Consider the following 57,671-nt stretch of genomic DNA (forward strand, 5'->3'; position numbering starts at 1 on the left):
TCTTTTAAGTTCTTTTGTCATATTATTTTACTTTTTATGAGGTTAATAATATGTCAAGCTATTTCAGTATAAGACATATAGTCCGATTGAGGGTTCTGAACACCCTAAAAATACCTTATATTTTTTCTATTTGTGAGGTTCCAGAAGTGTTAAAATTAGGGAAGAAAAACGGACAAAATCAGGCGTTTTTACCCTTCAAAAATTCTTAATGTGACATGAGTAAGATGAACTCACAGTAACAGTATTTTCTCCTTATGCAGGTGAGGCTTAGCTCGCAGTGGCATTAGTTGCAAGTTCGTGAAATCTTAAGACGATTGTATTTTAGTGCGAGACTCCTTGAAGATGGGGCGGAATGTTAGATGCTCACATCAAAACAAAGGGAATAAAAGAGCCTTCTCTTGTGAGTTTGTTTGCTCAAATAGATACATTAAAAGCGATAAATGCTGACATTTTGTCTTTTATTTTATGAGAGATAACAGGATATGCGCCAAAATGGCACAGTTTCTTCGTTGGTACGCTCCTTGCAACAATGGTTAGTGAACTCGAAAGAGCAAATAAAAATAAACAATATAAAAATAGGAGGAAATGATTATGTTACCAGTAAGAAACAGAAATTCATGGTTACCAAGTGTGTTTGATGATTTTTTTGATACCGGTCTTGCACCAAGATTGAACAGTACAGCACCTGCAATCAACGTCATTGCTCATGACGGTGAGTATGTGGTAGAGTTGGCTGCACCCGGCTTGAAGAAAGATGATTTTATCGTGAATATCGATAATGATGGAAATTTGACTATCAAGATGGAAAAGAAGGTGGAGAACAAAGAAGAGGACAAGAAGGCTCACTACTTGCGTAGAGAGTTCAGTTACTCGAGTTTTGAGCAGACACTGATTTTGCCAGATGACGTAGACAAAGAGAAAATTTGCGCAAAAATGTCGGATGGTGTCTTGACCGTTACCTTGCCGAAACGTGAGGAAATTGTACAGACATTAGGCAAGCAAATCACCGTTGAGTAATCATTACTTTGGTATTTAGACAGAGAAAGCCCTGCAATCTAAACGGATTGTGGGGCTTTTACGTGGATGAAAATTGTGAAGTATTCTTGTATTTATAAGGTGTAGATGATGCGTAAGTCAGAAAATTGCAGTACCTTTGCATAAGATAGGCTGCGCCTCACCAAAACAAGTAAACTTCTTTTGGTTTCGGCTTGCACTATCTTTGCAATAAAAGATTTTTATATAACAGGTAACAATAATTATGGCAAAGAAAGCTTTATTGATGATCCTCGATGGATGGGGAATAGGAGACAAGGGTAAAGGCGACGTGATAAGTAATACGCCGACACCTTATTTAGATTATCTGAATGCTACATGCTCGCATTCGCAGTTGCAGGCTTCGGGTGAGAATGTAGGATTGCCCGATGGACAGATGGGTAACTCGGAGGTAGGACACTTGAATATTGGTGCAGGACGTGTGGTGTATCAGGATTTGGTGAAGATTAACAGAGCCTGTAAAGATGGGTCAATTCTGCAAAATCCTGAAATCGTTTCTGCCTATACGTATGCACAGAAAACGGGGAAGAAGCTTCATTTAATGGGATTGACCAGCGATGGTGGTGTTCACTCCTCTTTGGATCATCTATATCAGTTGTTGATCATCTCTAAAAAATACGGTCTCAAAAATACGTATGTACATTGTTTCATGGACGGACGCGACACAGACCCGAAGAGTGGAGTTGGCTTTATTGAGGCTTTGCAGCATGTTTGTGAAACGAACGATGCGCACATTGCCAGTATCATAGGGCGCTTTTATGCCATGGATCGTGACAAGCGATGGAATCGAGTGAAAGAGGCTTACGACTTGTTGGTAAGTGGTGTGGGTAAGAAAGCAACGGACATGGTGCAGGCGATGCATGAGAGTTATGCCGAAGAAGTGACCGACGAATTTATCAAACCCATCACCAACGCTACTGTTCAAGGACAGATAGAAGAGGGTGATGTGGTGATTTTCTTCAACTTCCGTAACGACCGTGCCAAAGAACTCACACAGGTGTTGACCCAAACCGATATGCCCGATGAGGGAATGCACACCATTAAGGACTTGCAATATTACACGATGACGCCCTACGATGCTAACTTTAAGAATGTGCATGTGCTGTTCCCGAAGGAAAATGTAGAGATGACATTGGGCGAATATCTTAGCAGTCTGGGCAAAAGACAGTTGCATACAGCGGAGACGGAGAAGTATGCACACGTTACATTCTTCTTCAATGGAGGACGTGAGGAGCCTTACAAGGGAGAGGATCGTATCTTAGTCAATTCGCCCAAGGTAGCGACTTACGACTTAAAGCCCGAGATGAGTGCCTACGAAGTGAAAGACAAACTGGTGGATGCCATTGGTACACAACAGTACGATTTCATTGTAGTGAACTTTGCCAACGGTGATATGGTGGGACATACGGGTGTGTATAACGCCATCGCCAAGGCGGTTTGGGCAATCGACCATTGTGTGAAAGAGGTGATAGAGGCTGCCAAAGCCAACGATTATGAGGCCATCATCATTGCCGACCATGGTAATGCGGATCATGCAATTAACGAGGATGGCACGCCCAACACGGCACACTCGCTCAATCCTGTACCATTTATTTATGTGACAGACAACAACAGTGCCACCGTGAAGGACGGCAGATTGGCTGACGTGGCACCGTCTATATTGCACATCATGGGCTTGGAACAACCAGAAGCCATGACAGGTGAAAATCTGATAACCGACTGATTCTTGAATTTTTAAGGCTGGTTCTATAAATTAGCTTTGTTAGTTTTTGAGCTTATTTATAGAACCAGTCTATATGTAGTTAAGCTGTATCAATCTTGAGGATATGGAAGTACAGATAGAAGAAAGTTGGAAAGCGCATTTGCAGCAAGAGTTTGACAAACCTTACTTTGCCAAACTGACCGAGTTTGTGCATGCCGAGTACAGCCAGTTTGCGTGCTATCCTCCCGGAAAACTCATTTTCAACGCCTTTAATCTCTGTCCGTTCGATCAGGTGAAAGTAGTGATTATCGGGCAAGACCCTTATCATGAACAGGGTCAGGCACACGGTTTGAGTTTCTCTGTTAATGACGGTGTGCCGTTTCCACCTTCGTTGCAAAACATCTTTAAGGAGATACAAGCCGACTTGGGACTGCCTATTCCGACAACAGGTAACTTGACTCGCTGGGCGAAACAGGGCGTGATGCTCCTCAATGCCACACTCACCGTGAGGGCGCATGCAGCAGGAAGCCACCAGCGAAGAGGGTGGGAAACGTTTACAGATGCTGTCATTAAGGTGTTGAGCGACCATAAAGAGCACTTGGTGTTCTTGTTGTGGGGCGGTTATGCGCGTTCAAAATCCTATCTCATTGACAAGCACAAACACTGTGTTTTGGAAAGCGTACATCCCTCACCGCTATCTGCCAATCGAGGCGGCTGGTTTGGTAATCATCATTTCTCACGCTGCAATGAATACTTAATACAGCAGGGCATTGAACCCGTGAAATGGTAAAAACTTCTCAATGTATGAACCATTCATATCCTCCCATTATACAAGTAGGCAACGTCTTGGTGTCTCCAGATGTTTTCACGCAAAAGTTTTGTTGTGATTTAGAGGTGTGTCATGGCGCTTGTTGCATTGAAGGCGATGCAGGAGCTCCTGTCACTATTGAGGAAATTGCAGGCATCGAAGAGAACGTGGATGCTGTGTGGAACGAGCTTTCTGCTTCGGCTCAATCGGTAATTGACCAGCAAGGCGTGGCTTATATCGATAGAGAGGGCGACATGGTAACCAGCATCGTCGGTAGCAAGGATTGTATTTTTACTTGTTACCAAGAAGGGTGTTGCCTTTGTGTGTTAGAAAGAGCTTACCGAAAAGCAGAGATTGATTTTTGTAAGCCCATCTCCTGTGCGTTATACCCCATTCGGGAAAAGGCGTTGGGAAATGGACTTGTTGGACTGAATTACCACCGTTGGAAGATTTGCCAATGTGCAGTGGAGAAAGGTAAAGAGCTCAATTTGCCGCTTTACCAATTTCTCAGAGAGCCTTTGATACGCCGCTTTGGGCAGCAATGGTATGACGAATTGTGTGTGGTGGCACAGCAATTGGCGCATCAAGATTTTCTATAACTCGAAGGAGACATCCCTGTTCGGTCCTTAAAGTATTTGCCCAAAAAGCTTTGGTTGGGGAAGTTCATGTCTTTCGCAATTTCTTTGATATTCTTTGCGGAGTTCTTTAATTGTACTCGTAGCTCCGTAGTTACATAACTATCAATCCAACTGTTTGGCGTTTCTCGGCTCACCTTCTTCACCGTTTCCGACAAATATTTAGGGGTAATCTTTAATTGTTCGGCATACCATCCTACTCTTCGAATCACTCGGAAGTTTTGTTCAACTAATTTAATGAAATCAGAAAAGATTTTCTCTCCTCGACTTTGCTTAAAGTTTGTTTGGTCTTGTTGATTGTACCAAATGTAGTTTCCCATATCGTAGATAAGGGCACCAAGTAATGAACAAACGATTTCTCTTCGAAAGCGGTGATTGACATCGATAACCTTCTTTTGCGTCATTCTATAAATGTCCAAGAAGGAATTGGCATTTTGTTGTTCTAAATGCAACACAGGATGTGTTTTCGAGTAGATGAACAGTGAGGAAATTTTGTTTACTCCCCTGGAGATATCCTGCATGAAGTTCTCGGATGCCAACATGGCAATGCCTTTGAAATCGTGACTGAGCATATAGTCACTGACTACCTGTCCGTCACTCAAAATAAGTATATCGTTCTCTGAAATGACACATTCTTTAGTGTCAACGGTGTATTGTGCACGCCCTTTAAGGCACATCCCAACCAAAACACAATTCATTTTGCGTGGCTCGAGTGGGAAAGGAAGATCCTCTAATCGGTCGAATAATAATAAATCGTCGCCAATGAAGGTAGATATTTTGGTGATTTCTTTGATGCGTTTAATCGTTAGTTTCGCTATACTATTTCTTTCCATAATTGTTTTTGGTTTTGTATATTTGTCAATGACACTTCCTTAGAAGAATGTAAAATTCATTAAACACACTTCTATATTCCGTACAAAGGTAGCGAAAATTTGGAATGTAACCGCACATTTATCTGTTAATATTGGTAGCTTTGATGGAAATATGGGACAACTTCTAATCCTTCTACCTGTTGAATCTGCTCGGGTTTGAAATCTTTATCGCCTGAAATCAAAACTCGATAGACATCTTTTACCGCAAAACGAGGGTAGGCTTGTTCGTCAAGTTCACCGTTGCAGGTATAGGTGAGTCCATTAAATTGTATTTTCTGTCCACGCTTAGCGCCACGCAGTGTCACACGAACTTGTCCCTTAAATGCTTTATCAAACTGGTAATAAACGCTATCTCCAACGACATCAAAATAACGAGGTGTCTGAATTTTACTCACCTTCACAGCGGGATATCCAGCAAAATAATAGGAATAGGGAAGAGAAGAACCCTCAACGGCTGTTGCCGATTGCCAGGTTGCGACGTCTACATCTTCGGAATTCCATTTTGCACCATACTCATAACCATCATCCTTTTCTCCTCCATCCAAGGTCAAGGATGTGGTAGCAGTTCGTGTGAGCCAATTCTCGTCAGACTGTAAATATGTGTATTCATTATTTACATAACGTGCATGCAGCGCTATGGCTACCTGTTGCCTTTCAAGATGTGTCCATGAGGGTACATACCAAATAGCGATGACGTTGTTGCCAGGCTGTAGAAAACGAGTAACATCCAGTGTGATGCATATTGGTTCGCCGTCGTTATTGGAACGAGCAGGAAACCACAGTGCTGTTGATATGTTTCGCTCGTTGATGTATGCGTTCACCTTTCCTGTACTGGCAATAGTCATCGTGGCATGTGTGGGATAATCTTTCAGCTTCCAATCTTGCCTAAACCATACTTCCGAGGTACTGTCTGCCTGTGGGCAAGCAATCCACTGTAGGTTGAAAGATTGTGCAATACTGACTTTGATGCACATTCCTAAGAAGATGATGAGTAGTGATTTTTGCATTGTCAGATATTTGCTCTTTTCTATAGACTATGATGTTTGGTGTTCAATCTCAGAAAAATCGTTGTACAAAAGTAAACATTTCTTTCCAATCTTTGTCAGTGATAAGCATAAAAAAACGAGGATGTGCTTTGTGGTGCATACATCCTCGTGTGTGTTCTTTCTCGTGTGAAGGCTTATTGCTTAATCATCTTCTTGCCATTTCTGATGTAGAAGCCAGCAGGTAAACTTTCTATCGAAGTACCTACATACTGTCCTTGCAGGTTGTAGATGCGGGTATCAGTGCTGTTGTGATCTTGCTCAACGCCATTGATACCAGTCTCCTTTGACAATCTTCCAAACGCTTTGATTTCTTTGAGTGCCAACGAGGTGGCGCCCTTCATCTGTGCTTCGGTAAATTCAAAGCGGATATATGGTTGGTGAATAGGATTCTTTAGGCGAATAGTACTCTTGTTATAATAAGGTATACGTACCTTTTCAAACGCTGTCCAGTCCTTTCCGTTGTCACTCACCCAAATGGTTACCTTGCCTGCATTGTAGTTTCGCGATTGCTTTTTGTTGCCTATGATGGCTTGAACAAGGCATAATGTCTCGATACATCTTCCAGATGAGCTGTTCTGCACATCAATGGTATGTGGATAAGGCACACCGTCTTTACTCCGCCACTGTGAGTATTCATTCCCATCTACAGCGTTGCTTGCTTTTTGCTTTGCGTTGCTATTCTCATCTGAACAGCTCTTGAAGGTGAGCTGTACAGGCTGCTCAAGACTGGCATCGCTAGCTTTCGTTCCGTAAAAATCAACCGTATTCAGCGTCATGAGGTTTCCTTGCCATGCGTTTTCGTTGAAGGTTAGGCGCATATAGCGTTTTGTCACTGGCTTCATGAGGTTGATGGCAGGACTTTGCATATCTAAGAAATGATGGTTGTTGTCAAGCATTTCCCACTGATTCATATCATCACTTTGCTCAACGGTTACGCTGACAGCCCTGTATCGGCTTTCTCGTTTGTTCATTATCTTCAAGGCGTGAATGACGTCAAGGCTTGCCCTGTCGATGGTGAAGCTATGAGGAAATCCCTTTTCGCCACCAGAATATTGACTATGCCAAAATGTGCTTTCATCAGCATCGAGCGCCAGTTCTGCAAATCCGTTGCCGTATTGTTCGCTCTGTGTCTCTTCATCACTCACCTTTACAATGCGGTATGAAGACCTATCCAACGAAGTGTAACCGTTGATCTTTTCCCCTTCGGCAGGTGAGAAGTCAATGGCAAACACGCCTCGTGACGATACCCAGGCATCTCCACCAGGACCAAAATTGTTGCGAGTGGCATTACATCCACGTCCAGACTGGTCAGGAATGTTAGTCCCGTCCTCAATGGTATTGAATTGATAGTAGCACTTTAACTGGTTGTCGCTAACGGCTTTGGTTAGCTCTGTACCACTCAGAGGAGCAATGCAGTAACGGCATAGGTCGGTTTGACTGAGTGTTTTTCCCCAAACCCTGAACTCATCAAAGATGCCGTCGGCTTGTGCTTCGCCTCCTACTCGTACCTTTACAATGTTGTCTGTGTTGTTGCTATTGGAGAGAGTGAACGACTTGAACAAGGTTCCGTCACGATACAATCTCACCGTAGTTCTATCCGCAGTGATGGCGTAGTGGTGCCATTGTCCGGAAATGATGAAATCATCGTTGATTTGGAAAGTCTGGTCGCCCACCTTCAATGTCGCACCTCCCTTGGGTTGTGCTATTAGGCTTGCCACCTCCGAGCCATTGGTACTCAGTGCATAGACGCCATTCGATGCCGATGAGGCAAATGTTGGCTTCAGCCAATAATCAATAGTCCAATCGGTATTGATATTGTACAACTGACCTGTAGTCATCGTTTTGTATGACTTGTTGCCGACTATCGAGAAATTCAAGCCACGTTGTGCGTCTGCATTACATACAATGACAGCTTGATCCTTTACCAACTTGTCGCTCCCCTGCGCATTTCCAACGGTGTAATACAATTTGTACACGCCTGCTCGTTCTGGCTTGAAGCGATATGGATTGCCTGTTCCATTGTACACCTGATTATGACTTACTAATGACCAGTAGAACTCTGTTGGCTCATATTTGGAGGCGTCTGTCAGCGTCACCTCTTCGTTTTTCAGTACTACTTGGTCATCTTTATTTGTCTTATAACCAGCCTTGGGAGCCGAAGCAGCCACGTTGAGGTGTTTTTCCTGCGTGTACTTCTTGCCTTCGGCAGATGTTACGGTAAGGGTAACTGTATGTGTGCCGGCCTTCATGAACACGGCAGAAATGTTGCGATGGTCAGAGGTTTTTATGTCGGCTCCATCTAATTGCCAAGCGTAGGTACAACCCGACACTTCGTTCTTTGCCAAGAATGATACTCGTTCGGACGCCTTTACTGTCTCGTTGGTTATCGTAAAGTCAGCCGAAGGTTCTATGGCTTTGACATTGACTTGGTGGGTTGTCTGCTGCGTTTGCCCATTGATGTCGGTTGTTGTCAGTGTAACGGTTTGGTTACCTGTTGCATTGAATTTGAAACTTGCATCGTGTGCCGTGGTTTGTGCAGGTGTTGCACCTGTGGCAGTCCATGTTCTCTTCATGACACCTACCGATGTCGTAGCCGATAATGTAACCACATCGCCCTTGTTTACCTGTGTTGGTCCTTGAAAGGTAGCAGAGGGTAAGGCTTGTTTACGAATGGTCTCATTGTTTGCTTGTGCTGTGTTGTGTGCGCCATTGGATAAGAATTTGGCATGGTTGCCGTGGGCTGCATCAACCAAGAGTGTGCGTCCATTCTTTTTGATGGTGTTCATTTTGAAATAAGCTAACAATCCCTTCTCACTTCCTGGATTGGCAATAGGAGTTTGGTAGTTGTCTTTTATCTCTTGTGCAGTACGAGCTACTTCCCATATTCGCAGGTCGTCAATGCATCCATGCAATCCATCGTTATTGGTTGCCCCAAAAAGAAGTCCATCCGATATGGCAGGCATGCCACTGTGGAACTGTGAACTGAATTGCCCCTTGCGTTCGCCATTGGCATACAGTGTCATGGTGTTACCATCAATTACCAATGCGATGTGTGCCCATTTGTTGGTCTGTAAAATGGGTTCAGAGTCGCTTCGGTTGCCATTTTGCGTGTTCCAGCCAAAAGTAAGTGTACGGTTGTTGTTGGCATGTAGCCAGAATGTACCCCATCCGGCACCAACTTTTTGGTTCCAGTCGTACACGGATGAAGGCTTGAGCCAATACTCTATCGTAAATTTTTGGTGGGGCTTGGATGTTACGTTAGGCACAATGAACCCACCGCTGCTTTTGAATTGCTGAACATCGTTGTCGTAAACGGCATCTGCATTTTGTGGCAATGCAGCTGAGTTGGATGCGGCGCTTAGCTTTTGCTTGCCATTTATCTTGTACGAAGCCTTGACATAGAAAGAGCCGTCTGTTGATGTTGGCGCATAATGGGTGGATGTTGTCTCGGTGATTTTATTTCCGTTTTGGTAAACAATATATGTCTCAGGCTTGGATAATCCGTTTATTGGTTCAGCCCATGCAAGCTGTTTGTTGTCATCGAATGCTAAGTTGTAGGGCGCATTAACCGATTCTTGCGTCACTACACCCGACACACAAGTGGTCTGTCCACCGTTCTTAATAGGAACGTCTTCATTGCATATAGGCATTTCCACACCCTTTTCGTTCATAGCATAATCGATGATGCTTACCGATTTCACACTTCCTTTACCTGTTGCGGTACCCTTACTGTTGATGGTGAGGAAATATTTTACGGGGCGTGAAAAGTCTATTCCTTCACAAAGGTCGGTCAAGTCTACACCAAACTCCATTGGCTCGTGGTGCATTTTGCCATCCGCCCATCGTCCAAGTAGCGGTGTTTCGGCATCAGCAGGGTCTTTATCCCCATCGCCAGTATAGTTGATATACCTAAACACAGACTCTTTTTGTGGTTTTGTAGCCGTGGGGTCTTGACTTACGCCAACCTTCACACTGATTTCCGACCGCTTGCTGTATTGCATGGTTACTTTCATAGTTTGTTGCGGCACATAGTTCTGGCGGAGGTAGTACACCTCTGGCCACCAGCCGCCACCCGTATATACCTCTACTTTTGAGCCGTCATCATTGGTCAAGATGTGTTTGTCCGTCTTGCTGTTGGTTACTCCTCCTGCCATGGGGTAGGGTACGTAGCACAACCCTTTATCTGCCCAATCGCCCCATGAGTTAGCAAAAATCCATGCGCCTCGCTCGTCTTGACCTAAGCGATTCTTTTCCTCGCCATATACGCCATTCTTGTCTAAGTCGAACACCACACGGTCGTCGTAGCCCACTAAGGTAATGGCGTGGTCAGCAGTGTCAAACCTCCACCTCTCAATGTAATGCTTACCAACGACGCCTGCCTTTCTGTTGGCGTCCACATCGGCTACCGTTTGCATGACGCAGCCCGATATACCACAGCCCAAACCAGCAATGCCACCTACAATATGGGTACCATTTTCATCGGTAATGGTAGGCCATGAGGGGTCGCCATTATGGTTGAATAGCCAACGTTTGATAGCTTCCATTCCCTCAGGGGTGTTCGATCCTTTAGGAAAGTTAGCCGTTCCTGTGATGCGGTTGAACATGGCGTTGTGCCAACTGTCATAGCCTTGCATCCATCCAGCGTCATTAGAATCAACTTCGTATGCTCCGTAGATGCTGCTGATGTCCCAACCTCCGTACACATCGCCAGTAGGATAGCCTATATACTGTGCCATGTGGTCTTTGCTAAGTCCGTTGTACGAAAACGGATACTCAAAATGTGGTGGCAATCGATGTTCAATCTTCGATGCGTCAGAGAGCCTAAAAGCATTCCATTCGTATGTCATCATGTAGCCAATACGTGATGATGCACCACACGACCCACCTGTTTGTCCGAAGATAGGTGGGAACCATTTGGCATTGGCATTGTTGACATAAACGGGCAGCGGGGTGCTCGTTGCTCGGGTGTGCATGTCTGCTTTGCCTGCTTTTCCACTGATGTTACGCATCAGCGAAGGGTCTGGGGCGTAAGTAGGTGAATAATCCTTGTATTTGCTCTTGTCCACTTTCTCAAACTGTTGTGCTGAAGTGCCAAGGGCAGTAGATAAAAATGCAAGTAGTAAAAGTTGAAACTTCATGAATATTGTTCTTATGATAATGATGGTTAGTAATTTCCTACATTCTTATATGATAATAGGTTTGTTCAATTATTTTTATAAGGTATTGCAAAAATACACCTTTTTCTTCAAATAAATGATATTATGTTCAAATACTATTACCTTTTTGATATGAAAATTGAGCGTAACATCGATATTTGAATCAAATGTCATTATGTGGGTGTACGCATGAGACTATCCTGTTTCAAAATATAGTTTGGGTAATAGTTTTCGGGCGATTTACATTAGTGGTATTTTGGATGTTTGGACTAAGATATTGATATTTTGCAGGTTATTAGTAAAAGATTGTTTGCCTGTGATACCTTTTTATATGGTATAGGCGATGTAGAAAATAAAAACAAAAACCGCATCTTCATGATGTTGAGATGCGGCTTTTGTGAAAATATCCTACCGAAAGAGGCATTTGCCTTTGATGATGAGCTATATTTAGGCTGGTTCTATAAATTACCACCGCACATAGTCATCAAATGTTTATGAAATACGTTTTGTTATCTTTTGGCTTCTTTTTGGTTCAAAATGTAAGTTCGTTCAGTCGTGTAGCTCGCTACACTCCTTCATTCTCTTGCATTTTGACCTCAAAAATAAGCTCAAAATCTAACAAAGCTAATTTATAGAACCAGCCTTTATAGGTGCGCCAACTCGATAACTTTGTCGACTGCCGCGCTGATGCCGTCTACATCTTTGCCGCCAGCCGATGCAAAATGAGGTTGTCCGCCACCGCCTCCCTGAATGAGTTTGGCTGCCTCACGAACCATTTGACCAGCGTTCAAGCCATGATCTTTCACCATATCGTCACTTAACATGACACTCAATAGCGGCTTTTGATGTGCTGTAGAACCGATGACGCAAAGCAAATGCGACGGTATGGCCTCACGAATCTTGAACACCAAGTCCTTGGCAGCGTTGCCATCGATAGGTAATACCGCCTTGATAACGGTAACGCCATTGATAGTCTCAGCACGTCTGATGAGTTCGTCTTTGGTTCTTTGCACCGCTTGTGCTTGGAACTGTTCTATCTCCTTGCGCATGGTGTCGTGTTCGTCCATGTACTTTACGATGACTCCTTTCAAGTCCTTGGCATTATTGAACAAGCTGCGGATGGCCTTCACCGTGTCTTCTATGGCATACATTGCTTCTTCGCACTTGCGACCAGTAATGGCTTCGAAGCGACGAACACCAGCAGCTACCGAACTTTCGGATAGGATTTTGAACAGTCCGATGCGTCCCGTACTCTTGGCGTGAATGCCTCCGCAGAACTCACATGATGGTCCGAAGCGCACTACTCGTACCTTGTCGCCATATTTTTCACCAAACAATGCAACGGCTCCCATTTCTTTTGCCTCTTCTATTGGTGTGTCACGATGTTCGTCCAAGGGGATGTCTTGACGTATAAGGTCGTTCACCAACCGTTCTACCTGTCTGATTTCCTCGTCGGTTACCTTTTGGAAATGCGAGAAATCGAAGCGCAACGTGTCGGGCGATACATACGATCCCTTTTGCTCCACATGGTCGCCAAGCACCTGTTTGAGTGCATAATCCAGCAGGTGAGTGGCTGTATGGTTTGCAGCACAGGCGTCACGTTTGTCAGTATCCACGCAAGCCATGAAGTCTGCCTCGGGATGTTGTGGCAGTTGCTTAATGATGTGAATGCTTTGGTTGTTCTCACGTTTGGTGTCTATCACGTCCACCGTCTCGTGCTCACTCACCAAGACACCTTGGTCGCCTACCTGTCCTCCCATTTCTCCATAGAAGGGTGTGAAGTCTAAGATGACCTCGTAAAAACTGTTTTTTTTCTGGGTTACCTTGCGATACTTCAAGATGTGGCATTCGTATTCGGTATAGTCGTAGCCCACAAACTGCTGTTCGCCTTGTCTTATTTCTACCCAGTCGCTGTTTTCCACTTGTGCGGCATTGCGGGCGCGGTCTTTCTGTTTCTGCATTTCCGCATGGAACTGTTGCTCGTCAACGCTGAATCCGTGCTCTCTACATATCAGTTCCGTGAGGTCGAGCGGAAAGCCATAGGTGTCGAAAAGGCGGAAGGCTTGTTCGCCGTCGATTTGCGACTTGCCTGCTTTCTTCAGCTCATCCATGGCGTTGCTCAACAGGTTGATACCCTTTTCGAGTGTTCGCAAGAACGAGTCTTCCTCTTCTTTCATCACCTTGCCAATCAACTCACGTTGGGCAACGAGTTCAGGATATGCTCCTCCCATTTCGTCTACGAGTACTGGGAGTAATTTATATACAAAGGCTTCGCGCTGCCCCAAGAACGTGTAAGCATAGCGAACGGCACGTCGGAGGATGCGACGAATGACGTAACCCGCCTTGGCATTGCTGGGCAGTTGCCCATCAGCGATGGAGAAAGCTACGGCTCTAAGGTGGTCAGCCACTACACGCATCGCCACATCTACATCTTCTTGCTCGCCATATTTCTTGCCCGATAGGCGTTCCATCTCATGGATGAATGGTTGAAAGATGTCGGTGTCGTAGTTAGAATTCTTTCCTTGCAGCATTCTGACTAATCGCTCGAATCCCATTCCGGTATCAATAACGTTCATGGAGAGTGGCTCCAAAGAACCATCGGCCTTGCGATTGAACTGCATGAATACGATGTTCCAAATCTCAATGACCTGTGGGTGATCCTTGTTCACCAATTCCCGTCCGGGTAGTTGTGCTTTCTCTTCGTCCGAACGCGAGTCTACGTGTATCTCCGAACAAGGGCCGCAAGGACCCGTATCTCCCATTTCCCAAAAGTTGTCGTGCTTGTTGCCATTGATGATATGGTCGGCTGGCAGGTGCTTGCGCCAATACTTCTCTGCCTCGCTGTCATGTGGGATGTTTTCTTCGGGTGAGCCTTCAAACACCGTCACATACAAATCTTTTGGATCCAAGTGCAGTACGTCCACCAAATATTCCCACGCATAATCAATGGCACCTTCCTTAAAATAGTCGCCAAAACTCCAGTTGCCGAGCATTTCGAACATCGTGTGGTGGTAAGTGTCTCGTCCCACTTCCTCAAGGTCGTTGTGCTTTCCACTCACGCGGAGGCACTTTTGCGAGTCAGCTCTGCGGCGTGGCTCTGGTTGTTTGTTGCCCAGGATGATATCCTTCCATTGGTTCATGCCTGCATTGGTAAACATCAGGGTGGGGTCGTCTTTGATAACCATGGGTGCCGAAGCCACGATGGTGTGTCCTTTCGACTCAAAGAATTTCTTGAACGATTCACGTATCTCGTTTGCTGTCATCATTGTCATTTATATTTTTGTTCGTGCAATGTGTAAATGTTTCACTTCTTTATTAAGGAGCAAAATTATAAAAAAAAGCAGGAAGCACCAAAATTATCTGTTGAAATTGGTACGAGGCGCTTTGGATAAAAGCAATGAAGAGATTAAGGGATTTTCAAGTATCTATTTGGGGAAATTGATTACACAGTAGGGTGGAAAAGGGTATGTTTTGTCCTAAAAAATGACAAAAAAGAGGGTTATAGAAATTCTCAAAATAGAGAAACACAGAGGGGTTGAAGTCATGATTTCATGCCTTGAAAGTACACATTGCATGCTTCGCTGGGATTGGAGCATTGAGATAATGCCGTTATTAGCATGCTTTAGCATCGCTATTTGCATGACTTAATGGCATTGGAAACAGTAGATAACGCCACAAAATGAATGCTTTTGGGCTTGAAGCATTGGTGTAATCCCTGTTTTTATTTGTTGGATTTTGTTAATGTGTTGATTCATAGGTTATTATGAAAGTTCTCCATTTTTGGCGTATTTTCGCCCGCAGTGCATGTTGTTTGTAAATATTGCCAGCATTTTGGTGCTGTTGTCAATAAAAATGACAATGCACAGCAGGAGATTGAGCGGCACAATTTTCCCATTCCTTTTGCTCTTTCAGAGCGCTAAATAGAAGTTCAACCGTACCCAGAGCGTTGCTCTGGGCTATATACCTTTTGGGCTTTCAGCCCGTCTTTGCTGTGTGCCAATTCTCCATAGTAAATGGTGATGAATTCAATGTTATTGCGCAGCAACCCCGATAACGGGGAAATTGGGGGACGAAATTCCAAAACGTCCATAGCCATAGATATTGTGCAGCATCCGATGTGTCGTGCAATGGCGGGGCGAAGTTCGAAAAAAAATAAAGTTCTCTTTCAAGGTGGAGAGGAGAATTCATAATCAAGTGTGGTACGGAATGTGATTGAACAAGTTCCTTTCCTCATCCTATTCGTATTAAGCCCGCATTGCCGCTAAAACCTTTTGAAAGATGCAAGTCACGGAACTGCTGCTGTGATGAAACGGAAGTAACATTTCTCATCATCGCAACGGAATGGCACGGAACGACACGGACGTGTCGTATAATCTCGAAAAATTCTGTAGCGGCATGCAGTGCATCCAATGAATAAAGGCAATAGCGTGTATTGCAGCAGTCATGGTTACGGGCAGTGGCGGGGCGAAGCCCCAATAGGATTATAGCCAGGGCATTCGCCCTGGGTAAAAGGTTATCAATTCATTGGCGCGCTGTAAGCGCAACAGGAGGCAGTGAGGCATTGTTTTTATCTTTCCTTTTGCTCTTTCAGAGCGCTAAATAGAAGTTCAACCGTACCCAGAGCGTTGCTCTGGGCTATATTCCTTTTGGGCTTTCAGCCCGTCTTTGCTGAAATGCAACAGTGCAAATTCTGGTAACATCTTCCCAAAGTTGTTGTTACAGGATATACGCTTGTTGGGCTGTCTGCCCGTTTTTGCTGTGTGCCAATTCTCCATAGCAAATTGTTATGAATTAGTTTTTATTGTGCAGCATCCGATGTTACGGGCAGTGGCGGGGCGAAGCCCCAATAGGATTATAGCCCAGGGCAATCGCCCTGGGGGTACGATTATTAGCTTATTAGCGCGCTGTAAGCGCAACAGGAGGTAGTGAGTCATTGTTTTTATCTTTCCTTTTGCTCTTTCAGAGCGCCAGGTAGATCGTCAACTTGTACCCAGAGCGTTGCTCTGGGCTATATTCCTTTTGGGCTTTCAGCCCGGTTTTGCGGCAATGCAAATAGCACAATTGCTGGAGATATTTTCCAAAAGGTATTGCCATGAGATATATCCTTGCTTGGCTTTCAGCCCGTTTTTGCTAAGAAGTAAACCACATCCACTGTTGACACCTCTCTCAGAGCGTTGCTCTGGGCTATGCGCCTTTTAGTCTTTCAGTCTGTTTTTGATGTGTGCAAACAGCGCAATTGCTGCGACTTGCCTCAATGATGCTTCACTGGGATAACAATGGGTGGACTTATGCAGAGAGAGAAAGAATGAATGAAATGTGACAGGAGGGTGTAGCATATTCGGCAAACGTATGTTTCCGATAAAGAAAAAGTGCTTTCTTTATTTTGCTGACGTATAATTCGAAAATTTTATCTACATTTGCAAAAAGATATATCGCCATGGCACTGAATGCAAACAAGAATGTAAAACTCTATTATTCTATCAAGGAAGTTGCCCAAATGTTTGGTATCAACGAAAGTACTTTGAGATATTGGGAGACGGAGTTTCCTAATTTACGTCCAAAGACGGTGGGTTCTAACAAGGTACGACAGTATACCGATGCCAATGTTGAGGACATTCGGATTATTTATAACCTTGTCAAGGTCAGAGGGTTTAAGCTGTCCGCTGCTCGTAAGATGTTGAGTTCTAACCGCAAGGGGGTAGAAACGAGTTCTGAAATTTTGGATACGCTGCTTTCTGTTAGAGATGAATTACAGGAACTGCGTAAGCAGCTGGACGTAATAGTGTGAGGAGACGCTTCTTCTCGTTCACTCGTTCACTAAGCGTTTAGGGCAGTTCTGTCTATTACCACCGTAAAGTTTTTTTTCTGTTGGTCGATTTATGTTTTGTCATCTTGTGGTCTCTTTTTGGTTCAATCTGCTTGTTCGTTCAGTCGTATAGCTCGCTATACTCCTTTCTCTCATAAACAAATTGACCACAAAAACAGCCTCGAAATCTGACAATGCTAATTGATAGACTCGCCCTTTACATAATTTGTTGTAGTTCTTGTAACCCTTCTACTTTTTTCAATCCATTGATAACATTTTTTACTTCCTGACGGTCGTGAACTTTTATCTCAATGACTCCTGTGAAAATGTTTTCATGACTGGAGAGTGTAATCTTGTGCATATTGACATTCATCTCGTCCGAAATGACATCCACCACATCGTGTAGCATGCCTTTTCGGTCGATGCCCTTGATTTCTATCGTGGCATCGAAGAACCTTGTTTTGAGCATATCCCACTTCGCATCCAACAGTCTGTTGCCATAACTCGACTTTAGTTTGCTGGCAACGGGACAGTTGCGCTTGTGTATTTCCACATGGTTTTGATTGTCAATGTAGCCAAGGATGTCGTCACCGGGTATGGGATGACAGCAATTAGGGAAGATGAGCGAATCGATGTTGCTATCGTTAATAATGATAGGCTTTTTCTTATTGTAGGAATCTTCGATGGTTAAAGGCTCAACCGTTTGCTGCTCTTCGCCTTTTTTATCGTGTCCAATGAAAGGAATATACTTGAGCCACTTGCTCGGTGTTCCACCCTTCTTTTTGTTTTGCAGCTCATCAAGATCTTTTTCGGTTAGGATAATCGATTTGTTACCAATGCATAAGAAGAGACTTTCGTGTTTTTTGAGATGATGAAATTCGCACAGTTTGTTGAGTACACCCATGGTCATCTCCATGTCGTTTCGTTCCAACCAAGCCCGAAGGATAACCTCTCCCTCTTTTTGTTTCTCGCGATTATCGCGCCTGAGCATGGCTTGAATCTTTCCCTTTGCTTTGGCTGTTGTGGCAAAATTGAGCCATGAGGGTTGTACACGTTGCGACTTACTGGTAAGAATCTCTACTTGGTCTCCACTTTGGAGCTTGTGACTTAGCGGAACCAACTTATGATTGACTTTGGCGCCAATGCAATGACTGCCGAGGAGAGTATGGATTTGGAAGGCAAAGTCGAGTGCAGTACAGCCTGCTGGCATGGTCTTGATTTCGCCTTTAGGGGTGAATACAAAAATTTCAGAGGCGAAGAGATTCAGCTTAATTGTATCCAAAAAATCCATTGCGTCAGGTTGCGGATCGTCTAAAATCTCTTTGATAGTTCGCAACCACTCATTGAGTTCGCCCTCATCTTCTGTGTATTCGCCATTTTCCTTATATTTCCAGTGAGCCGCAAATCCTTGTTCTGCCACCTCGTTCATACGGTCACTTCGGATTTGAACCTCAATCCACCGTCCCTGTTTGCTCATCAAGGTAACGTGCAGTGCTTGATATCCGTTGGCTTTGGGATGGTTGAGCCAGTCGCGAAGACGGTCGGGATGTGACTTATAGATGCGACTGATAGCCACATATATTTTGAAACATTCATTAATTTCGTCTTCTCTGACCTGCGGTGTGAAGATAATACGAACCGCCAAGATGTCATAGATTTCGTCAAAAGTAATGTGCTTGGTTTGCATCTTATTCCATATCGAATAAGGACTTTTGACGCGAGCCTTTATTTCATAATCGACACCCATGGCGTCGAGTGTCTCTCGAATCGGACCTGTAAACTGTTCGAAAAGGCGTTCTCGCTGTTCTTTCGTAAATGAAAGTTTGTTGGTAATGTCCTGATATTCTTCGGGATGTTCGAATTTGAAACTAAGATTTTCAAGTTCGGTTTTAATCTTGTTCAAACCTAACCTGTTTGCCAATGGCGCATAAATATAGAGTGTTTCTCCAGCAATCTTGTATTGTTTATTAGCGGGTTGCGACTGTAAGGTGCGCATGTTGTGCAGACGGTCGCATATCTTGATAAGTATGACACGAATATCATCACTCATCGTAAGGAGTAGCTTCTTGAAGTTTTCCGCTTGGGCAGATGCTCTATCACCAAAAATGCCACCGCTAATCTTCGTGAGTCCATCGACAATTTGGGCGATTTTGTGACCAAAGATATTTTCAATGTCTTCTACCGTATAATCTGTGTCTTCCACCACATCGTGCAAAAGGGCAGAACTGATACTGGTAGACCCTAAGCCCATCTCCTCGCAGGCTATTTGTGCAACTGCAATAGGGTGGAGGATATAAGGCTCACCTGAAAGACGCCGTACTCCTTTATGCGCTTGACGCGCAAAATTGTAAGCTTTGGTAATGATATCCACCTTTTTTCTGTGGCGTGAAGCTAAGTAGGTATCTAACAGGTGTTGGAATGCGTCTTGAATGATTTTATCTTCATCGACCTGCTTTTGCGTATCTTTCATATCTTGCTCATCCATAATCGTCTTCTTACAAAAACAATGATTATTTAACTCTGATCTTCTTTCCCTTGCGAATATTAGACCCCTTGATGCCGTTCAATTTCTTTAATTTCTTGACGGTTGTATTATTGCGTGCTGCTATTTCGGAAAGCGTATCTCCACTTCTAACGGTAACAGTCTTTTTAGTGGAGCGCCGCTGGCGGTGCTTTCTGCTCTTGCTACGTTTTGACGAATAGGTTTTACGTGTGGAGTTGATATTCGCTCTACTGCCCGTGAAGGCAGGTATATCTTCATTGACTTTCACCTCAGTGCGCTTGGAAAGTAGCATGTCAGCTTGGTGTGCATAGATGGAATCCTGCTGATCAATAAAGGCATTAATCATCGGAACGGGCAATCTGAGCGTAGAAGGTTTGGTGTAGCCAATGACAATATCACGACGGTACTGTGGATTGAGGGACTTGATGAGTTCTTTGTCCATCTTGAGTACATCGGCAATTTGCTGAAAATGTACATCTTTGCTCACCACGATAGTATCTGTCTTCGCAGGCAAATCGGTCGTCATTGGACAGATATTGTGCTCGCAATAATAGTTCATTACATAATTGGCAGCAATGAACGCTGGCACGTACCCACGCGTTTCGCGCGGCAAATAGGGATATATTTTCCAATAATCCTTGCTTCCACCTGCTCTGTGAATAGCTTGTGTGAGTTTGTCGGGACCACAATTGTAAGCGGCAATGACCAAATTCCAATCGCCAAAGATGCGATATAAGTCTTTTAGGTAATTGGCAGCAGCGTACGATGACTTGATAGGATCGCAACGCTCATCTAATAGTGAGTTCACTTCCAGTCCGTAGTTCTTAGCAGTAGCCAACATGAATTGCCACAAGCCAGTAGCTCCTACTCGTGAGACGGCTAAGGGATTCAACCCCGACTCAATGACAGGAAGATATTTTAATTCTAAAGGTAAGCTGTATGTCTCTAAGGCTTGTTCAAAGATAGGCATGTAGAAATTGGAAGCCCCGAGCATGATACTTACCGAATTTCGCAGTTGGTTGGTATATCGGTCAATGAACTTTTGGACAACGTCATTGTAAGCCATTTCCATAATCGTAGGAAGGCGGCGTAAGCGTTGTTTGTAAACATCAGGCTCGTAAGTTCTGTTGACATTCGGTAAGTTACAATCAGCGTCTTTCCTTAGATAGGTTTTGGTGTTGTACAAATGAAGCAGACTGTCAATCTCAGACGTCAGAGCCTCAGGAAGGTCAATAGTTTCGTTTTCTCCTTTTTCGTTGGTTACTATGATTTCTGTCTTGTCATCTACTACCTGTGCATGTAGAGAGGTTGAGAAGACAGCAAGCATAGTTGCAATGTATAAACAAGTTTTTTTCATTATTGAAATATTTTCTGTATAAAATAGTTCTGTCCGAACATTAAAATGTAAATCGGCATTGTATACCAAATCCTTCAGGTAGTAGCTGTCGGTGAATGGCATCCTTTTGCATGATGGTGGGTTCGATTCTTAAACTTAAATCATCAGAGATGTCGAATTCGGACAATGATGCATCTACATAGGCATCAATCACGGACAGCGCATAAACCCCAATGATAGAGAAAACACTCAAGTCACGCCATCTTCGGTAGCGGTCTTTGCGCTTGCGGAACAATTCTTTATATCGTTCTATATTTGATTCATTGATTTGGTTACCCAAATGTAGAAACTGTTTGTAGCTTTCTGAATGAGGGTCATTATCCATCAGGTCGATATATGCTTGTGAATAATCATGGTACATTTGGTTGTTCCAACGCAAAGCATACATACATCCAACGAATCCACCATATACAATCGGCAATTTCCAGTATTTACGGTTGTATATTTGTCCTGCTCCGGGTAGAACGATAGCCAGCCACATCGCCCTTTTTGCGTCTGGACGCCACTTGTTCCAGTCTCGCTGAACCTTTTTACTTACTTTCCCATTGTCCTTGAAAATCAATGTGTCTTGAGGAGAAAGCGTAGCTTCAGCAGGAATGATTTTAGTGTCAACGTCGCCTAAGATGATGCGAGGAACGCTGTCAGGGATACTGTCATTGGTCGGTACTTGCGCTCTTACGCTGGTAACGGAAAGCAACAGTATGAGTAGGCAACAATACTGGATGACGCAGAAAGTATGTTCGGTGGATATTTTCACAATCGACGGTTAATCTTTCAGATGATCAAAGATATTCATCAGTCTTTCTAATTCTGCTGCGTTGGCGAACGGGATGCTTATTTTCCCCTTGCCATTGGCAGAACAAGTTAATTGAACTTTGGTATCCAAGAAAGAGGACAAACGCTTTTTCAGCATGTCATATTCTTCTGGCATGCTCTTTTTTGTGTTCATCTTCTTTTTAGCTGTTTGCAAATCCTCTCCATTTTTGAGTTGTTGAGCTAACTCTTCTACTTTCCTCACCGAGTAGGCATTCTTTACCACTTCTTTGAAAAGTTTGATTTGTTGAGAAGGACTGTCTATTGCCAATAAAGCCCTGGCGTGTCCCATGTCTATTTCTTTCTTCTGCAAAGCCATTTGGACTTGTGCAGGAAGTTTGAGCAGACGTAAGTAATTTGTAATGGCAGTGCGACTTTTCCCTACGTGCTTGGACACTTTCTCTTGCGTCATGCCACTCTTTTCCATGAGTTTTTCGTAAGCCAGTGCAATTTCAATGGCATTGAGGTCTTCGCGCTGGATATTCTCAACCAACGCCATCTCCATGACTGTTTCGTCGTCTATCGTTCGAATATACGCAGGTATAGCCTCCAAACCAACTATTTGTGAGGCACGCCAACGACGCTCGCCAGCTACAATTTGGTATTTGTCAGTAGCGACTTGGCGTAGGGTGATGGGTTGAATGATACCAATTTCTCGAATACTTGATGCCAATTCTTCCAATGCCTCTTGGTCAAATTCGCGACGAGGCTGATTGGGATTTGCTTCAATTTGTTCTATTGGAATTTCATTAATAGTTGAACTACCTTGCGTCTGGATGTCATCTGTGGAAATGAGTGCATCAAGTCCGCGCCCTAAAGCACTACCTTTTCCCGACTGGCTGAATTTCTTGCGTACTGCCATGAATATCTATTGTTTATATGCTGATGTTGAATTATCTTAGTGGAGGAGTCTCTTTGTTATTGAGGAAGCTCCATTTCATTCGTTTGGTGCAACTCGCCTTTTTTGAATGTTAGCCCCTTCTTTATTTTGAATTAAACGTTCTTGCTGATAATTTCCTTCGCCAATGCCAAGTGGTTTTTAGCACCTGAAGACCCTGCATCGTATAAGATGACAGGCAATCCATGGCTTGGACTCTCACTGAGCTTTACATTTCGTTGAATCACCGTCTTGAAAACTAATTCTTGGAAGTGGCGTTTCACCTCGTCATAAATTTGGTTGGCTAACCTCAACCGACTATCGTACATGGTGAGTAAGAATCCTTCAATTTCTAATTTGGTATTGAGTTTACTCTTGATAATCTTAATCGTGTTGAGCAACTTGCTAATTCCTTCCAATGCAAAATATTCGCATTGCACAGGAATTATTACCGAATCGGCAGCTGTGAGGGCATTCACGGTGATAAGACCTAATGAGGGACTACAGTCAATTAAGATGAAATCGTATTCTTTTCGGATGGGTTCTAAGATTTGTTTGATAATTTTTTCACGATTATCAAGGTTGAGCATCTCTATTTCGGCACCCACTAAATCAATGTGGCTCGGAATGATATCTAAGCCATCAATATCTGTGGTATAGATGGCATCACGTACATCAGCCTTGTTAATAATGCATTCGTAGATTGAGCAGTCCACCTCTTTGAGGTCTACTCCTAAACCACTGGATGCATTGGCTTGAGGGTCAGCATCGACAATCAATACAGACTTTTCAAGTGTGGCTAATGAAGCTCCTAAGTTGATAGTTGTGGTTGTCTTACCAACCCCTCCTTTTTGATTTGCTAATGCTATAATTTTTCCCATATCTATGAATCCTTCTTAAGACAATATTGATTTGCAAAGTTACATATTTTGGTTGAGAAAGCCACCTTTTAAACCTTTTTTCGTACTTTTGTAGGTAAATCAGTAAAAACCTATTGATTAGGCAATGCTCACGTACTTTCTATGTTAAGGAAACTTACGAAGCTGTTTGCGATGTTTTATAAAAGATAAAAAAAGATGCTAAACGAAACTCCTCTCATTTTAATTTCTAATGACGACGGTTATCATTCTCCTGGGATTCGTGCTTTGGTAGACATGGTTTCCGACTTGGCAGATGTCATTGTCTGCGCACCAGAGCATGCGCGGTCTGGATTCTCTTGTGCTTTCTCTTCGGTTGAATATCTGCGTTTGAAGCGTAGAAATAATATTGGAACCGCCCCAGTATGGTCTTGTAGCGGTACACCTGTCGACTGCATCAAATTAGCGATGAGTGAGTTATGCACTGATAGGAAGCCTTCTCTTATTTTAGGCGGCATCAATCATGGAGATAATTCCACGGTGAATACCCATTATTCGGGTACAATGGGTGTGGCAATGGAAGGATGTTTGAAGTACATTCCCTCTATAGCGTTCTCCAGTTGTTATTACAATGAAGACGCAAATCTTGAGCCTTTGCGACCTTATGTGGTACAATTAGTAAAAAAAGTGCTTGCCGAAGGGCTGCCAAAGGGTGTTTGCTTGAATGTTAACTTCCCTGCAAAAGAATCTTTTCAAGGCTTAAAGGTGTGCCGTATGACTTATGGAAGATGGGTGGATGAAATTGTCACCGCACATCATCCTCGTGCCTACGATTACTATTGGGTAGTGGGAAGGTATCAAAATGATGAACCAGAAAATGCCGATACCGACCAATGGGCGCTCAATCATGGCTATGTTGCCGTTACACCCATCACCATGGATGTGACTGCTTATGAGTTTTTGTCTAAAATAAAACATTGGGAAGTCGAGTAATCCGTGCCTCTTGTTTGTCTAAAAAGCAGAAGATAGGAGGCGTTCAAATAAAGTGTAGTTTATGCGGTATTATTTAATAGTAGGAGAAGCCAGTGGTGATTTGCATGCTTCGCATTTGATGATGTCTTTAAGAAAAGAAGACCCAGCTGCAGAATTTCGTTTCTTTGGTGGCGACTTGATGCAGCAGGTTGGTGGAACATTAGTCAAACATTATCGTGAAATGGCATTCATGGGCTTTATACCCGTACTGATGAATCTCCCGACAATCTATCGCAACATGAAACAGTGTAAGCAAGATATCTTGATATGGCAGCCAGATGTTGTTATTCTTGTTGATTATGCGAGTTTTAATCTAAAGATTGCACATTATATAAAGACACATACGGACATCCCAATTTTTTACTATATCGCCCCTAAAATATGGGCTTGGAAAGAATACCGCATCAAGTCAATCAAGCGAGATGTCAATGAACTTTTCTCTATTCTGCCGTTTGAGGTAGCTTTCTTTGAAGGAAAACATCACTTTCCCATTCATTATGTTGGTAATCCTACAGCAGATGAGGTAAAGCAGTTTAAGTCAAACTATCATGAAGACTTTGCTGCTTTTTGCCAAAAAAATCATCTGAATGATCAAAAACCCATTATTGCACTTTTGGCAGGTAGTAGGAAACAAGAGATTAAAGCGAATCTGCCGACCATGATAAAAGCTGCCCAACGTTATTCAAACTATCAAATCGTAATCGCTGGAGCGCCCGCCATTGAAGAAGATGTGTACCGACCTTTATTGGAAAATACCGAAGTGCATTTGGTAAGAAATCAAACTTATCCCTTGTTGGAACATGCTTCTGCTGCATTGGTTACCAGTGGTACAGCAACGCTCGAAACAGCTTTGTTGGGCGTACCACAAGTTGTGTGTTATCAAACTGCCGTTCCCAAGCTCATACGTTTTGCATTTAACCATATGATTAACGTTAAATACATTTCTTTAGTGAATCTCATTGCAAATCAAGAAATTGTTCCTGAATTATTTGCCGATCGCTTTACGCTTTCTCAAATAATTTCAGAACTGGGGAAAATCTTGCCAGGTGGCGAACATCGTCAAACCATGCTTGAAGGATATCAGACAGTACACATGGCTTTGGGTGATGAAATCGCTTCAGATAATGCGGCTCGGTTGATGGTTTCTTTGTTAAGGAAACATCGTGAATCTTAAAAACTTTTGGGCATTATCAACCAATCTCTCTTATTATTTCTATAGAGGGATAGGTGTGTCTTCTAATCATCATGAAGCTATTTTTATATTCGTTTCTGAGAAAGAAGGCTCTTTTTTCTGCACTATTTATAAGAGAGTGAGGGTGTACAAATAAACCACTGAAGCAGGAATGGCCATGAGGGATGAGTCGAATCGGTCGAGGATTCCTCCGTGTCCTGGCAATATATTGCCGCTATCTTTGATGCCTAAGGTGCGCTTTAACAATGATTCTACCAAATCACCCCAAGTACCAAATACGACAACAACTAATCCTAATCCGAGCCATTCTATGAGATTAAGTCCAGATAAGTTCTCCCCTTGAGACTCTATATAGTATATAACGGAAGCTACAATCAAAACAAGGATACCGCCTCCGATGCTTCCTTCCCAACTTTTGGCGGGTGATATGCGAGGAAAGAGTTTGTGCTTTCCGAAAAGCGACCCTGTGCAATAGGCGCCAGTGTCATTGGTCCATAAAAATATAAAAATGCTTAGTGGCAAAAGATAATAATAGTAGTTCAGCCCATCTGCAGCTTGTCTAAAGGCGATAACGTTAATCGTGGACAACGGTAGGGCAATGTACATTTGTGAAAGCATTGTGTATGCCCAGTCGTTGACGCTGTCACTGCTCTTGGTATATAGTCCGCTGATGAAGAGATAAATAATAGTCAACAGATAAGGAACAAAGACGGCATTTGTTTGAATGGCTCCGCTATTCACGCCTGCCACTGCTAAAAAGAAATAAACAGCTGCAACAGTGGTGATAAGTCGGTTCACGTTTACGTGTTTATATTCATTGACTAAGCCTGTAAATTCCCAAGTAGCCAGACCTGTGATGAGTGCAAAAACAACTATCATATTAACGGACTGTAAAAAGCCCGTTACCATGATGGCTACGTATAGAATACCAGTAATGCTTCTTGTGATGAGATTTTTTTGTTTTGATGTCATGGATGTAAAGAATTTTAGCTCTCTTTCAATGCCCGTTGATGTTCCTCTTCTGCCGCCTTCACTTCGTCTGGCATATCTTCTAACTTAGGTTCATTGTCTTGCATGATTTCCTGTGAACGGCTAATCCATGGGCGTTTACCAAATATCTTTTCTACATCTTCAGCAAAAATCACCTCACGAGTTTGCAATAGTTCTGCCAAACGGGCATGACCCTCTTTATGTTCCGTGAGAATTTGCTTGGCACGCGCATATTGGTCGTTAATCATCTTCAATACTTCGCTGTCAATAATCTTCGCCGTTGTTTCAGAATATGGTTTTTGGAACTGATAGTCTTGGTTGTTATAATAGCTGATATTGGGCAACACTTCGCTCATTCCAGCGTACGCTATCATGCTATATGAAGTCTTGGTGGCACGCTCCAAATCGTTGAGTGCGCCTGTCGAAATATGCCCTGTACACAGCTCTTCTGCTGCACGTCCACCTAACAGGGCACACAACTCGTCCAACATTTGCTCTTTGGTCGTAATCTGACGCTCTTCGGGAAGATACCATGCAGCCCCCAATGCTCTACCACGGGGGACAATAGAAACTTTGACAAGTGGGTTGGCATGCTCACAGAACCAAGATACCGTGGCGTGTCCAGCTTCGTGCAAGGCAATGGTACGTTTCTCATTGGCAGTAATTATCTTGGTTTTCTTTTCCAGTCCGCCAATTATTCTATCCACTGCATCCAAGAAATCTTGTTTTCCTACACTTTTCTTGTTATGCCGTGCCGCAATCAGAGCAGCCTCATTACAAACATTCGCAATGTCTGCGCCAGAGAAACCTGGTGTCTGTCTGGAAAGAAAGTCAATGTCTAAGTCTGGAGATGTCTTTACCTTTCTCAGGTGAACCAAGAATATTTCTTTTCTTTCAGGTAAGTCGGGGAGGTCGACACTGATTTGTCTATCAAAGCGACCCGCACGCAACAGTGCGCTATCTAACATGTCTGCACGGTTGGTGGCAGCTAAGATAATCACACCACTATTGGTGCCAAAGCCATCCATCTCGGTGAGTAGGGCATTCAAAGTGTTTTCACGCTCGTCGTTGCCCCCCATGGATGGGTTCTTACTTCGTGCTCTACCGACAGCGTCAATCTCGTCAATAAAGATAATCGAGGGAGATTTCTCTTTGGCTTGGCGGAACAAATCGCGCACGCGACTGGCTCCCACGCCCACAAACATCTCTACGAAATCCGAACCGCTCATCGAAAAGAAGGGCACTCCAGCCTCGCCTGCAACAGCCTTGGCAAGAAGAGTTTTACCTGTTCCAGGAGGACCTACCAACAATGCACCCTTAGGAATTTTTCCGCCTAAGTCAGTATATCTATGAGGATTCTTCAAGAAGTCAACAATTTCTTGTACTTCCTGTTTAGCACCAGCCTGTCCAGCCACGTCCTTAAAGGTAACGCCAATGTCATTACCCTTTTCGTACATCTTTGCTTTACTCTTACCGACATTGAAGACACCACCGCCTGCACCGCCTGCTCCTCCACCCATTCGGCGCATGAATAGAATCCACAAGACAATCAGGAAGATGGGGAACGAGAGATTCATGAGGATATTCCAAAACTCGCTACCACTCTCATTTTCATAGCTAAACCTTGTTAGTTTTCCTGCTTGCCGTTCAGTCATCAGGAACTTTTCCAATTCAGAAACAGATCCGAATTCAACTTCTAAATAGGGTGAGGTGCCTGTTTGCTTGGCTGTTGCCTTGAATATCTCACGGATATATTTAGGCTTAACAAACATCTTTAGCGTGCTCTTGTCTTTATTAATCACGACTTTGTCAGCATAACCTTTGGCAACATATTGCTGAAACACTGTATAGTCAGCTTTTTTGCTGGTGTTTGGAGCAGATAATAGATTACCCCCATTGGTCAAAATGAGAATACCCAAGGTAATAGCTACCAATGCATAAATCCAGTTCATATTGAATTTAGGCATTTTGGGTTGATTGTCGTTATTATTATTGTAAGGATTTTTGTTGTTGTCCATAATTATTATTTAGCAGTGACAGCAAGTAGACATCAAAATTGATGCCAACTTAATCAATGTTTGGTATTTTGGTCAATTTGGCATCTTCCCATAAGTTTTCAAGATCATAGAACGCTCTTGCTTCTGGTAAAAACACATGTACCAGCACATCTGCAAAATCAATAGCAACCCACTGATTGAGACCTAATCCCACAACATTGATGGGTTTCTCCTTCAAATCTTTGTGGACAGTCACGCCTACCGACTCTGAAATCGCTTCTACTTGTGCAGGAGAGTTACCTTGGCAAATTACAAAATAGTTGGCAATGGCACCATCGATGTCACTCAGGTCTGCAATAATGATATCTTGTCCTTTTTTCTCTTGAATTCCTTTGGTAATAGTTTTAACCAATTGGTTTGATGATTTCATTCAGTTATATCAAGTATAATTTATCTGTAATAATATTCCACAAAGTTAATGGTAAATAACCGAAAAAGGTAGAAAATAAGGATTAAATTTATTTTTTTTAAGAAAAAACTGTCTTTTCTTATGGTCATCTCAAAAATAAATAGTAATTTTGCAGCGCAATTTAGTAATTGTAATTTCAATATTGGGATATGGTGTAATGGTAACACTACAGATTCTGGTCCTGTCATTCTTGGTTCGAGTCCGAGTATCCCAACTTTTATTAAAGTGTTTTCTTCTCGTAGAAAGCACTTTTTTGATTTTCTAAAGACAGCATTCTCACTATCTTCATCCACAAAATGTGCTCAAGGACGGTTGCTTTTCATGTTTTTTAAGTGTATAATTTTGCGATGCTTCAAATTTTTCCATAGATTTGTAAATCATCAAACGATTGACTCGGGTGAGAAAAATATGTTATCAAATACCTTGTTTGTTATTGGCTTTCCTGTGGCTGAGTTGTCATGGGCGAGCACAAATAGCAACGGAAAAAGAATCAAATATGAAAGAACAGGCTGAATTGTACCTGGCAGGTGGTTGCTTCTGGGGTACGGAACTCTTTCTAAAGCAAATCAATGGAGTTCTCCACACCGAAGTGGGATATGCAAATGGGCGTGGACAAAATCCGTCTTATGAGGAGGTTTGTACGGACCAAACTGGTTTTGCAGAAACGGTACATGTCGTTTATAACCCTCAAATACTGCCCATTTCTTTGCTTCTACAATTGTATTTTAGAACGATAGATCCTACCTCTTTAAATAAACAAGGTGGGGATGTCGGTACACAATATCGCACAGGTATTTATTATACCGATGCACATGATTTTCCTTTGATACAAGCCGAGATGGCAAAACTCGGTACGCAATACACGAAGAAGCTACAGATTGAGGTGCTGCCACTTAGAAATTTCTATGCTGCAGAAGACTATCATCAGGATTATTTAGATAAGAACCCGAGTGGATATTGCCATGTTCCGCAAGCTTTGATGGCATATGCGCGTGTTGCCAACAAAGATACAACAGAATCTTCACGTTATGTGAAGAAAACGGATGCTGAACTGAAGCGGTTGTTAACACCTCTGCAATACGAGGTTACTCAACATGCAGCCACCGAACGTCCTTATGACAATGCGTACAATGATGAGTTTAGACCAGGCATCTATGTGGACATCACCTCTGGCGAACCGCTATTTTTGAGTACCGATAAGTTTGAGTCAGGCTGTGGATGGCCTGCTTTCAGCAAACCTATTGACCCGCATTTCTTGGAAGAAAAACAAGATTCTTCTCACGGTATGCAACGCACCGAGGTGCGAAGTGCCAAAGGTCAAGCCCATTTGGGACATGTTTTTAAGGATGGACCTAAAGACAGAGGCGGATTGAGATATTGTATTAACAGTGCTTCTTTGCGCTTTATTCCCCAAGAAGAAATGAAAGCACAAGGATATGAAAAATACCTAATTTTGCTGGAGCATTGAGATAAGACATTTTAGATATCGGTTGAGCAGCGATAGGGTATTTTTCTCTTGAAATAGAAATAAAACTAATAGATATGAGTTTACAAGATATTTTGAATCATAGGCGTGCTGTAAGGCATTACGATTCTACAAAACCGTTAGATAACGAGCGTGTAAAACATTGTTTAGAATTAGCTACATTGGCTCCTACCAGTTCGAACATGCAACTGTGGGAGTGCTATCATGTCACAGATCCTGCGGTACTTAAAAAGTTGGCACATGCACAGTTGGATCAACAAACAGCGACAACCGCCCAACAAATGGTTGTTTTTGTTACTCGAAGAGATAAGCATCGGGCGCATGCCAAGGCTGTAAAAGCTTTTGAAATTGAGAATGTGAGGCGGAACAGTCCTGCGGAGAAACACGAGAAGCGCATCAAGAAATGGAAGTTGTATTACGATTTTGTGATGCCTTTGTTCTACACACGTTGTTTTGGTTTGCTTGGCTTAATGCGTAAACTCTTGGCACAAGTCATCGGTTTGTTTCATCCCATCGTGAAACAGGTGACCGAAGCAGATACACGAATAACCGTTCATAAAAGTTGTGCCCTTGCAGTACAGACGTTTATGTTGGCTATGAGTGAAGAGGGATATGACACATGTCCAGTGGAAGGCTTTGACAGTTGGTTGGTCAAGAAGGCTTTAGGCTTGCCTTATTGTTCCGAGATTAACATGATTATCACTTGCGGCATCCGCCTACCCGATGGTGTTTGGAGCGATCGCTATCGCTTGCCGTTTCAGGAAATGTATCATCATGTATAAGTAGTTTCATGTTCGCATGTCTCGTAAGTCTTTGATTTGATGATGAGGTTTTCATGAAGTTGGGTCGATTTGTCACCACAAACGGACAGCTTGATTGCGCTTTACGCAATGTAGTGGTAGCGAATAATTTTAATTTCTGTCACAGCTCCCAAGATAAATGCGACGAATGAAGAAGATACATGCAAAAATCCCAGCAGCATTGAACTGTTGGGATTTTTAGATATCATTGTTTGATAATCGCCTAACCTTTTAACTCCTCTCGTTATAAAGATTATTCTGCTTTCTTATTTTCTGCATCGATAGCCTTGATTTTGGCACGAATCATCTCGCAATCTTCTTTCAATTTTTCTACTTTCCGATTCATTTCGTCCAGCAGGCTCGAGCCTTTTTTGCTGGAAGCATTGAGGAAACCTAAATTTGTCTCATAGGTAGTGATGTCTGATTTGAGTTGTTCGTATCGATACATCAACCGTCCGCGTTCATTGTCCAGCGCATTGTCGCCTCGTTTAGCCACGTTTTTAAGATTGTTCTTGAAATTATCAAGATGACGGCGTGCATTAGAAATGTGTAAATCGCTATACAGTTTGTCTAAAATGTCGTGGAATTCTTTGTACACGCTGTCTTTCTCTTTATACGGAACATGCCCTATTTGGTTGAATTCATCAACTAAGGCTTGAACCTTTTCTTGGAGTTCTTCACCCACTTCTTCGCTCATTTCTTGAAGCTTTTTGATGATGTCTCGCTTCTTGTCCAAGTTTTCTCGTTCCTCGTTGTGCGTTCCTGCATTCGCCAGGTTGCGTGCTTCAAAGAACGTGTTGCAAGCGGTGTTGAACTCATTCCACAGTTGATCTCCGCGTTTTCTGGGTACCATGCCGATAGTCTTCCATTCCTTTTGCAGTGCAATTAGTTTGTCACTTGTCGACTTCCAGTCTGTGCTATTTGCCAAAGCTTTTGCCTTTTCAACCAGCGCTTGTTTCTTTTCAGCGTTTTCTGCAAAGCGTTCTTTCATCTCTTTGAAGAAAGTAGCTTTGTTCGTGAAGAACTGGTCGCAAGCTGTTCGGAACCTTTCAAAGATTTTGACATTCATCTTTTGTGGGGCAAACCCTATGGTTTTCCATTCTGCTTGAAGGTCTATTACCTCTTGTGTACGCTCTTCCCAGTCCTTCGCCTTTGTATTTTCTTGCGCTACAATTTCCTCTGCTTTTTCACAGAGTGCTATCTTTTTTTCTAAATTCTCATTTTCTTTCGCCCGCAATTCTTCGAAATGCTGCTGATGACGCTTGTTGACGACAGTGGAAGCAGCTTTGAAGCGGTTCCATATCTCATCACGCAATTCTTTGGAGACGGGACCTATTTCACGATACTGTTGATGTAATTCTTGCAATTGGTGGAAAGCACTTACAACATCTTCCTCATTAGCAAGGTTCTCTGCAGCTTCACACAGTTTTGTTTTCAGCTCCAAATTTTTCTTGAAGTCGTATTCTCGTGCCTCTCTGTTCAGGTTTAACAAGTCATAGAATTGCTCCACATACAACTGGTAATTGCGCCATAGCTCATTGGCTTTGTCGGCAGGTACCGACTTTATCTCTTTCCATTGCTGTTGAAGTTCCTTAAATTCATGGAAAGATTTGTTCGCCTGATCGGGCGATGTCGCCATGCCTTTGATTTGCTCAATAATAGCTTCTTTCTTCTTTAAGTTTTCTTGCTTTTCTTCTTCTTGCTGCTGGAAAATCTTTGCACGCTTTTCTTTAATGACTCCCATTTGTGTCTTGAAAGTTTCTTCCAAACTGTCAGGTACTATTTGATAGGACTCAGGGTCCCCGCCTTTGTCAAGATATTCCTTTTGTTGGGCTTCTCGTTCAGCGATGTGAAACTTATAGAACATCGTTTTAAGATGGTCTAACTCTTTCTTTACAGGGTATTCATCGCTCGATGCTATCTCTTTGAGACGGTCTAAAATCTCTTGCTTATTTTGGTAAACGCGCGGAGCTTGCTCTGCATCATCAGCGTCCTCTTCCTCTTTGAGTGTATCTTCAGACGTTTCTGGTGTTTCTTCTTGAGCTTCTTCAGTTTCAACTTCTTCGTTTGAGGCACAGGCATTCTCAACTTGCGCTTCTGCTACTTCCGAAGCAGCCTTATCACTCGGCGTTTCTTCCCTGACCATTTCAGCCTCAGAAGAGGTTGCTTGCTCGGCATTGACAACTTGTTTTTCGCTTTCTAAATTACCCTGATTGAGGGTGTTTTCTTGAGAGTCCATCAATTCACTGTTTTAAGTTTATGATATGGTATTTCAGTGTTAGGCATCAATCAAATAGCTTATCACGATGCCATTGCAATTATCTATTATAATATTCTTGTTAGTTTATAGGGCTGAACAATGTTGCAAACTTAAATAAAAATACGCTAACTTCCTAAAGAAACGTAGAATTTTTGCTGTTTTTGGGGTTATATAAAGCGTTTATAGCGCATAATAGCCCAAGAAAGGACAGCCACTAATATTGAAATTCCGATAGCAACGATAAATCCGTACTTATAAGTTTCCATGCCATTGATGACGTTCATTCCATACAACGATGCCACTAACGTGGTAGACATCATGAGAATAGATACCGAGGTGAGCGTCTTCATCACGGTATTCATGTTATTATTAATGATGCTCGAATAAGTATCCATCGTCGATTCCAAGATGTTTGCGTAAATACTCGTTGTCTCTCGAGCCTGCGTCATCTCAATATTGACGTCCTCAATGAGGTCAACATCGAGTTCGTCCACTTGTAGTTTGAACTTCAATTTTGCCAACAAGTTCTCATTTCCACGTATCGAAGTGATAAAATAAGTCAGAGAGTCTTGTAATCTACTAAGTCCTATCAGGCTCTCGTTGTTTACTTCGTGATCGAGATTGTGTTTGGCTTTCTCTATCAACGTGCTAATCTGCTTCAATCGTTTTAGATACCAAACAGCACTTGACAAGAACAATCGGAAAATCATGTCAACATAATCGGTGAAACCAGAATTGCGTTTTTGTTGATAACTCACAAAATCTATCATCATATTGGTTTCGTAATAGCAAACGGTAATGGTGACATCACGTTTATGAATGATACCCAAAGGGACTGTCGTATAGGGTGTCCGCGATCTTATTTCCTTCACATAAGGAATACGAAGAATAATGAGCATCCAGCCATCGTCATATTCATAGCGGGCACGCTCATCTGTATCACTAATATCTTGGAAGAAATAATCTGGGACTTTGAAGTGCTCAACTAATTCCTGTTGGTCTTCTTCTGTAGGACAAGTTACTTGAATCCAGCAATTTGGCTGCCATTCTTCAATGGGACGTAATATATCGTTTGTATTCCAATAGGTTCTCATGATGACTAATCTCCATTATTAATGTTGCTGAAGATTAGTCTTTTTTAAGCCTATTCTTCAACGTTCCGTTTACATTTTTCCGAATGATAATCGTCCATATATGTTTTTTAATTATTCGCTATTGTATAACTAAACGAGGTGCTGTGATTCCTATTTCGTTCAAGACATCTTTGGAATGTTTTGTTATACACTTGCAAAGGTAACGAAAAAATATGATATTGACCCGTCTAAAAGCAAATTTATTTATCTTCTTTCTGACAGAAAAAGCATTTCGACACTGTTGGAGTGTGAGGCGCATAGACAGAAACCGCACAAAAGAAGGTGTGTTTGCTTTAGTTCTAAGGACAGCGAAAGTGAAATAATTCGCATTCAGGTGTGTGAGTTTCATCAATTATCACTATCTTTGAAGTCTAATAATAAAGATAAATCTATGAACATGAACAAATTAAAAGGATTGCTAATCATGATGATGGGTAGTATTTTTGGAGGATGTATTCAGCCGAATGGAATCCATACGATGAATGCAAATGCGTTTGAAAAAGCCATTCAGGCACCTGATGTCCAATTGATTGACGTACGAACTGCTGATGAGTTTGCGGCTGGGAAGATAGGTAATGCTGCCAATATAGATGTCCTGCAGCCCGATTTTCTTCGTCAGGTGCAGGCAAGGTTCTCGACGGAAAAGCCCGTATTCGTATATTGTCGTTCGGGAAAGCGTAGTCTGAATGCTGCACGTAAGTTGCAAAAGGCTGGCTTCACTGTCAATAATTTGCAGGGTGGTATTTTGGAATGGGAGCAAGCTGGCAAACCAATAGCGTCTTCGGACACAAAACGATAGAGCTATCGGTAATGTAGATTTTGCGGTTAGCGACTTCTTCTCTATATAATAGGTGAGTGATTCACGAATTATAAAATTTAGTTATTTTATGTAAAAATTCTAACATAAGTAAAGAAGTTTTATTATATTTGTAAAAATAGGAAAGATATCTGTTTCTGTCGTTATTAGACTGTAGAGATGATACTTCTTAATTTTACGTTCCATAGAGTGTCTTCTCTTTAGAATAAATATTATCAAAGAAAACAGGTGCTCTGTATTTATGGACGGTTTAATTAAATACTAAATTAAAGAAAGAAATTATGTTTGGATTTATTGGATCAATTATTATTGGTAGTTTAGCAGGTTTTATCGCAGGTAAAATCATGCGTGGTGGAGGCTTCGGCTTTTTATGGAATTTGATTTTAGGTATCATTGGCGGTGTTGTCGGTGGTTGGACGCTGAGTCTGTTGAACATCTCTTGGGGCGGAACTATTGGATCTTTGGGAACCGCAGTGGTAGGTGCAGTGTTGTTACTTTGGATAGCTTCTCTTTTCAAAAAGTCATAATACATGCTTATAACCACAACTCCAACGATTGAGGGAAGTAAGATTCTTTCCTATAAAGGTGTTGTTACGGGTGAAACCATTATCGGTGCAAATGTCTTCAAGGATTTTCTTGCTGGAATACGTGACTTTATTGGCGGGCGTAGCAATGCATACGAAAAAGTATTAAGACAGGCAAAAGAAACCTCCATGCAAGAGATGCAAGACCGTGCAGCAGAGCTTGGAGCTAACGCTATTGTAGGGATAGATATTGATTACGAAACCATTGGCGAAGGAAATAGTATGTTAATGGTAGCCGTTAGTGGCACGGCTGTTGTCATATAGCACGGCTATATGGAAGTGATTGCTTTTCAATCGAAAATTGGGTAAGAGGTAAATGTTACTCGTAAAAGGCATTTCCCCCTACTTTCACATTTACTGACCTCCCACATCACCGTACGTGCCCTTCGGCATACGGCAGTTCGTACTTTTATACCTCACAGTGTGTGACAAGTTGTTTCGGCCATCCCTTAGAGATATGTCACTTCTAATCTGTTGTCGGATTCCATCCTGTCGTGTGAAAAGAGAGTTCCTTTTTGGACTAATTCCCGCTATTAGGACTTACTCGGGACTTGTACCCGTTAGATAATGCTCATGTCGAGCGTACCAAATAAGGCTGAATTTCGAGTGAGGAATTCAGCCTTCATGGTGAAATGTAATAAATCTTTCTGGGGGTACCCGTCATCAATCAAAAAGTCAAGGTAGTAAAGCGACAGGTATGTGACTGTTGATGCGATGAGTTGCTAATTCTAAAACTCTTTGTCCTACACAGCCAGCGTGTGTGCAATGAATAGATGAGCCTTCAAATTCAGGTACTCCAATTTTCTCCTTATTCTATAGTGAGACGACGGTATTTGTCATACTTCACCTGATAGCCAAGCGACAGCTTTTTAACTTCACCTGGAGCAAGTGTCAGCTTCCAGACTACCTGCCCGTTCAGCTTGTCGAGTTGTCCGCCACTTAGTTCTTGAGGCATGACTGTGATGCTTGAATTTCTCGAAACGGGCAGTTGGTCGTAAATGCTGATGACCACTTGTTCGGCTCGGGCATTGCGTATGCTGATTTCCCAGTCCATGGTCTGCACTCTGCTGCTACCCAGCAGTCTGCGTGAGGTGTTGTTCTTGATGAGTTTCCGTTCGATATGGATACCATTGTCGCGCCCCATGGCGAGGTGGAGGGTATCGCTTTGTTGGTCGGGATTGAGGATGGTTTTTCCCACGTAGCTGTTGTCGAAGAACACGGTGGCTTCTCCCTGAATAAGGTTCAGCTCGTTCCAGCCGGTGGCATCAGCCACGAGGAAAGCGCTCTTGTCAATCTTGGGAACACCCTTGTAAGCATAGGTGGTGGGTAATTGGTATTTGCCTATCTGGCAACTCACGGGCTTGTTGTCGGAGAGAATGGTCAGCGGATGCCCTATCTCAAACTCATATCCAAACTTGGCGGCAGTGGAACTAACATCCATGCTGTTTTCATCAGCGATGCTTTCGGCCTTCACCTCCCTGTCGGCCTTTATCACTGGAGCTGTAAATTTTATGTTCGATTTAGTGTCTTTGCTTGCAAATCCCGTGACCACCACTTCTTCCAATGCCAGTTTGCTATTCTCCATGCAGAAGTCGAGGCGGTTTCCTGTGGCTTGCTTCACTTGTGTTTCCATGCCAATGTAGCTCGCTTCCACATTGCGATTGCCATTGGGAAGCGTGAGCGTGTAGTGTCCGTCGATGTCGCTTACGGTGCCGATGGTGGTGCCTTTCACTTGGATGGTGGCGCCGATGACGGGATTGTCTTCCTCGTCGGTGATAGTGCCAGAGACGCGATTGTTATCTATACCAAAGTCATAGGTGGGTGCGGCGAGGCCATAGTCGAGCCAATAAGTCTTTAGCTCGGGCGACACATTGCTGCGGTTGGGATTGGCCGACGATAGTGTGACGGGCACGTTGCGCCAGTCTTCATTGGTTTGTTGCGTGATGTTGGCTTTGTAGGTGAGTTGCAGGGGAGCCGCAGTGCTGCCAGAACGGAGTTCGTAGGTGGGGTACCATGACGCCCCATTGACGTAGTACACAAAGGTGAAGTTAGCATTTGAAGCTCGCGGAGCGTCAACCTTGACATCAATCACGGTGAGCCGTTTGGTATTGAGTCCAGCGAGGGAGTCTATAACTTCTTGTTGCTTTTCCACATTGTGGTTGGCCTGCTGCTCTTCTTCGTCGAGATCGATGAGCCGCTTGTTGATGGTCATGGTTTCGTCATAATAATATTGGTTGAGCTGCTTGATGGCTTCGAGGGGTGTCGCAACAGTGCGTGCAGCTGTGGAACTGTTGGTTTTCACCATCTCTAATTGCGACTTCATGACAGTTCGCTTGGCTTTCACCTCAGCCTGGCGGTTGCGTGCTTTCTTTAGTGCAGCTTCGGCAGCACGCAGCTGCCCGGAAAGCATGGCACTGTCAGGACGAACGAATCGCTGACTGACGCCAAGTATTGTCACGTTGCCTCCGGCCTTGACCTGTATGCTGTTGACGTCTATGTAGGGCGACAGTCCCGTGAAACTGAGTGTTTGTTCGCCGGCTTGCAGGGCCACTTGTTTGTGACGGTATACCTGTGCGCCTTTTGAAAAGATGGTTACCTTGTCGAGTTTGGGCATTATTCGGCCTTGTGCCGATGCTCCTATGGACAAGACAGTAAGGAACAATAAAAGAATAAAAGTCTTGGTTTTCATCGCTTTCCGTTTAATGTTGTTACTTCGCAAAAGTAGAGAAAAAAAACAAATTGGGGCAAAACTACAGAGAAAATTTTTTATGTGTGGAACACAAAAAGCCACAACCAGGGGAAAAATTTGGCATTCGTGTGTTGCCTTAGACACATTTGAACCAACACAAACAGTACGAAAACCAGTTGTGCTACCATTCACCAAGCATTGAACTATCAATCAATAATGAGCAATGCTACAATGTCAATGATACACAAACAAAGCTTTCTCAAAAGGAGATAGCTACGGACATAAACAACGATAAATATGTCGTACGTATTGAACTTTTGTAAGATTTATTTAATAGATTCAACTTTTATTGCAATTTTGAGATAATTAAGAGCAACTAAATGGATGAACAATTTATTGAAAGGTTTTATTATCGTGATATTAAGTACGCTATTTACAAGCTGTTCCAGTCATCAAGAAATCAAGTCTGTAACAGCAGACGAGTTTGAAAACACCCTCTATGATGGACATGTACAATTGCTGGATGTGCGTGCAGCCGAACTTGGAGCTAACGCTATTGTAGGGATAGATATTGATTACGAAACCATTGGCGAAGGCAATAGTATGTTAATGGTAGCCGTTAGTGGCACGGCTGTTGTCATATAGCACGTCTATATGGAAGAGATTGCCTTTCAATCGGAATATCATAAAGTGACTAAAACAATCGTTGTTAGCCACTTTATGTTTTGGTGTCCATGTGAACAGTGATGACAACAGACTACTTGCAAGGTATTGGAATGTCATTTCGGTACAGGTGGCTTAATGAGTTGCCGCTTGTATCAGTTCGTCCCATTGCTGTGCAAAGGTCATCATGTCAGGATAAATCAAATCAGCTCCTTCTTCAAGTAACAGCTCATTTGGAAGCGGGCCGCTGTTGATAGCCACGGTAAAGATTTGAGCTGCCACACCTGCCCGTACTCCCATGGGCGCATTTTCCACGACAATTCCTTCCCAAGGTTGAAATCCTCCTGTGAGTTCCAGACCTTTCAAATACGGGTCTGGTGCAGGCTTTCCATGCCGAATACTATAAGCTGTCACGATATGTTCGGGCAGAACGAAGTCCTGAAAATCTTTCGCAACGCGATTGATGAGCGGTTTTTGTGCACTTCCTGTTACAACGCCAATGCGCATGCCACATTGTTTAATTTTGCGCATGATGGCAAGCACCCCTTCGAAGATAGGTGTTTGAGGCATCTCATGAAACAGTCTACCCTTCTCATCGTACATTGCTTGCGCCTCTTTCTCGCTAATCTCACGGTTTTGTTGTGCACGAACTAACATCCGTATGGTGTCAATTCCTTTCATTCCTTCGGTAGCATATACATCTTTTTTCGTCATATCAATGCCGAAAGATTGCATTGCTTTCTGCCATGCAACGACATGGTGTGGCATGGAGTTGTATAACACCCCGTCCATATCAAAAAGCACGACTTCGGGTGCGAATGTCCCAAAGTCATGCTTTCTTAAATAGTTTTCTATGGTTTGTTGATACATTAATCTTATTTCTCGTTTGCCAAACGCTCTTGGATAGCTTTACTTTCAGCTTCGTAGCCAGGTTTGTTGAGCAGAGCAAACATGTTTTTCTTGTAAGCTTCTACTCCCGGTTGGTTAAAAGGATTAACGCTTAACAGGTTGCCACTGATGCCACAAGCTATTTCAAAGAAGTAGATGAGCTGTCCGATGTAGTATTCATTCAGTTCGGGAACACTGATTCGGAGGTTTGGAACACCACCGTCTACGTGTGCCAAACGTGTACCTAACTCCGCCATCTTGTTGACTTCATCCACTCGTTTGCCTGCTAAGAAGTTCAATCCATCAAGATTTTCCTCGTCTTCAGGGAACAACATTTTGCGTTGAGGCTGCTCTATGCTGATAACAGTTTCAAAGATGGAGCGTTCTCCCTCTTGTATCCACTGTCCCATGGAATGAAGATCTGTTGTGAAATCGCAGGCAGCAGGGAAGATGCCCTTGTGTTCTTTGCCTTCGCTCTCACCGTAGAGTTGTTTCCACCATTCTGCCATGAAGTGGAGCTTTGGTTGATAATTCACTACAATCTCTATCTTTTTGCCTGCCTGGCTGTACAAAGCGTTACGAACAGCAGCATATTGTGCTGCTATATTTTCTTGATAAGGAACGTCTTTGCCCGTTGCCTTTTCCATATCGGTTGCACCCTGTACCAGTTCTTTGATGCTGAACCCTGCACACGCAATGGGTAACAAACCTACTGGAGTAAGGACAGAGAAACGTCCACCTACATTGTCGGGAATGATAAAACTCTTGTATCCCTCTTTGTCGGCACAAGTTCTTGCAGCTCCTTTCTTGGCGTCTGTAATGGCTACAATGACTTTTTTAGCCTCTTCTTTGCCACGCTGTTCTTCACATTGTTTTTTCAGCAAGCGGAAGGTAAGAGCTGTTTCGGTAGTGGTACCCGACTTAGATATATTGATAACTCCAAACTTTTTGTCCTTCAAATAATCGGTAAGTTCTGCTAAATAGTCCTCACCGATATTGTTTCCTGCAAAGAGAATGGTAGGATTTTTTTGGTCATTAACCAACCATGCAAATGAGTTGTTCAAAGCCTCTATCACGGCGCGAGCTCCTAAATAGCTACCACCAATACCTGCAACAACAACCACTTCGCAATTTTCACGTAGTGTATTTGCGCATGTCTGAATGTCGTTAAGAAAATCGGGAGTGATAGACGATGGCAGATGAAGCCATCCTAAGAAGTCGTTACCGGGACAAGTGCCCTTCTCAAGTGCATCTTGAGCCTCTTTTACCTTTGATTCAAAGTCTTCCACTGTTCCTGGTTTCAAGAACTGGGTCGCTTTTGTAATGTCTAAACTAATACTTTTCATTTTCTATTATCTAAATGAATCTGTTAATAACTTAATTTCTATTTGTGGACTGATATGCTCATATAGAATGTTATACACAGCATCCAAGATGGGCATGTTCACGTGCATGTGTTTATTGATTTCTTTCATACACTTCGTTCCAAAATACCCCTCGGCAATCATCTCCATTTCTATTTGAGCACTCTTTACGGAATATCCCTTGCCAATCATCGTACCAAATGTTCGATTGCGTGAAAAGTTTGAATAACAAGTCACTAACAAGTCGCCCAAATAGACGGAATCGTAAGGACTCCTTTCGATGGGGTGAACAGACATCAAAAATCTATTCATTTCTTGTACAGCGTTAGCTATCAAGACCGCTTGGAAGTTGTCGCCATATTTCAAACCGCAACAAATACCAGAAGCTATGGCGTACACGTTCTTCAAGACGGATGAATACTCTATTCCTAACACGTCGGTAGAAATCTTTGTCTTTATCACCTCGCTGGCAATCAACTCTGCGAAAGCTTCTGCTTTCTCAATATTTGAGCATCCAATAGTAAGATACGACAACCGGTCTAAAGCCACTTCTTCGGCATGTGAAGGTCCTCCAATAACGGCAAGGTTTTCGTAAGGCACGTCATACACACGATGAAAGTACTCGGAGCATACCACATTTTCATCTGGCACAATACCCTTGATAGCGGTAATAATGAACTTGTCACGTAAACGAGTCTTGAGTTTCTTCAGATGATTCTTAAAGTATGGTGACGGAGTGACAAAGATGAGCGTATCGTAAGCCTCTGCAATTTTATTGATGTCTGATGAAAAGAAGATTTCCCTGACATTGAAATGAAGACTCGTGAGGTAAGCAGGATTGTGCTCCAGTCGTTTGAAATCGGCGATACGGTCGTCACGTCGCATATACCATCCAATGTGATGCGTATGCGATACAACAATCTTGGCAATAGCTGTTGCCCAACTACCGCCTCCAATGATTGCTATCTTACCACAGTTGTAATTCATTATTTTTCGTTCTGCATACTACATTGCCATTCGTTCTTAATTTTTCTTACCTCTATTGTTCTGCATACACAGAAGAAAGTAATGTATGAATGGTGAATGGTAAATTATGAATTCTTTTGGCTTTTGTCAATCCATTCTTGGAATTGCTCTACTTTAGGTTGCTCATAACCCAACTTATATTTCTTGTTGATACCACAGACATTCATTTGCAAGGCTTGTGCTTTTACGTCTTTGATGTCTGAAATCAAATTGTATCCTGCTTTTCTAAAGACAGCAACCCACTGCTCGGGAACACCAATCTCCGCCCACTCTTCAATGGTACTTTGAGGTATCTTCTTTTCTGGTTTCATTTGTGGGAAGAGCAAAACCTCTTGTATAAACGTTTTTCCCGTCATGAGCATTACCAATCTGTCAATGCCAATACCAATACCAGAGGTAGGAGGCATACCATATTGTAGCGCACGCAAAAAGTCATGGTCGATAATCATGGCTTCATCGTCGCCCTTATCTGCCAATTTCATTTGTTCCTGAAAGCGTTCTTCTTGGTCGATAGGATCGTTTAATTCTGAATAAGCATTTGCCAACTCTTTACCATTTACCATCAATTCAAATCGTTCAGTGAGTCCCGGTTTGCTACGGTGCATTTTGGTAAGTGGCGACATTTCTACTGGATAGTCTGTGATAAAGGTAGGTTGAATATAAGTTCCTTCGCAAAATTCGCCAAAGATTTCATCTATCAGCTTGCCTTTTCCCATGCTATCGTCAATCTCCATGTTGAGCTTCTTGCAGATTTCCCTTATCTCGTTTTCATCCTTTCCGTTCAGGTCATAGCCCGTTTTCTCTTTGATAGCATCAAGGATAGGCAACCTTCTGTAAGGAGCCTTGAAGCTGACTAACTGTCCGTCAATCTCTTTTTCGGGACTACCGTTTACGGCAATACATACGGTTTCAAGCAATTTCTCTGTGAATTCCATCATCCAGTTGTAGTCCTTGTATTGTACATATAGCTCCATACAAGTAAATTCTGGGTTGTGGTTTCTATCCATTCCCTCATTTCGGAAGTTCTTGCCTATTTCGTACACACCCTCGAAACCGCCTACGATAAGGCGTTTCAGGTATAGCTCCGTGGCAATTCGCATGTACATATCTATGTTCAACGCATTGAAATGCGTGGTAAAGGGGCGTGCGCTGGCTCCTCCTGCTATCGATTGCAGCGTAGGGGTCTCTACCTCCGTATAGCCAGCATCGTCTAAAACCTTACGCATGGTACGCAGTACGGTGGCACGTTGTAAGAACGTATTCTTCACCCCATCATTCACTACCAAGTCTACATATCGTTGACGATAGCGCAATTCGGGGTCTTCAAATTTATCGTATGCCACCCCGTCTTTGTATTTCACAATAGGGAGAGGCTTCAACGCCTTGCTGAGCAAGGTTAAACTTTGTGCATGTACAGAAATTTCGCCCGTTTGTGTCTTGAACACAAAGCCTTTAATGCCCACAAAATCACCAATGTCCATCAATCTCTTAAATACCACATTGTATAAGTCTTTGTTGTCATCGGGGCAAATGTCATCACGAGTGATATACACCTGTATTCTGCCTTTTGAGTCTTGCAGCTCCATAAAACTTGCTTTTCCCATGATGCGGCGTGTCATCATACGTCCAGCTATCACCACTTCTCGTTTCTCTTCGCCGTCCTGATATTGTTCTTTGATGTCAGTACTGAAAGCGTTGGTAGGAAACTCTGCAGCGGGGTAAGGGTCTATACCCATGTTGCGCAACTCTTGAAGACTCTGTCTGCGACCAATCTCTTGTTCGCTCAATTCTAAAACGTTCATATATTGATTATAGCTATTTTTATATATGTAGGAATCATGCCCAACGATCACTCCAACGTTGATGGTAGAGTTTGCGTGGCATTACCCATTGATGCAAAAGTACGAAATAATTCTGAATGTGCCTATTATTTCATATTTTTTATAAATATGTGTAACATGAAAGAGGGCACCATTTAATTTGCAATTTGTCCTAAAAAATGACAAAAAAAACGGGTGTTTATTTTTTGCGAAATAGAAAAAAATAAGAGGTTTTGAGCATAGATTTTTTCCTTAAAACGAGCAAAAAATGCAACTCATTAGACAAACCCATGGAGATAAGACGCCAAACTACATACTTTTGTCCGCTTAGTATATGTTGACAGACCGCTTAACCCATTACTCCAATCCATCTAACTCATTGCTTTAATGCCTTATCCCTGCTTTTTATTCGGCTCAAAAAGCGCTATTATCGCTTTAATCATTTGGTATTCATTGTATTATAGCTTCTTCGAAATGCTGCGCATATTTGCAAGCAAGTGCAAGTGTGTTGGCAAATATGAAAGTTATGAGAGGGGCTTTGTAAAGAAAAATACCACTCCCACCGCTACAAAATAGCGAGGGGAGTGGTCGGTTTGTGGAGTTTTGTGCATATCAAGAGGATGCGATAGTGAAAGTGATGTTGTTCCTTCTCTATCATGAGGTTTATTCCTCTTGGTGATGAGTGTAGCCGTCTCTCCCTTGCATGGATAGACTGTGAATTGTTAGGGTTATCGCTCAACCTCCGATGTACAATGTCCTTATTTCATTGGAACTTGTGGAACATTCTGCAAACTTTGAGCGATGTCTTCGTCACTAATCGTGTAGTTGCGCAAGTCACCGCTGAGATAGCTCTCATAGGCAGTCATGTCAATGAGGCCGTGACCAGAAAGACTGAATAAAAGTACCTTGGCTTCGCCACTTTCTTTGCATTTCTTGGCTTCACGAATCGTGGAGGCAATGGCATGACAACTCTCAGGTGCTGGGATAATTCCTTCTGTTCGTGAAAACAACAGACCTGCATCAAAGGCTTCCAGTTGTGGAATATCAACGCCATGCATCAACTTATCTTTTACCAGTTGTGAGATAATGGTGCCTGCACCGTGATAGCGAAGACCGCCAGCATGAATGTTGGCTGGCTTGAAATCATGACCTAAGGTGTACATCGGCAATAGGGGAGTATAACCAGCCTCGTCACCAAAGTCGTATTCAAACTTGCCTCTGGTTAGTTTGGGACAACTGCTGGGTTCGGCAGCGATAAACTCTGTCTGCTTTCCGTCCAGCAAGTTATGGCGCATAAAGGGGAAGGCAAGTCCCGAGAAGTTGCTACCACCTCCAAAACAGGCGATAACTTTGTCGGGATATTCGCCTGCCATTGCCATTTGTTTCTCGGCTTCCAACCCAATCACTGTTTGGTGTAGCGATACATGATTAAGTACCGAACCCAGAGTGTACTTGCAGTGAGGAGTGGTAGTCGCCAGTTCTATCGCTTCTGAAATGGCTGTTCCAAGACTTCCTTGATGGTGTGGGTCACGGGTGATGATATCTTTTCCAGCGCGTGTAGACATAGAGGGCGAACCTTCTACGGTTGCGCCAAAGGTGCGCATAATACTACTGCGATAAGGTTTTTGCTGCATGGAAATCTTAACTTGATACACAGCGGCTTCCAAACCAAAAATCTTTGCCGCATAACTTAGAGCCGCTCCCCACTGCCCAGCACCTGTCTCAGTGGTTACATTTGTAGTGCCTTCTTGTTTACAATAGTAGCATTGTGCCAATGCCGAATTGATTTTGTGTGAGCCAAGTGGATTGACACTTTCGTTTTTGAAGTAAATGTGAGCAGGGGTGTCAAGTGCTTTTTCCAATGCGTATGCCCGTACAAGGGGTGTTGCACGATAGTAGGTGTACATTTCACGTACGGGTTCAGGAATATCAATCCAAGCATGTTGCGTATCTAACTCTTGTTTAGAGCACTCTAAATTAAAGATGTGCGCTAAATCTTCTACTGTGACAGGTTGCTTTGTTTTTGGATTTAGTAAAGGCAAAGGTTTGTTCACCATGTCTGCCTGAATGTTATACCATTGTGTAGGTATCTCGTTCTCCTGAAGTATAAACTTTTTTTGTTTACTCATCTTCTGTTGTTTTTATTTGTTCTTTATAATGATGAAACCCTTAGTGATAAGAAAGTTATTGACACAATAGCAATCTGTCTTTGGGTGGTAGTTTTTGCAAAGTTAGCAAAAAGATATTACTTCTCCTGTAAGCATCCATTGAAATTATGTATCTTTGTGTCGAAATATGACGATTATTCTTACCATATTGTCTTACTTTGGGGTGTTGCTTTTGGTCAGTCGACTAACAGCAAAGCAGTCAACCAATGACACTTTTTATCGTGGAAACCGACAGTCTCCATGGTATTTGGTGGCTTTTGGGATGATAGGTGCTTCCATCTCGGGCGTTACTTTCGTCTCTGTACCCGGCATGGTGAATACCATTGGGATGACCTATCTGCAAACTTGCTTGGGGTTTGTCTTGGGCTATGTAGCTGTAGCCTTTGTTCTTCTGCCCATTTATTACCGCTTGAATCTCACCACTATCTATTCTTATTTGCAGCAACGGTTGGGGACAAGGTCGTACAAGACAGGAGCTTGGTTCTTCTTGTTGTCCAAGATGTCGGGTGCAGCGGTTAAGTTTTATGTGGTCTGTATGATACTTCAACGCTTCGTACTCGATGCCTTAGGAATCCCCTTTGTGATAACAGTGTTGGTATTGGTTGTGCTCATTTGGCTTTATACTCGTCGAGGAGGTATTAAGACGCTGGTATGGACGGACACCTTTCAAACATTTTGTATGTTCATGGCGCTCATCTTTATCATCATTAATGTCATGTCAATGCTCAATCTGAGTGTCAATGAGGTTGTGACAACGATTGTCCAAGATGAGAGAAGTAGGGTCTTTGTGTTTGATGATTGGGTGTCTAAGCAGAATTTCTGGAAACTCTTTATCAGTGGAATCTTTATTGTAGTGGTGATGACAGGGCTTGATCAAGACATGATGCAAAAGAACCTGACCTGTAAGACGCTACGAGAAGCCCAAAAAGATATGTGTACTTATGGACTTGCCTTTGTACCTGCGAACCTCTTATTTTTATGCTTAGGCGTGTTGCTGTCGATGCTCGCACAGCAAGAAGGGATAGCATTGCCAAGCTCGGGCGATGAACTGTTGCCCATGTTTGCAGCGACAGGCAAAATGGGAAACATGGTCGTGGTGTTGTTCACCATTGGTATTGTGGCGGCATCGTTCAGCAGTGCCGATTCTGCACTGACGGCATTGACTACGACCTACTGTGTGGATATTAAGGAAAAAGCCGATGATGAGACGTTACGGCATCGAGTACATGCAGGAATGAGTGTGGTGTTTATTATCTTTATACTGCTATTTAGAACCTTCAACTCAACCAATCTCATTGATGCCATCTACATACTTGTCTCTTATACGTATGGACCTTTGTTAGGACTCTTTGCTTTTGGCTTATTTACCAAATATCAAGTGACAGATCGTTGGGTTCCTTATTTTGCCATTCTCTCCCCGATTTTGTGTTATGCGTTGAACATTTTGGCACAGCAACTGTGGGGGTATCATTTTGGATATGAACTATTGATGCTCAATGGCGCCTTTACTTTTGCTGGTTTGTATGTAACGAGGAAGAAAGAATATTTGCGCATTGGGCATTAAGCGATGCTGGCTTCGCACATGAAATCAGGCACATGGCACTTTTATTTCTCGCTGCTTCCTCCTCTTTCAGTTGAAAACTTCCGCATAAAAGAAAAGAGGAAGCACGAACAGCGATGGTGTCTATTCGCTTAACCACCCCTGTTGATGTTTCCTCTCTTGCTGTGATTGTAGGTGAGATTAGAGTTTGTCAAACTCCAAATGGAAGTTGACAACGGCTTCGATGCCACGCCAAATCATGTCTAAGGGCATGTTCTCGTTAGGCGAATGTATGGCATTCGATTCTAAGCCAAATCCCATCAATATCGTTTTTACACCTAATATCTTTTCAAAGGTGGCAATAATAGGGATGCTACCTCCACGGCGCACAGGTAAAGGACGTTTACCGAAGGCCTTTTCGAAACCACGCTCGGCAGCCTGATAAGCTGGCAGGTCGATAGGGCAAACGTACGCCTGACCGCCATGCAGCGACTGGATGTCCACCTTAACTGTCTTAGGTGCTACTCGTTTGAAATAGTCTACCACCAACTGTCCAATCTTCTCATGGTCTTGGTGAGGTACTAATCGGGTGGAAAGCTTGGCGTATGCCTTTGAGGGAAGTACTGTTTTCGACCCCTCGCCTGTATATCCACCCCAGATACCACATACGTCAAACGATGGACGGAAGCCGTTTCGCTCAATGGTGGAGAAGCCTTTTTCGCCAAAAAGTTCGTCTACTCCAATGTTTTGTTTGTATGCTTTTTCGTCGAAGGGTATAGCTGCCACCAACTTACGTTCTTCTGTTGGTATGTCTTCTACGTCGTCATAAAAGCCGGGAATGGTTATCCTGCCGTCCTCGTTGGTGACATCCGCAAGGAGTTTGCATAGCACATTGATAGGATTGGCAACAGCACCACCGAAGTGTCCCGAATGCAAATCGTGGTTAGGACCCGTCACTTCTATCTGCCAATACGCCAAACCACGCAGCCCAGTAGTGAGAGAAGGCAGGTCGGCAGAAAGCATGCTGGTGTCTGAAACCAAGATAACATCGCATTTTAGCAACTCTTGATGTTCGGTACAGAAGTCGCTCAAGCTTGGCGAGCCAATCTCTTCCTCGCCTTCTAAAATGAATTTGACGTTGTGTTTTAAGAGGTTGTGCTTAACAACATATTCAAATGCCTTGGCTTGGATAAACGACTGCCCCTTGTCGTCATCGGCACCACGCGCCCAAATATGTCCATCTCTTATTTCTGCTTCAAAGGGATTGCTCTTCCAAAGCTCGAAAGGTTCGGCAGGCATCACGTCATAATGTCCGTAAATAAGCACGGTCTTCGCCGTTGGATCGACCATCTTTTCGGCATAAACAATAGGATTTCCCTTGGTAGGCATAATTTCTACTTTGTCTACTCCTGCCATGAGGAGCAACTCTTTCCAGCGGTTAGCGCAGGCAATCATATCTTGGTGATGTTCTGGTTGTGCACTTACGCTGGGGATGCGGATAAGGCTAAATAGCTCATCCAACATTCTTTCTTGGTTTTCTTTGATGTAGTTTTGCATGATTGTTAAGTTGATAAGGGGGTTAGTTGAATAGTTGACGAGTGGATAGTTCACAAGGTGACGAGTGGATAGTTGACAAGTTGACGAGTAGTTTGTTGACGAGCGGAGCGTTTTTGAGTAGGAGTGATGGGTTAATTGTTCAACAGTCCATAAAACTTTTTCGCTTGTTCGTCTCTCAATCAGTCAACAAAATCTGTTAATACCATTGTATTGCATTTCCGTATCCACTGCGCTTGTCATATTTCAGTGCATCCATAAGGGTGGCAGCATTGGCACGGAACGTGAAATTATAGCTGGTATAAGGTGCCAACACCACAGAGCAACTCATGTTGAAGCAATGTAAATCTCGTTGAAGAGAAGCGGTTGTCATGGATAAGGCTTTGTTCTCAAAGTCATAACCCGAAGAGAAACTGATGTTCCAGCCGTCGCTCAGACGGACATTCCCACTGACATTCAGAGTCTGCGTAAACTTATAAGGATAGCGCATGGTATCATAATTAAATCTTGACACAGTGCGGTCTTCGCTCATAGTGATGCCATAACCGAAAGTGATAGACCATGGAAGTTTGAATGGCATATAGCCGTCATCATCCGTTTCCGCCATCTCACCGCCTTTTTTGCGCTTTGCTCCACGCTGTGCGTCAATCATATCTTTATCCAAGTTGGTATCAATATCGGTGTCGGGACCTTCTTCATCGTTTTTGTTTCGTTGCTTGTTGTCGGTCTCTTCACTCTTGCCGCCGAACAGTTTTTTTATCTTTTCTGGTGTCAGCGTATAGGAGATGTTTTGTGACATGCCCTGAAAACGTCCGAAACGTCCCATTCCCCATTCCGTTCGGTTGCCCTCGTAAGGGATGCCTTTCTCATCAACTTCGTAAGCGTATGAAGCAAATCGAGCATTCATGTTAAAGGTGTAATTCTTCCACCACTTCAAACGAATGCGCATATTCAAATCGCTTAATGGCTTTTCTTTGGCTGCCATGTTGTATGACATCTGAAGTCCAAGCTCGTCAATGATACTGATTTTCTTTAGTCCCGTAGAGTCTTTGTCGCTCTTTACCTTCATCTCGATGTTATTACCCAAATCTACAGAGATGTTTCCGCTGCGTCCACGACCCGGAACAGAATACATACCGTTTTGATAAGGTGAATAGCCTACGAGCGATACGTTGCCGTCTGCATCGGTTTTTTGATAATAATCATAATAGCCATAACGACGACTACCAAAGTCGGGTGCATAACTAAACGATATAGAGGGCGTGATGACGTGACGGATAGCCTGTACTTTATCCCCAAAAATCTTACGGTTGGGAATAAACATACCATACAATTTAGTGGACATTCCCAAGTTGAGCGACCAGTTATAAACGTTATTAAAGCCGTAAATGGTATCGGTTTTCTCTGTTTGGGTGCGGTCATTCCACGACTTTTTCACTTTACTTGAGTACATTCTATCCGTGAAATTGAATGATGGATTCACGTTGAGATAATTGAACAAAGTAAAGTTTGCGCTGATTGGAATATCGTGTTGAAAGCCATTCTTCCAATCTTTAATCAAATTAGATTTGAAGAGTTTGTCTTCTTTTGTGGTGATAGAATTGGAGAAACGTCCTGTATAACTCATTGAAATCTTCTCGTACCAGCGTTCATCTCCTACAAGGTGCTTGCGCTTGAAGGGGTAAAAACGACTAATGCTGATATTCAAATCGGGCAGTGTCATGGCGATAGAAGAGTCGCGCATGTTCTGTGAAAGGTTTGCAGAACTACTGAGTGACATGCCTATACTGGAGAAGGTGGTGCTCCAACTGACGGAAGATGTTCGTGTACTCTGTGTTAGTGATTGTGGATTATACAAGCTCGTGAGGTTATTTCTCTCATAACTGGAGGATGCAAAGTTCACACTGGCTGATAAAGAACTAAAAGGATTGGCTTTTTGGTCTTGTCGATGACTCCACTGCACCTTGTAGCTTTGTTGGCGAGAGTAATCTGGCAGTCCCTTGTCTCCTGTTCTTGAATCTTGATAACTCAGAAGCACACTACCATTAAAGCGGTAGCGTTTGTTATAATTGCTGGCTAAAGTGATGCCCCATGAGCCTTTGGTATAAATCTCGCCTAATACCTTCAAATCGATTTTGTCACTGATAGCAAAGTAATAACCACCGTCTCTTAGATAGAAACCTCTATCCATTTCATCTCCGTAGGTAGGCATGATGAAGCCTGATGAATAACTCTTGGTAAACGGAAAGAATCCGTATGGGACGGCAAGTGGCAGAGGTACATCGGCTACAACCAAGTAAGCGGGACCGAAAACCACATCCTTACCCGGGCGAACCTTGCCTCTTGACAGCGCAATATAGAAGTCGGGATGAGGCTTGTCACACGTGGTATAACGACCATGTTCCATATATACCACGCCCGAGGAGTCGCGTTTGGAACGTTCGCTCCGCAAAAATCCATCCTCTTGTTGGGTGTACACGTTGTTAATAAGCCCTTTTTTGGTCTTGAAGTTGAACGCCATGGTATCACTCTCGTATGAATCTTGTCCTAATTTGAACACGGGTGTACCTTCCAAAGCCTTGGTGGCAGTATCTTTTATGGCACCTGTGGCGTGTACAATGTTGCTATCCAAGCTCATTCGTATCTTCTCACTTTTAAGGTCCATGTTTTCGTATTTCACCGTTGAAGAGCCAAATAGGTGGGCTGTCTTGGTTTTGGCGTCGTAGATAAGAGAGTCGTCAGCGGTGTATTCTACAGGTGCATCAATGCCTTTTGATTTTCTACGGTTAAGCGAGTCCAAACGAATTGAGTCGTCAATGATTTGGTTGTGCTTCTGAATAGCAAGCTGCAACGAGTCTAAGGTGAGCGTGTCTTTGGTGTTGTTGGTACGTTGTGTCTTTGCTGTGTCTGTTCGATGAGATTGCGTAGAGTCACCTACACGCAAGGTATCGCGTAAAGACGCTTGTTGCTTGGCGTAGGAATAGAAATTATTGACGTCTGCCATTACGAATACGAAGACGAACAATAGCAAAGCTATGACCGAATGAGTCCTCATTTAAGTTGCAAAATTACATAAATAAGCCTGAATAGACATGCAATTTTCTATTTTTAACTAATAGACCAAATAATGACGAATGCGTACGTTCTATTCAAACTTTTGCATCCATTGTTTGAAGCGTTGAGCTCCTCCGTTGCCAAACCTTTTAACGCTTTTCAGTGCCTGTTCTGGTGTTCTAACACGGTCAAGATGCGTTTTTGAGTAAAACTTATCCGCATAGCAGATGACCTGTTCTTCCAGTGTCTCGGGTAGAAAATTCTGATAGGGGAGTGGTAAATTTTGTTCGAGGATATTGCTTAATTCGATTCCTGCACCTGTATGGCGTTCACAAACACGTGCATGACGTGGAAAACCTGCCGTGCGTAACATTTCTGCACCAATGATACCATGCTTAATATAAGGCTCCGTACCAAAGCAAAATATACCTGGCGCATTGCACTTTACAATGCCTATGTCGTGTAACATCGCCGCCTCTTCAATGAATTGTCGGTCGAGTTGTAACTCTGGATGACAATCCACAATCTGTAAAGCCTTATCTGTAACACTTTTACTGTGGGTTAATAGAATCTTTTTCAGCTCGTTTTCTTCGGGATAATATTGATTGATAATGGAGCGATAATCCATGATAAAACCAGTTTTAATTATCAAAAAGCTCATCTTTCAAAAGAATTTAATGAAAGATGAGCTGTAAATATACAAGTCGAAAACGGCATTACGATGCCTGTTCCCGTTCTATATAGCCAATGACATCGCCCTTGTTGAGTTTGCTGCCTTGCTTTGCATTCACTTCAACAAGTTTGCCTCCCAAGGCTGCAGGTATCTCTACGAACTCACCCCATGGTGCTTGTATGTAGCAAAATACATCGCCCTCTTGGTATTCTTTGCCAATGTAAGGCTCTACGGAGGGTGCGCATTCGCCTTCTCCATTGAACTCCCAGAACACTTGTCCTTTAACAGGAGCTACAATGGCATCGGCTTTGGCATGCTTAAAGGCTGTGAGTTCTTCTTTTGATACCTTGCTACCAAGCTTAGCATCTTTTGCCTTTTGCAGGTCTGCCAAGAAGTTTTTCTTGGCTTGTCCACTCTTGTAGTTGCGATATTGCTCTGGGTGCATTGCCAATTCGAATAACTCTTCATCGTCTTTTCCAAAGTCCCAACCATTCTCTTGCATTTCTTTCTTGAAGTCGTCCAAGTTGTTTTTGAGCAATGTATGAGGGTCGGCATCGGTAAATTCGAATCCTTTTTCCTTTGCAAGGTCGACTAATACTTGGTCTACTTTGCCAGGTACCTTGCCACTCTTGCCGAGAATCATGCCCCACATCGAGTCGTCCATCATGACAAAGCGTCCTTTTCCTTGCTCAATTGTCAAGAGATTCATCAAAGCGATGTTCTTGGTATATTGCGAGAATGGCGTTACCAAGGGTGGATAGCCCACGCGTGGCCATACGTATGCCACTTCATCAAACAGTTTGATGAGCATGTCATCAGTAGAAAGCTCTTCTTCTCCTTTTTTCTTTCTGATATTATTAATGGTGCTATGAATGCCTGCTAAGTCTGCCATCATGCTTCCCATCATTCCTCCTGGTAAGCCACAGCCCAACAGCAATGAACTCATAATCTTGTTTTGAGGATTGATGAAATATCCCAACCAGTCGTCTATGAACTCCTGAGTCAAGGCACGTGCCTTCATGTAAGCGTCCATATTGATTTCTGGTACATCGAATCCCGCTGTTTTCAACATACTCTGAACAGAGATAACGTCGGGGTGTACCTTGCCCCAAGATAGGGGTTCGATAGCCACATCCAGGATATCAATGCCATTTTTGGCTACCTCCAACATCGATGCCATAGACAGTCCAGGACCCGTATGACCGTGATATTCGAGGATAATTTCTGGATGTTTGTCTTTTATCATCTTGGTTAACTGTCCCAAGAAAGTAGGTTGACCGATGCCAGCCATATCTTTCAAACAGATTTCTTCTGCACCAGCCTCTATCAAAGTGTCTGCTATTTGAACATAATAATCCAAAGTGTGGATAGGAGATGTGGTGATACACAGTGTTCCTTGTGGTGTCATGCCCGCTTCTTTTGCCCACTTAATGCTTGGAATAATATTGCGTACATCGTTCAGACCGTCGAAGATACGGGGGATGTCCACGCCTTGTGCATGCTTTACACGATACATCATGGCGCGCACATCGTCTGGAACGGGATACATACGCAAGGCGTTTAATCCACGATCCAACATGTGTGTCTTGATGCCTACCTTATTAAATGGGGCACAGAAAGCACGCACGGCATCATTAGGATTCTCGCCTGCCAATAAGTTCACCTGTTCAAAGGCACCACCATTGGTTTCTACACGAGCAAAACACCCCATCTCTATGATGACGGGAGCAATTCGTTCTAATTGATCTTTGCGTGGCTGAAATTTACCAGATGACTGCCACATGTCTCGGTATATGAGACTAAATTGTATTTTTCTCTTCATATTTTTCTCTTTATCAACCTTTACACGGTGTTGCAAAATTACGCAAAAAAAATCAATTAGACCATTGCCATATTCTTTTTTTAAGATTTATAGCATTTCAACTTTTCAAAACAAGCGAGCCGAAGTGCTTTTCACAATGAAGGCACATCGGCTCGCTAAAGGTCTTATTGGGATAGAATGAATTGTTCAAAGATATTGTCTTACAAACTTATTCTATTCCATTACACGTTTTTTATTTCGTAGGTACTTCTTCCAAAGCTTGCTTTAAGAATTGCCAGAAAGGCTCTACAGTCTTGATAAGGCAACGCTCTGTCGAGGTATGTGGGCTGCGAATGGTAGGGCCAAACGATACCACGTCCAAGTGAGGATATTTGCCTAAGATGATGGAACACTCCAGTCCGGCGTGGTCTACCTGTACGATACCTTCTTCGTTGTTTTGTTCTTTGTAAACTTTCAACAGCATTTTGAGTAGTTCGCTATCAGGATTTGGATCCCAACCGCCATAACTACCACTGAAACTTACTTTCATTCCTGCCATATTGAAACAGCTCTGGAGCATTTCAGACACATAGGCTTTCATCTCTTCGCTGGAAGAACGAGCCAATATCTTGAACGAAGCCTTGCCAGCTTCAATATCTATAATGGCTAAGTTTGAAGAGGTTTCTACCACTGAAGGTAAAGACGGAATCATGCGTTCTACCCCATTGTGGCAGGCATAGATAGCTGCTATCAAGTTGTCCTGAATAGCTTCTGGTACTTGTGTCTTTGGCGTTGCAACCTCTTCTACTGTCAATTCGATACCTTTCTCAATATCTCTGTATTCTTCAATGAACTCTTCTTTCCAGTCTGTAGCCAATTCTTTCAGCGCTTCAACGTTCTCTTTGGGGAGCGTAAGAACCACTTCGGCTTTGAACGGAATGGCATTGCGCATGTTGCCTCCGTGCCATGTAGCGAGTCTTGCTTCTGTTTGGCGAATGGCATCGTGTACAAAGCGCACCATCAGTTTGTTGGCATTGCCACGACCCTCATGTATTTCCAAACCAGAGTGTCCGCCACGAAGTCCAGATAGTGTAACCTTTACAGCAGCATCTGTGCTATCTGTTTCTACTTCTTTATAATCTAATTCTGCAGTAATATCGATGCCGCCTGCACTACCGATGACGAATTTGCCCCAAGTCTCTGAGTCTAAGTTCATCAGGATGTCGCCTTCCAGTTCTCCTTCTGGCAGGGCATTGGCTCCAAACATTCCCGTTTCCTCGTCAGCAGTAATGAGTCCTTCGATAGGTCCGTGCTTCATTTCTTTGTCTTCCATGACAGCCATGATAGCTGCCACACCCATTCCGTTGTCAGCACCCAATGTAGTGTTGTTGGCTTTTACCCATTCTCCGTCAATATGTGTTTCGATGGGGTCGGTTTCAAAGTTGTGATGACTCTCTGGTGCCTTTTGAGGAACCATGTCCATGTGTGCTTGTAAAATCACCGTTTTGCGGTTTTCCATGCCTGGTGTTGCAGCTTTTTTCATGACTACGTTGTCCGCCTTATCGATATAGGCTTCAACACCTGACTTTTTAGCAAAGTCGAGTAAGAACTGTTGCACTTTCTCCAGATGTCCTGAAGGGCGTGGAACTTGTGTCAATGCGTGGAAATTACGCCACACACACGTTGGTTTTAAATTTTTAATTTCACTCATAGTATTTAAATTTATGGAGTTTCAGCCGTCATGTAGTTCTACATTTAGCTAACTGCTCCGGATGAAAAAATGCAATGTATATTATGTTTCGTCAGCAAACCGTAGGTTGCCAGCTTTCACTGATTTTAGTCTTTTTTGTGTGAATGACAGCATTATCCACGCATAAATGCCCAATACCGCCACGAGCAATGTTTGTACCGAGTGTACAATGAGAACAAAGTACAGGGCATCGGTATCGGCAACACCGTACAGGATGAGCATGGTTTTCACGGCAAAGTGCCATGGCCCTGCACCGTTTGGCGTGGGTACGATGACCGCAATAGACCCCACGATGAAGGTAACTAATGCACACGACAGTCCTAAGTGAGCCGTTGCCTCAAAGCAAAAGAAGGTGAGATAGTAGTGCAAGAAATAGCACAACCATATTGCCAAGGTA

General features: G+C 43.1%; 41 protein-coding genes, 1 tRNA gene and 1 pseudogene (1 of these 43 running past the window's edge). 15 read left to right on the forward strand and 28 right to left on the reverse strand.

What is annotated here, in order from left to right; translation table 11 throughout:
* The first annotated feature begins 585 nt into the window (after positions 1-585).
* From DEM91_RS01305 to DEM91_RS01320, 4 genes are all read left to right on the forward strand, one after another.
* Positions 586-1,017, forward strand: a complete 432-nt coding sequence (locus tag DEM91_RS01305; RefSeq protein WP_025071501.1) for an Hsp20/alpha crystallin family protein — start codon at positions 586-588, stop codon at positions 1,015-1,017.
* A 241-nt stretch (positions 1,018-1,258) separates the two neighbouring features.
* A complete protein-coding gene (gpmI, locus tag DEM91_RS01310; protein ID WP_249857615.1) occupies positions 1,259-2,776 on the forward strand; it encodes a 2,3-bisphosphoglycerate-independent phosphoglycerate mutase in 1,518 nt (505 codons plus the stop codon).
* 103 nt (positions 2,777-2,879) lie between these two features.
* Positions 2,880-3,545, forward strand: a complete 666-nt coding sequence (gene ung / locus DEM91_RS01315; protein WP_249857616.1) for a uracil-DNA glycosylase — start codon at positions 2,880-2,882, stop codon at positions 3,543-3,545.
* 14 nt (positions 3,546-3,559) lie between these two features.
* Complete coding sequence (locus DEM91_RS01320; protein ID WP_249857617.1) at positions 3,560-4,162, forward strand: DUF3109 family protein; 603 nt, start codon at positions 3,560-3,562, stop codon at positions 4,160-4,162.
* On the opposite strand, the gene DEM91_RS01325 is transcribed toward DEM91_RS01320, so the two are convergent.
* The 6 genes from DEM91_RS01325 to DEM91_RS01350 form a co-directional block, all read right to left on the reverse strand.
* Entirely contained in the window at positions 4,147-5,031 is an 885-nt protein-coding gene (locus tag DEM91_RS01325; protein ID WP_025071504.1) for a helix-turn-helix domain-containing protein, read from the reverse strand. The genes DEM91_RS01320 and DEM91_RS01325 overlap by 16 nt on opposite strands.
* Before the next feature lie 125 nt (positions 5,032-5,156).
* Positions 5,157-6,077 carry an alpha-L-rhamnosidase N-terminal domain-containing protein gene (locus DEM91_RS01330; RefSeq protein ID WP_249857619.1) on the reverse strand — a complete coding sequence of 307 codons (921 nt, stop codon included), beginning with the start codon at positions 6,075-6,077 and terminating at the stop codon, positions 5,157-5,159.
* Between the two features lie 173 nt (positions 6,078-6,250).
* Positions 6,251-11,254: a LamG-like jellyroll fold domain-containing protein gene (locus DEM91_RS01335; protein WP_249857621.1), complete on the reverse strand. Its 5,004-nt coding sequence runs from the start codon at positions 11,252-11,254 to the stop codon at positions 6,251-6,253.
* A 662-nt stretch (positions 11,255-11,916) separates the two neighbouring features.
* A complete protein-coding gene (gene alaS / locus DEM91_RS01340; protein WP_249857622.1) occupies positions 11,917-14,544 on the reverse strand; it encodes an alanine--tRNA ligase in 2,628 nt (875 codons plus the stop codon).
* A 656-nt stretch (positions 14,545-15,200) separates the two neighbouring features.
* Positions 15,201-15,362 carry a hypothetical protein gene (locus tag DEM91_RS01345; RefSeq protein ID WP_249857623.1) on the reverse strand — a complete coding sequence of 54 codons (162 nt, stop codon included), beginning with the start codon at positions 15,360-15,362 and terminating at the stop codon, positions 15,201-15,203.
* A 517-nt stretch (positions 15,363-15,879) separates the two neighbouring features.
* The gene (locus tag DEM91_RS01350) at positions 15,880-16,047 is read right to left on the reverse strand and encodes a hypothetical protein (protein WP_249857625.1); all 168 of its coding nucleotides are present in this window, start codon (positions 16,045-16,047) and stop codon (positions 15,880-15,882) included.
* 662 nt (positions 16,048-16,709) lie between these two features.
* Between DEM91_RS01350 and DEM91_RS01355 the strand changes: the two genes are divergently transcribed.
* Positions 16,710-17,060, forward strand: a complete 351-nt coding sequence (locus DEM91_RS01355) for a MerR family transcriptional regulator (RefSeq protein WP_249857627.1) — start codon at positions 16,710-16,712, stop codon at positions 17,058-17,060.
* Between the two features lie 235 nt (positions 17,061-17,295).
* Here the strand turns inward: DEM91_RS01355 and DEM91_RS01360 are convergent, their stop codons facing one another.
* From DEM91_RS01360 to DEM91_RS01380, 5 genes are all read right to left on the reverse strand, one after another.
* Positions 17,296-19,563 (reverse strand): RelA/SpoT family protein, encoded by a 2,268-nt coding sequence (locus DEM91_RS01360; RefSeq protein WP_249857629.1) that lies wholly within the window; start codon positions 19,561-19,563, stop codon positions 17,296-17,298.
* A 25-nt stretch (positions 19,564-19,588) separates the two neighbouring features.
* Positions 19,589-20,938, reverse strand: coding sequence for a lytic transglycosylase domain-containing protein (locus tag DEM91_RS01365; RefSeq protein ID WP_249857631.1), 1,350 nt, complete (start codon positions 20,936-20,938; stop codon positions 19,589-19,591).
* 40 nt (positions 20,939-20,978) lie between these two features.
* Complete coding sequence (locus DEM91_RS01370; RefSeq protein WP_249857633.1) at positions 20,979-21,734, reverse strand: DUF5683 domain-containing protein; 756 nt, start codon at positions 21,732-21,734, stop codon at positions 20,979-20,981.
* Positions 21,735-21,743: 9 nt separating this feature from the next.
* Positions 21,744-22,652: a ParB/RepB/Spo0J family partition protein gene (locus DEM91_RS01375; RefSeq protein WP_008124520.1), complete on the reverse strand. Its 909-nt coding sequence runs from the start codon at positions 22,650-22,652 to the stop codon at positions 21,744-21,746.
* A gap of 131 nt (positions 22,653-22,783) precedes the next feature.
* Positions 22,784-23,548 (reverse strand): ParA family protein, encoded by a 765-nt coding sequence (locus tag DEM91_RS01380; RefSeq protein WP_195252339.1) that lies wholly within the window; start codon positions 23,546-23,548, stop codon positions 22,784-22,786.
* A gap of 195 nt (positions 23,549-23,743) precedes the next feature.
* On the opposite strand from DEM91_RS01380, the gene surE reads away from it, so the two are divergent.
* Positions 23,744-24,517 (forward strand): 5'/3'-nucleotidase SurE, encoded by a 774-nt coding sequence (gene surE / locus DEM91_RS01385; RefSeq protein ID WP_249857634.1) that lies wholly within the window; start codon positions 23,744-23,746, stop codon positions 24,515-24,517.
* A 61-nt stretch (positions 24,518-24,578) separates the two neighbouring features.
* Positions 24,579-25,730, forward strand: a complete 1,152-nt coding sequence (gene lpxB, locus DEM91_RS01390) for a lipid-A-disaccharide synthase (RefSeq protein WP_195252337.1) — start codon at positions 24,579-24,581, stop codon at positions 25,728-25,730.
* A gap of 126 nt (positions 25,731-25,856) precedes the next feature.
* Here the strand turns inward: lpxB and DEM91_RS01395 are convergent, their stop codons facing one another.
* Genes DEM91_RS01395 through rsfS form a run of 3 tightly spaced genes read right to left on the reverse strand, consistent with a single transcriptional unit; the run spans position 25,857 to position 29,165 of the window.
* A complete protein-coding gene (locus tag DEM91_RS01395) occupies positions 25,857-26,720 on the reverse strand; it encodes a phosphatidate cytidylyltransferase (protein WP_249857635.1) in 864 nt (287 codons plus the stop codon).
* A 14-nt stretch (positions 26,721-26,734) separates the two neighbouring features.
* Entirely contained in the window at positions 26,735-28,756 is a 2,022-nt protein-coding gene (ftsH, locus tag DEM91_RS01400; RefSeq protein ID WP_249857636.1) for an ATP-dependent zinc metalloprotease FtsH, read from the reverse strand.
* Between the two features lie 49 nt (positions 28,757-28,805).
* A complete protein-coding gene (gene rsfS / locus DEM91_RS01405) occupies positions 28,806-29,165 on the reverse strand; it encodes a ribosome silencing factor (RefSeq protein WP_249857638.1) in 360 nt (119 codons plus the stop codon).
* 182 nt (positions 29,166-29,347) lie between these two features.
* Here rsfS and DEM91_RS01410 point away from each other — a divergent pair.
* The 3 genes from DEM91_RS01410 to DEM91_RS01420 all read left to right on the forward strand — a co-directional run bounded on the left by DEM91_RS01410 (position 29,348) and on the right by DEM91_RS01420 (position 31,472).
* A tRNA-Gln gene (locus DEM91_RS01410) sits at positions 29,348-29,418 on the forward strand.
* Positions 29,419-29,700: 282 nt separating this feature from the next.
* On the forward strand, positions 29,701-30,672 hold the full coding sequence (msrB, locus tag DEM91_RS01415; protein ID WP_249857639.1) for a peptide-methionine (R)-S-oxide reductase MsrB: 972 nt from the start codon (positions 29,701-29,703) through the stop codon (positions 30,670-30,672).
* A 74-nt stretch (positions 30,673-30,746) separates the two neighbouring features.
* Positions 30,747-31,472, forward strand: coding sequence for a nitroreductase family protein (locus tag DEM91_RS01420; protein WP_249857640.1), 726 nt, complete (start codon positions 30,747-30,749; stop codon positions 31,470-31,472).
* Between the two features lie 271 nt (positions 31,473-31,743).
* Here DEM91_RS01420 and DEM91_RS01425 read toward each other — a convergent pair whose 3' ends face one another.
* Entirely contained in the window at positions 31,744-33,729 is a 1,986-nt protein-coding gene (locus DEM91_RS01425; RefSeq protein ID WP_249857642.1) for a DUF349 domain-containing protein, read from the reverse strand.
* 188 nt (positions 33,730-33,917) lie between these two features.
* Positions 33,918-34,844 (reverse strand): magnesium transporter CorA family protein, encoded by a 927-nt coding sequence (locus DEM91_RS01430; protein WP_008124497.1) that lies wholly within the window; start codon positions 34,842-34,844, stop codon positions 33,918-33,920.
* Positions 34,845-35,280: 436 nt separating this feature from the next.
* On the opposite strand from DEM91_RS01430, the gene DEM91_RS01435 reads away from it, so the two are divergent.
* From DEM91_RS01435 to DEM91_RS01445, 3 genes are all read left to right on the forward strand, one after another.
* Entirely contained in the window at positions 35,281-35,682 is a 402-nt protein-coding gene (locus DEM91_RS01435) for a rhodanese-like domain-containing protein (RefSeq protein ID WP_249857643.1), read from the forward strand.
* Between the two features lie 299 nt (positions 35,683-35,981).
* Positions 35,982-36,227 carry a GlsB/YeaQ/YmgE family stress response membrane protein gene (locus DEM91_RS01440; RefSeq protein ID WP_249857644.1) on the forward strand — a complete coding sequence of 82 codons (246 nt, stop codon included), beginning with the start codon at positions 35,982-35,984 and terminating at the stop codon, positions 36,225-36,227.
* A 3-nt stretch (positions 36,228-36,230) separates the two neighbouring features.
* Positions 36,231-36,548 (forward strand): heavy metal-binding domain-containing protein, encoded by a 318-nt coding sequence (locus tag DEM91_RS01445; RefSeq protein ID WP_025071523.1) that lies wholly within the window; start codon positions 36,231-36,233, stop codon positions 36,546-36,548.
* Between the two features lie 544 nt (positions 36,549-37,092).
* On the opposite strand, the gene DEM91_RS01450 is transcribed toward DEM91_RS01445, so the two are convergent.
* The gene (locus DEM91_RS01450) at positions 37,093-38,973 is read right to left on the reverse strand and encodes a DUF4139 domain-containing protein (RefSeq protein WP_249857645.1); all 1,881 of its coding nucleotides are present in this window, start codon (positions 38,971-38,973) and stop codon (positions 37,093-37,095) included.
* Between the two features lie 525 nt (positions 38,974-39,498).
* On the opposite strand from DEM91_RS01450, the pseudogene DEM91_RS12640 reads away from it, so the two are divergent.
* Positions 39,499-39,618, forward strand: a pseudogene (locus DEM91_RS12640) (heavy metal-binding domain-containing protein); the annotation flags it as partial.
* 153 nt (positions 39,619-39,771) lie between these two features.
* Here DEM91_RS12640 and DEM91_RS01460 read toward each other — a convergent pair.
* From DEM91_RS01460 to DEM91_RS01480, 5 genes are all read right to left on the reverse strand, one after another.
* Positions 39,772-40,506, reverse strand: coding sequence for an HAD family hydrolase (locus DEM91_RS01460; RefSeq protein ID WP_249857648.1), 735 nt, complete (start codon positions 40,504-40,506; stop codon positions 39,772-39,774).
* Positions 40,507-40,511: 5 nt separating this feature from the next.
* Positions 40,512-41,870: a glucose-6-phosphate isomerase gene (locus DEM91_RS01465; RefSeq protein ID WP_249857650.1), complete on the reverse strand. Its 1,359-nt coding sequence runs from the start codon at positions 41,868-41,870 to the stop codon at positions 40,512-40,514.
* Positions 41,871-41,876: 6 nt separating this feature from the next.
* Positions 41,877-42,875 carry an NAD(P)H-dependent glycerol-3-phosphate dehydrogenase gene (locus tag DEM91_RS01470; RefSeq protein ID WP_249857651.1) on the reverse strand — a complete coding sequence of 333 codons (999 nt, stop codon included), beginning with the start codon at positions 42,873-42,875 and terminating at the stop codon, positions 41,877-41,879.
* A 104-nt stretch (positions 42,876-42,979) separates the two neighbouring features.
* Positions 42,980-44,716: a lysine--tRNA ligase gene (gene lysS / locus DEM91_RS01475; protein WP_249857652.1), complete on the reverse strand. Its 1,737-nt coding sequence runs from the start codon at positions 44,714-44,716 to the stop codon at positions 42,980-42,982.
* Positions 44,717-45,492: 776 nt separating this feature from the next.
* Positions 45,493-46,863, reverse strand: coding sequence for a TrpB-like pyridoxal phosphate-dependent enzyme (locus tag DEM91_RS01480; RefSeq protein ID WP_008124483.1), 1,371 nt, complete (start codon positions 46,861-46,863; stop codon positions 45,493-45,495).
* A gap of 166 nt (positions 46,864-47,029) precedes the next feature.
* Here DEM91_RS01480 and DEM91_RS01485 point away from each other — a divergent pair, with 166 nt between their 5' ends.
* Complete coding sequence (locus DEM91_RS01485; protein WP_249857654.1) at positions 47,030-48,466, forward strand: sodium:solute symporter; 1,437 nt, start codon at positions 47,030-47,032, stop codon at positions 48,464-48,466.
* 177 nt (positions 48,467-48,643) lie between these two features.
* Here the strand turns inward: DEM91_RS01485 and DEM91_RS01490 are convergent, their stop codons facing one another.
* The 6 genes from DEM91_RS01490 to DEM91_RS01515 form a co-directional block, all read right to left on the reverse strand.
* The gene (locus DEM91_RS01490; RefSeq protein ID WP_025072758.1) at positions 48,644-50,002 is read right to left on the reverse strand and encodes a dipeptidase; all 1,359 of its coding nucleotides are present in this window, start codon (positions 50,000-50,002) and stop codon (positions 48,644-48,646) included.
* 193 nt (positions 50,003-50,195) lie between these two features.
* Positions 50,196-53,051 carry a putative LPS assembly protein LptD gene (locus DEM91_RS01495; protein ID WP_249857655.1) on the reverse strand — a complete coding sequence of 952 codons (2,856 nt, stop codon included), beginning with the start codon at positions 53,049-53,051 and terminating at the stop codon, positions 50,196-50,198.
* Between the two features lie 90 nt (positions 53,052-53,141).
* Entirely contained in the window at positions 53,142-53,678 is a 537-nt protein-coding gene (locus DEM91_RS01500) for an HDIG domain-containing metalloprotein (RefSeq protein WP_249857675.1), read from the reverse strand.
* A gap of 88 nt (positions 53,679-53,766) precedes the next feature.
* The gene (locus tag DEM91_RS01505) at positions 53,767-55,545 is read right to left on the reverse strand and encodes an oxaloacetate decarboxylase (protein WP_249857656.1); all 1,779 of its coding nucleotides are present in this window, start codon (positions 55,543-55,545) and stop codon (positions 53,767-53,769) included.
* A gap of 232 nt (positions 55,546-55,777) precedes the next feature.
* Positions 55,778-57,235: an aminoacyl-histidine dipeptidase gene (locus DEM91_RS01510; RefSeq protein WP_249857657.1), complete on the reverse strand. Its 1,458-nt coding sequence runs from the start codon at positions 57,233-57,235 to the stop codon at positions 55,778-55,780.
* Positions 57,236-57,316: 81 nt separating this feature from the next.
* On the reverse strand, positions 57,317-57,671 hold the final stretch of the coding sequence (locus tag DEM91_RS01515; RefSeq protein ID WP_249857658.1) for a lysylphosphatidylglycerol synthase transmembrane domain-containing protein. The gene runs 671 nt beyond the window's last position; only the last 355 of its 1,026 coding nucleotides appear in the window; the start codon falls outside the window, past its right edge; it ends in the stop codon at positions 57,317-57,319.

The sequence above is a fragment of the Prevotella sp. TCVGH genome (assembly GCF_023522295.1).
GTDB lineage: Bacteria > Bacteroidota > Bacteroidia > Bacteroidales > Bacteroidaceae > Prevotella > Prevotella timonensis.

Bases quoted from the DNA above. Each gene is read 5' to 3' on its own strand.
- DEM91_RS01305 (WP_025071501.1), top strand. From the start codon at position 586: ATGATTATGTTACCAGTAAGAAACAGAAATTCATGGTTACCAAGTGTG.
- DEM91_RS01330 (WP_249857619.1), bottom strand. From the start codon at position 6,077: ATGCAAAAATCACTACTCATCATCTTCTTAGGAATGTGCATCAAAGTC.
- DEM91_RS01450 (WP_249857645.1), bottom strand. From the start codon at position 38,973: ATGAAAACCAAGACTTTTATTCTTTTATTGTTCCTTACTGTCTTGTCC.
- DEM91_RS01500 (WP_249857675.1), bottom strand. From the start codon at position 53,678: ATGGATTATCGCTCCATTATCAATCAATATTATCCCGAAGAAAACGAG.
- ftsH (WP_249857636.1), bottom strand. From the start codon at position 28,756: ATGGACAACAACAAAAATCCTTACAATAATAATAACGACAATCAACCC.
- DEM91_RS01335 (WP_249857621.1), bottom strand. From the start codon at position 11,254: ATGAAGTTTCAACTTTTACTACTTGCATTTTTATCTACTGCCCTTGGC.
- DEM91_RS01465 (WP_249857650.1), bottom strand. From the start codon at position 41,870: ATGAAAAGTATTAGTTTAGACATTACAAAAGCGACCCAGTTCTTGAAA.
- surE (WP_249857634.1), top strand. From the start codon at position 23,744: ATGCTAAACGAAACTCCTCTCATTTTAATTTCTAATGACGACGGTTAT.
- DEM91_RS01430 (WP_008124497.1), bottom strand. From the start codon at position 34,844: ATGAGAACCTATTGGAATACAAACGATATATTACGTCCCATTGAAGAA.
- DEM91_RS01485 (WP_249857654.1), top strand. From the start codon at position 47,030: ATGACGATTATTCTTACCATATTGTCTTACTTTGGGGTGTTGCTTTTG.
- DEM91_RS01380 (WP_195252339.1), bottom strand. From the start codon at position 23,548: ATGGGAAAAATTATAGCATTAGCAAATCAAAAAGGAGGGGTTGGTAAG.
- lpxB (WP_195252337.1), top strand. From the start codon at position 24,579: ATGCGGTATTATTTAATAGTAGGAGAAGCCAGTGGTGATTTGCATGCT.
- DEM91_RS01440 (WP_249857644.1), top strand. From the start codon at position 35,982: ATGTTTGGATTTATTGGATCAATTATTATTGGTAGTTTAGCAGGTTTT.
- DEM91_RS01510 (WP_249857657.1), bottom strand. From the start codon at position 57,235: ATGAGTGAAATTAAAAATTTAAAACCAACGTGTGTGTGGCGTAATTTC.
- gpmI (WP_249857615.1), top strand. From the start codon at position 1,259: ATGGCAAAGAAAGCTTTATTGATGATCCTCGATGGATGGGGAATAGGA.
- msrB (WP_249857639.1), top strand. From the start codon at position 29,701: ATGAAAGAACAGGCTGAATTGTACCTGGCAGGTGGTTGCTTCTGGGGT.
- DEM91_RS01350 (WP_249857625.1), bottom strand. From the start codon at position 16,047: ATGGAGAATTGGCACACAGCAAAAACGGGCAGACAGCCCAACAAGCGT.
- DEM91_RS01425 (WP_249857642.1), bottom strand. From the start codon at position 33,729: ATGGACTCTCAAGAAAACACCCTCAATCAGGGTAATTTAGAAAGCGAA.
- DEM91_RS01355 (WP_249857627.1), top strand. From the start codon at position 16,710: ATGGCACTGAATGCAAACAAGAATGTAAAACTCTATTATTCTATCAAG.
- DEM91_RS01365 (WP_249857631.1), bottom strand. From the start codon at position 20,938: ATGAAAAAAACTTGTTTATACATTGCAACTATGCTTGCTGTCTTCTCA.
- ung (WP_249857616.1), top strand. From the start codon at position 2,880: ATGGAAGTACAGATAGAAGAAAGTTGGAAAGCGCATTTGCAGCAAGAG.
- DEM91_RS01345 (WP_249857623.1), bottom strand. From the start codon at position 15,362: ATGGACGTTTTGGAATTTCGTCCCCCAATTTCCCCGTTATCGGGGTTG.
- DEM91_RS01420 (WP_249857640.1), top strand. From the start codon at position 30,747: ATGAGTTTACAAGATATTTTGAATCATAGGCGTGCTGTAAGGCATTAC.
- DEM91_RS01375 (WP_008124520.1), bottom strand. From the start codon at position 22,652: ATGGCAGTACGCAAGAAATTCAGCCAGTCGGGAAAAGGTAGTGCTTTA.
- DEM91_RS01325 (WP_025071504.1), bottom strand. From the start codon at position 5,031: ATGGAAAGAAATAGTATAGCGAAACTAACGATTAAACGCATCAAAGAA.
- rsfS (WP_249857638.1), bottom strand. From the start codon at position 29,165: ATGAAATCATCAAACCAATTGGTTAAAACTATTACCAAAGGAATTCAA.
- lysS (WP_249857652.1), bottom strand. From the start codon at position 44,716: ATGAACGTTTTAGAATTGAGCGAACAAGAGATTGGTCGCAGACAGAGT.
- DEM91_RS01320 (WP_249857617.1), top strand. From the start codon at position 3,560: ATGAACCATTCATATCCTCCCATTATACAAGTAGGCAACGTCTTGGTG.
- DEM91_RS01435 (WP_249857643.1), top strand. From the start codon at position 35,281: ATGAACAAATTAAAAGGATTGCTAATCATGATGATGGGTAGTATTTTT.
- DEM91_RS01470 (WP_249857651.1), bottom strand. From the start codon at position 42,875: ATGAATTACAACTGTGGTAAGATAGCAATCATTGGAGGCGGTAGTTGG.
- DEM91_RS01460 (WP_249857648.1), bottom strand. From the start codon at position 40,506: ATGTATCAACAAACCATAGAAAACTATTTAAGAAAGCATGACTTTGGG.
- DEM91_RS01445 (WP_025071523.1), top strand. From the start codon at position 36,231: ATGCTTATAACCACAACTCCAACGATTGAGGGAAGTAAGATTCTTTCC.
- DEM91_RS01480 (WP_008124483.1), bottom strand. From the start codon at position 46,863: ATGAGTAAACAAAAAAAGTTTATACTTCAGGAGAACGAGATACCTACA.
- DEM91_RS01495 (WP_249857655.1), bottom strand. From the start codon at position 53,051: ATGAGGACTCATTCGGTCATAGCTTTGCTATTGTTCGTCTTCGTATTC.
- DEM91_RS01395 (WP_249857635.1), bottom strand. From the start codon at position 26,720: ATGACATCAAAACAAAAAAATCTCATCACAAGAAGCATTACTGGTATT.
- alaS (WP_249857622.1), bottom strand. From the start codon at position 14,544: ATGACAATGATGACAGCAAACGAGATACGTGAATCGTTCAAGAAATTC.
- DEM91_RS01360 (WP_249857629.1), bottom strand. From the start codon at position 19,563: ATGGATGAGCAAGATATGAAAGATACGCAAAAGCAGGTCGATGAAGAT.
- DEM91_RS01505 (WP_249857656.1), bottom strand. From the start codon at position 55,545: ATGAAGAGAAAAATACAATTTAGTCTCATATACCGAGACATGTGGCAG.